At 37.1% G+C, this 57671-nt stretch carries 42 protein-coding genes, 1 other RNA gene and 1 pseudogene (2 of these 44 cut by a window edge); 18 read left to right on the plus strand and 26 right to left on the minus strand.

The window, feature by feature from the left end; genetic code table 11:
* Positions 1-338, minus strand: the 5' portion of a protein-coding gene (locus ACE1B6_RS20575; protein ID WP_413259136.1) for a GNAT family N-acetyltransferase. 133 nt of this gene lie to the left of the window's left edge; 338 of the gene's 471 nt are visible here — the first part of the coding sequence; it begins with the start codon at positions 336-338; its stop codon lies off the left edge, out of view.
* Positions 339-535: 197 nt separating this feature from the next.
* On the opposite strand from ACE1B6_RS20575, the gene ssrS reads away from it, so the two are divergent.
* The 5 genes from ssrS (at position 536) to ACE1B6_RS20600 (ending at position 5481) form a co-directional block, all read left to right on the plus strand.
* Positions 536-725, plus strand: a non-coding RNA gene (gene ssrS, locus ACE1B6_RS20580) — 6S RNA.
* A gap of 328 nt (positions 726-1053) precedes the next feature.
* Complete coding sequence (locus tag ACE1B6_RS20585) at positions 1054-2316, plus strand: M16 family metallopeptidase (protein ID WP_459563071.1); 1263 nt, start codon at positions 1054-1056, stop codon at positions 2314-2316.
* A gap of 108 nt (positions 2317-2424) precedes the next feature.
* Complete coding sequence (locus tag ACE1B6_RS20590; RefSeq protein WP_413259240.1) at positions 2425-3729, plus strand: M16 family metallopeptidase; 1305 nt, start codon at positions 2425-2427, stop codon at positions 3727-3729.
* A gap of 54 nt (positions 3730-3783) precedes the next feature.
* Positions 3784-4494 (plus strand): peptidoglycan-binding domain-containing protein, encoded by a 711-nt coding sequence (locus ACE1B6_RS20595; RefSeq protein WP_413259138.1) that lies wholly within the window; start codon positions 3784-3786, stop codon positions 4492-4494.
* A gap of 195 nt (positions 4495-4689) precedes the next feature.
* Positions 4690-5481, plus strand: coding sequence for a hypothetical protein (locus ACE1B6_RS20600; RefSeq protein ID WP_413259139.1), 792 nt, complete (start codon positions 4690-4692; stop codon positions 5479-5481).
* 640 nt (positions 5482-6121) lie between these two features.
* Here ACE1B6_RS20600 and ACE1B6_RS20605 read toward each other — a convergent pair.
* The gene (locus ACE1B6_RS20605; protein WP_413259241.1) at positions 6122-6958 is read right to left on the minus strand and encodes a metallophosphoesterase; all 837 of its coding nucleotides are present in this window, start codon (positions 6956-6958) and stop codon (positions 6122-6124) included.
* 170 nt (positions 6959-7128) lie between these two features.
* On the opposite strand from ACE1B6_RS20605, the gene ACE1B6_RS20610 reads away from it, so the two are divergent.
* Together ACE1B6_RS20610 and ACE1B6_RS20615 are read left to right on the plus strand one after the other, a co-directional pair.
* A complete protein-coding gene (locus ACE1B6_RS20610) occupies positions 7129-7902 on the plus strand; it encodes a pentapeptide repeat-containing protein (protein WP_413259140.1) in 774 nt (257 codons plus the stop codon).
* A 264-nt stretch (positions 7903-8166) separates the two neighbouring features.
* Positions 8167-8361, plus strand: a complete 195-nt coding sequence (locus tag ACE1B6_RS20615) for a hypothetical protein (protein WP_413259141.1) — start codon at positions 8167-8169, stop codon at positions 8359-8361.
* On the opposite strand, the gene ACE1B6_RS20620 is transcribed toward ACE1B6_RS20615, so the two are convergent.
* From ACE1B6_RS20620 to ACE1B6_RS20675, 12 genes are all read right to left on the minus strand, one after another.
* Positions 8362-10386, minus strand: coding sequence for an adenylate/guanylate cyclase domain-containing protein (locus ACE1B6_RS20620; RefSeq protein ID WP_413259142.1), 2025 nt, complete (start codon positions 10384-10386; stop codon positions 8362-8364).
* Positions 10387-10476: 90 nt separating this feature from the next.
* Positions 10477-12003 carry a diguanylate cyclase domain-containing protein gene (locus tag ACE1B6_RS20625; RefSeq protein ID WP_413259143.1) on the minus strand — a complete coding sequence of 509 codons (1527 nt, stop codon included), beginning with the start codon at positions 12001-12003 and terminating at the stop codon, positions 10477-10479.
* Complete coding sequence (locus tag ACE1B6_RS20630; RefSeq protein ID WP_413259144.1) at positions 11996-16840, minus strand: PAS domain S-box protein; 4845 nt, start codon at positions 16838-16840, stop codon at positions 11996-11998. Before ACE1B6_RS20630 ends, ACE1B6_RS20625 begins: the two co-directional genes overlap by 8 nt.
* 9 nt (positions 16841-16849) lie before the next feature.
* Complete coding sequence (locus tag ACE1B6_RS20635) at positions 16850-18826, minus strand: response regulator (RefSeq protein ID WP_413259145.1); 1977 nt, start codon at positions 18824-18826, stop codon at positions 16850-16852.
* Positions 18827-18875: 49 nt separating this feature from the next.
* Positions 18876-21233, minus strand: coding sequence for a response regulator (locus ACE1B6_RS20640; protein WP_413259146.1), 2358 nt, complete (start codon positions 21231-21233; stop codon positions 18876-18878).
* 78 nt (positions 21234-21311) lie between these two features.
* A complete protein-coding gene (locus ACE1B6_RS20645) occupies positions 21312-21707 on the minus strand; it encodes a response regulator (RefSeq protein WP_413259147.1) in 396 nt (131 codons plus the stop codon).
* 27 nt (positions 21708-21734) lie between these two features.
* Entirely contained in the window at positions 21735-23177 is a 1443-nt protein-coding gene (locus ACE1B6_RS20650; RefSeq protein WP_413259148.1) for a hybrid sensor histidine kinase/response regulator, read from the minus strand.
* Positions 23178-23183: 6 nt separating this feature from the next.
* Entirely contained in the window at positions 23184-25961 is a 2778-nt protein-coding gene (locus ACE1B6_RS20655) for a hybrid sensor histidine kinase/response regulator (protein ID WP_413259149.1), read from the minus strand.
* Positions 25962-26279: 318 nt separating this feature from the next.
* Positions 26280-26915: a DNA-3-methyladenine glycosylase family protein gene (locus tag ACE1B6_RS20660; protein ID WP_413259150.1), complete on the minus strand. Its 636-nt coding sequence runs from the start codon at positions 26913-26915 to the stop codon at positions 26280-26282.
* Between the two features lie 131 nt (positions 26916-27046).
* Positions 27047-27397, minus strand: coding sequence for a DUF4342 domain-containing protein (locus tag ACE1B6_RS20665; protein WP_413259151.1), 351 nt, complete (start codon positions 27395-27397; stop codon positions 27047-27049).
* A gap of 207 nt (positions 27398-27604) precedes the next feature.
* Positions 27605-28228: a hypothetical protein gene (locus ACE1B6_RS20670; RefSeq protein WP_413259152.1), complete on the minus strand. Its 624-nt coding sequence runs from the start codon at positions 28226-28228 to the stop codon at positions 27605-27607.
* A gap of 53 nt (positions 28229-28281) precedes the next feature.
* Positions 28282-29409: a saccharopine dehydrogenase family protein gene (locus ACE1B6_RS20675; protein WP_413259153.1), complete on the minus strand. Its 1128-nt coding sequence runs from the start codon at positions 29407-29409 to the stop codon at positions 28282-28284.
* A gap of 357 nt (positions 29410-29766) precedes the next feature.
* On the opposite strand from ACE1B6_RS20675, the gene ACE1B6_RS20680 reads away from it, so the two are divergent.
* Entirely contained in the window at positions 29767-32178 is a 2412-nt protein-coding gene (locus tag ACE1B6_RS20680) for a sucrose synthase (RefSeq protein ID WP_413259154.1), read from the plus strand.
* A gap of 206 nt (positions 32179-32384) precedes the next feature.
* Entirely contained in the window at positions 32385-35264 is a 2880-nt protein-coding gene (gene pgmB, locus ACE1B6_RS20685) for a beta-phosphoglucomutase (RefSeq protein ID WP_413259155.1), read from the plus strand.
* Between the two features lie 89 nt (positions 35265-35353).
* Here pgmB and ACE1B6_RS20690 read toward each other — a convergent pair whose 3' ends face one another.
* The 3 genes from ACE1B6_RS20690 to ACE1B6_RS20700 all read right to left on the minus strand — a co-directional run bounded on the left by ACE1B6_RS20690 (position 35354) and on the right by ACE1B6_RS20700 (position 39422).
* Positions 35354-37882: a glycogen/starch/alpha-glucan phosphorylase gene (locus ACE1B6_RS20690; protein WP_413259156.1), complete on the minus strand. Its 2529-nt coding sequence runs from the start codon at positions 37880-37882 to the stop codon at positions 35354-35356.
* A gap of 323 nt (positions 37883-38205) precedes the next feature.
* Positions 38206-38955 (minus strand): HAD family hydrolase, encoded by a 750-nt coding sequence (locus ACE1B6_RS20695; protein WP_413259157.1) that lies wholly within the window; start codon positions 38953-38955, stop codon positions 38206-38208.
* 77 nt (positions 38956-39032) lie between these two features.
* Entirely contained in the window at positions 39033-39422 is a 390-nt protein-coding gene (locus ACE1B6_RS20700) for a 6-pyruvoyl trahydropterin synthase family protein (RefSeq protein ID WP_413259158.1), read from the minus strand.
* Positions 39423-39543: 121 nt separating this feature from the next.
* Here ACE1B6_RS20700 and ACE1B6_RS20705 point away from each other — a divergent pair, with 121 nt between their 5' ends.
* Positions 39544-40176, plus strand: coding sequence for a TenA family protein (locus ACE1B6_RS20705; RefSeq protein ID WP_413259159.1), 633 nt, complete (start codon positions 39544-39546; stop codon positions 40174-40176).
* Positions 40177-40185: 9 nt separating this feature from the next.
* On the opposite strand, the gene ACE1B6_RS20710 is transcribed toward ACE1B6_RS20705, so the two are convergent.
* The 5 genes and pseudogenes from ACE1B6_RS20710 to ACE1B6_RS20730 all read right to left on the minus strand — a co-directional run bounded on the left by ACE1B6_RS20710 (position 40186) and on the right by ACE1B6_RS20730 (position 47331).
* Positions 40186-43551: a PAS domain S-box protein gene (locus ACE1B6_RS20710; RefSeq protein WP_413259160.1), complete on the minus strand. Its 3366-nt coding sequence runs from the start codon at positions 43549-43551 to the stop codon at positions 40186-40188.
* Between the two features lie 285 nt (positions 43552-43836).
* Positions 43837-45237, minus strand: coding sequence for a sensor histidine kinase (locus tag ACE1B6_RS20715; RefSeq protein ID WP_413259161.1), 1401 nt, complete (start codon positions 45235-45237; stop codon positions 43837-43839).
* A 338-nt stretch (positions 45238-45575) separates the two neighbouring features.
* Positions 45576-46517, minus strand: coding sequence for a hypothetical protein (locus ACE1B6_RS20720; RefSeq protein WP_413259242.1), 942 nt, complete (start codon positions 46515-46517; stop codon positions 45576-45578).
* Positions 46518-46682: 165 nt separating this feature from the next.
* Positions 46683-46865 (minus strand): annotated as a pseudogene (locus tag ACE1B6_RS20725) (Uma2 family endonuclease); the annotation flags it as partial.
* A 55-nt stretch (positions 46866-46920) separates the two neighbouring features.
* Entirely contained in the window at positions 46921-47331 is a 411-nt protein-coding gene (locus ACE1B6_RS20730; RefSeq protein ID WP_413259163.1) for a Fur family transcriptional regulator, read from the minus strand.
* A 146-nt stretch (positions 47332-47477) separates the two neighbouring features.
* Between ACE1B6_RS20730 and purS the strand changes: the two genes are divergently transcribed.
* The 4 genes from purS (at position 47478) to ACE1B6_RS20750 (ending at position 49088) form a co-directional block, all read left to right on the plus strand.
* The gene (gene purS / locus ACE1B6_RS20735; RefSeq protein ID WP_413259164.1) at positions 47478-47753 is read left to right on the plus strand and encodes a phosphoribosylformylglycinamidine synthase subunit PurS; all 276 of its coding nucleotides are present in this window, start codon (positions 47478-47480) and stop codon (positions 47751-47753) included.
* Complete coding sequence (gene purQ, locus ACE1B6_RS20740) at positions 47750-48421, plus strand: phosphoribosylformylglycinamidine synthase subunit PurQ (RefSeq protein WP_413259165.1); 672 nt, start codon at positions 47750-47752, stop codon at positions 48419-48421. Before purS ends, purQ begins: the two co-directional genes overlap by 4 nt.
* 199 nt (positions 48422-48620) lie before the next feature.
* The gene (locus ACE1B6_RS20745) at positions 48621-48869 is read left to right on the plus strand and encodes a type II toxin-antitoxin system RelE family toxin (RefSeq protein ID WP_413259166.1); all 249 of its coding nucleotides are present in this window, start codon (positions 48621-48623) and stop codon (positions 48867-48869) included.
* A gap of 15 nt (positions 48870-48884) precedes the next feature.
* Positions 48885-49088 carry a type II toxin-antitoxin system Phd/YefM family antitoxin gene (locus ACE1B6_RS20750; protein ID WP_413259167.1) on the plus strand — a complete coding sequence of 68 codons (204 nt, stop codon included), beginning with the start codon at positions 48885-48887 and terminating at the stop codon, positions 49086-49088.
* 196 nt (positions 49089-49284) lie between these two features.
* On the opposite strand, the gene ACE1B6_RS20755 is transcribed toward ACE1B6_RS20750, so the two are convergent.
* The 3 genes from ACE1B6_RS20755 to ACE1B6_RS20765 form a co-directional block, all read right to left on the minus strand.
* Positions 49285-50109, minus strand: coding sequence for an Rpn family recombination-promoting nuclease/putative transposase (locus ACE1B6_RS20755; RefSeq protein ID WP_413259168.1), 825 nt, complete (start codon positions 50107-50109; stop codon positions 49285-49287).
* Positions 50110-50120: 11 nt separating this feature from the next.
* Positions 50121-50834: a Uma2 family endonuclease gene (locus ACE1B6_RS20760; RefSeq protein ID WP_413259169.1), complete on the minus strand. Its 714-nt coding sequence runs from the start codon at positions 50832-50834 to the stop codon at positions 50121-50123.
* Positions 50835-51174: 340 nt separating this feature from the next.
* On the minus strand, positions 51175-52230 hold the full coding sequence (locus tag ACE1B6_RS20765) for a hypothetical protein (RefSeq protein WP_413259170.1): 1056 nt from the start codon (positions 52228-52230) through the stop codon (positions 51175-51177).
* 458 nt (positions 52231-52688) lie between these two features.
* Between ACE1B6_RS20765 and ACE1B6_RS20770 the strand changes: the two genes are divergently transcribed.
* Positions 52689-53075, plus strand: a complete 387-nt coding sequence (locus ACE1B6_RS20770; RefSeq protein ID WP_413259171.1) for a DUF5362 family protein — start codon at positions 52689-52691, stop codon at positions 53073-53075.
* A 104-nt stretch (positions 53076-53179) separates the two neighbouring features.
* Here ACE1B6_RS20770 and ACE1B6_RS20775 read toward each other — a convergent pair whose 3' ends face one another.
* Entirely contained in the window at positions 53180-53758 is a 579-nt protein-coding gene (locus ACE1B6_RS20775; protein ID WP_413259172.1) for a DUF4126 domain-containing protein, read from the minus strand.
* A gap of 260 nt (positions 53759-54018) precedes the next feature.
* Between ACE1B6_RS20775 and ACE1B6_RS20780 the strand changes: the two genes are divergently transcribed.
* The 3 genes from ACE1B6_RS20780 to ACE1B6_RS20790 all read left to right on the plus strand — a co-directional run.
* A complete protein-coding gene (locus ACE1B6_RS20780) occupies positions 54019-54315 on the plus strand; it encodes a hypothetical protein (RefSeq protein ID WP_413259173.1) in 297 nt (98 codons plus the stop codon).
* Positions 54316-54704: 389 nt separating this feature from the next.
* Positions 54705-56351, plus strand: a complete 1647-nt coding sequence (locus ACE1B6_RS20785) for a CheR family methyltransferase (RefSeq protein ID WP_413259174.1) — start codon at positions 54705-54707, stop codon at positions 56349-56351.
* A gap of 369 nt (positions 56352-56720) precedes the next feature.
* A protein-coding gene (locus tag ACE1B6_RS20790) for a chemotaxis protein CheW (protein WP_413259175.1) crosses the window boundary here: on the plus strand, positions 56721-57671 show its 5' portion. 102 nt of this gene lie beyond the right edge of the window; 951 of the gene's 1053 nt are visible here — the first part of the coding sequence; its start codon is at positions 56721-56723; its stop codon lies off the right edge, out of view.

Genomic DNA, 57671 nt, shown 5'->3' on the forward strand with positions numbered 1-57671 from the left:
CCCACAAGCATTAAACTTTTCCCAATGCCTTGGCGACGATGTTTAGGAGCAACATAAAGCAAAAAAATATGGGCGTGGCGATCGCCCCGTACCTGATCGATTCCATTACCCATCCACAAACAACCAACCCGATTTCTCACAGCATTTTCTAACTTTTCTTCCACCCACCAAACCGGAGTTTCCCCAGAAAAATACTTGTCAACTGTCACAGCTAAATGAGAGAAATTCTGCTCGGGAAAAAGTTCCTGGTAAGTTTTTTGCATAAACTTTACCAAAGTTGCCCGATCTAAACTCGAACCAGTCACAAATTGATACTTTGGTGGTAGTTTGTAGTTCATCTAGAACACAGGGAACAGACAGAGCTACTTCATTCTAAAGCCAAACATATAGACTCTTAGTTCTTCACAATTAATAAATTGACAGCCCTGTGATTTTCTGCTATATTCTGCCACTTATCACCCTTTTGTGATGAATTCTAGACAAAAAATTTTAGATAATAGCCAACTTTAATCAAGCAGTATAGAATAAGAAACAGGTTACTCTGCGGCGTTGGTGACTGCCAATAATGTTTTGTGATCTATGCTTTTTGAATAAGGGAGTCTAGAGAGCTTAGCGGCAGTAGACCGGGCTTTGTTACTCGGAAACTTTTAAGCTAGAGCCAGAGGCACCCACCTGGATTCAAGTCCAGGTCAAAAACTGAGGCAAGACGGCGTTGCGGAAACCCATAAGAATCAATTACCTCTGTCAGTAGACAGGGGTAATTTGTTTTTTGAGGAGCAGAGGGGCAGGGGGGCAGAGGAGCAGAGGGGCAGGGGGGCAGGGGGGCAGAGGGGCAGAGGGGCAGAGGGGCAGAGGGGCAGAGGAGCAGAGGGGCAGGGGAGAAAAAATTTCCTACTTAAAACTTTCCCAGTCCCCAGTCCCCAGTCCCCAATCCCCAATTCCAAAAATTGTCAGGAAATTTGTACATATTTGTCCTGCTATTTCTTCAGAAAGAGTTACTATTAAGTGAAAACGAATGGAAGACCGGATTTGAGGTTAAGCGCGACTTCTCAATTGCTTAAAGTGTCAGACTTCTCCGCTGATGTATTCAGGCTAAATAATGGGCTGACGGTAATTCATCAGTACATTCCGGCTACACCTGTAGCTGTAGTAGATGTTTGGGTGCGTGCAGGTGCGACTAGAGAGCCGGAACAATGGTCTGGAATGGCTCACTTTCTAGAACACATGATTTTTAAGGGTACGGAACAGGTTCCGCCAGGGATGTTCGATCAAGTGGTGGAATACTGGGGCGGCGTTACTAATGCTGCGACTAGCCATGATTATGCTCATTTCTACATCACTACGGCTGTTTCGTACTTGGAAGATACTTTGCCTTATTTGGCGGAATTGTTGCTCAATGCTTCGATCCCTGACGATGAATTTCTCCGAGAAAGAGATGTAGTGTTGGAGGAAATTCGCCAATCGCAGGATAATCCTGATTGGTTTGCTTTCCAAGCGATGATGGAAAGTGTTTACCAAGACCATCCTTATAGTCGTCCGGTTTTGGGTACAGAAGAGATTTTATTACAGCATTCACCGGAAGCAATGCGCTGTTTTCATGCTTGCCATTATCAACCGGAAAATATGACGGTGGTGATTGTGGGTGGTGTGCCGCAAGGAATGGCGTTAGAGTTGGTGAATAACTCGTTTAGTAGTTTTAAGGCGCGATCGAGTTGTCCACAGTTGTCAACCAATGAGTTGTCTCCAATTCAAGAAGTTCGTCGCCAAGAATTGTTTTTAGACCGAATCGAAGAGTCTCGTTTGTTAATGGCTTGGACAGGGCCAGGAGTAGAACAAATTCGCACAGCTTATGGATTGGATTTGATTTCGGTGCTTTTGGCTGAAGGGCGTTGTTCTCGACTGGTGAGTAAGTTACGGGAAGAAGAACAGTTAGTTCATGGTATTGGTAGTAATTTCTCGTTACAGCAAGATTCGAGTTTGTTTACAATTACTGCTCACTTGGAAGCGGAAAATATCGAAAAAGTGGAAGCATCGATCGGTAAATATTTGTTGGATTTACAAACAGAACCGATTTCAGAGATAGAATTGGCAAGGTGTAAACGTTTGTTGTGTAATGATTATGCTTTTTCTACGGAATCACCTGGTCAGCTAGCTGGATTGTATGGTTACTATAATACGATCGCCCAAGCCGAAATAGCCGTAACTTATCCGCACCAAATTCAAGGAATTAGCGCCGCTGACCTGCTAGAAATAGCTAGAGAATATCTTTCACCTCATCATTATGTAATCACTGAGTTAAAACCTTATGGGGAATAGAAAATGTAAAATCAATTGATTTGTTTTCTCTGTGTTTTTCGCGGAAAAGTTCTTTTAAAATTGACGAATTACCGATTTGCTAATTAGCTAATGAATCCCGAAGTTAGAATGGAAGATGCTTTTAACCCAGGTACCGGCAGTTCGTTCCCAGAGCGAACAATGCAGCGAATAGTTACTAATAATGGTATGGTAGTATTGGCGCTAGAAAATCCGGCGGCTGATATTATTGCGACGCGGATTTTTGTGAAGTCAGGTAGCCGTTTTGAGCCAAGATACCAAGCTGGTTTATCTCATTTATTATCATCGGTAATTACGAAAGGAACAGAGCAATTATCTGCTGGAGAAATTGCCGAGAAAGTGGAATCTTTGGGCGCGAGTTTGGGCGCAGATACAACTACGGATTATTTTTTACTCAGCATGAAGACTGTTTCGGCTGATTTTTCGGAAATGTTGGAATTAGCAGGGGAATTGTTGCGATCGCCTACCTTTCCAGAAGCCGAAGTAGAATTAGAAAGAAGGATGACTTTACAAGCCATTAAATCCCAACAAGAACAACCTTTTACTGTGGCTTTTGAACAGTTGCGACAAGCAATGTACCAAGATCATCCTTATGCTTTATCCAGTTTGGGAACAGTCGAAACTGTGGCTAATTTGGGTCGAGGTGAATTAGACAGATTTCATCATACTTATTTTCGCCCTGATAATACAATTATTTGTGTTGTTGGTCGAATTACCCCGGAAGAAGTAGTTAACCAAATAGAAAAAGTATTCGGTGATTGGAAAATACCTGATACGCCAATTCCTACTGTAGAATTACCCGAAATTTTGGCTTTTCCTCACCCTAGAATTACACCAATTCCTACCAAACAATCAATTGTGATGTTGGGTTATTTGACTGCATCGGTGAATCATCCTGATTATGCAGCTTTGAAGTTAATTAATACTTATTTGGGAAATGGTCTTTCCAGTCGTTTGTTTGTAGAATTGCGGGAAAAAAGAGGTTTAGCTTACGAAGTTTCGGCTTTTTATCCAACTCGTTTAGATGCTTCTCAGTTTGCGGTTTATATGGGAACTGCACCAGAAAATACTGAGGTTGCTTTGTATAGTTTAAGAACAGAAGTAGAACGTTTGTGCAAAATTCCGTTGAAGGCTGATGAACTGCAAGCGGCGAAGAATAAACTTTTAGGTCAATATGCTTTGGGTAAACAAACTAATGCTCAAATTGCTCAAGTTTTTGGTTGGTACGAAACTTTAGGTTTGGGTGTGGGATTCGATCGCGTTTTCCCCAAAGCAGTGGCAGTGGTAACTCCTGAAGAAATTCAGGAAGTGGCAAGTCGATATTTCACTGAACCTTATATTTCTCTAGTTGGCCCGGAATCCGCGGTAGAAGGACTGATAGAATCTAGTTGGTAAAATTAGTCCCAAAAATAAATAGCTTACATCAGCTTTGAGGAGTGAGAATTGCAGATGTCAGTATTAGCTAGGATTTCCGTGTTTTTATTTCCTGTTTCCTTGGCGATCGGGTATTCTAATTTACCAGCGATCGCACAGGGAAAAGTAGAATCCGTCAACCAATTAGTGGCAGAACGTCCTCCAACTGTAATTGTCAATCGTCCAGTTTTAAAAAGTGGTAGCAAAGGCGAAGCAGTATCGGAATTGCAAGCAGCTTTAAAACTTTTGGGATATTACAAAGGCGAAGTTGATGGAGTTTATAGTGAGAATACAGCGATCGCTGTCACCCAATTTCAGGAAGCAGCTGGTTTAAATCCTGATGGAATTGTCGATCGAGAAACTTGGGAAAAACTGTTTCCTGGAACAGAATTCACAGCTAATAACTCTCGATTAGCTAACAGATCTAACACTAGAATTAGAAGAACTTCTTCAGCTAACCAATCTACTAAAGAAGAAACTACAACTGATAATCCCGACTCAGAAAATACCAACTCAGAAAATACTGAATCACCAATTGCTGATTTACCAACCTTAAAAATTGGAATGCGGGGAGCGGAAGTATTTTGGTTACAGAAACGATTGCAAGCGATCGGATTTTTTCAAGGTTCTGTAGACGGAATTTTTGGCAAAGATACCCAAGCAGCGGTGATAGCTGCACAAGAAAAGTATGGGCTAAAACCTGATGGAATTGTTGGTGCTGCAACTTGGCAAGCAATTTTACCCTAACTTCTAAGTATCTGTAGAGGCATTTTATCTTTTTTTCCCAATCTTGTAGGACAGGCATCTTGCCTGTCTTTTGGTAGAAAGACGATCATCACTTACGATAGAGCCAGACTCACCAAAATAAGGGTTATTCTCAACTTGAATAGGATGAACAATTTTAAATCCTAGTTTATTTTTTGATGAGTTCTGGTAAAAACAATGTATAACGACGACGATAAACGCACAACATATAATCGTGGAGTTAATCCCGAACCGAACCAAAACAATTACTCAGAAGTACCAAGAAACACTGAAACTGTTAACAATATACCACCTGAAGAGTATAGAGACGGTTACGTTCACGGTCGAATTGCCGAACGTCGATACAATGAAGATAATCGGGTAGTTCGGGAAAATAATAATGCGGCTCGTGGTTTAATATTGGGAATTGTTTTGACTTCTTTAGTAGCTATTCCTGCCTTAGCTTACTATTTGTGGAGGCAAAGTCAAGAACCTGTAGTTGCACCTGAACCTGTACCTGCGCCTGTAGTCGTACCTTCTCCTTCGCCAGAACCACAACCAACAATTATTCAAGAAAGAGTCATTGAAAGAAATCCTGAAGTGCAAGTAGTTCCAGTTCCTCAAAGAGAAACACCAACTACAACCACACCCGCACCAAATATTAATATTGAGCAGTCTGCGCCAACGCCACAAGCGACACCAAACGTTAATATTACTGTTCCACCTACTACTGGACAACAGCAGTCTCCTGATTCGACTCAACAGTTACCTGCTAATCAACAAACTGAAAATCAATCATCTACAAATTCGACTCAACAATTACCTTCAATTCAAGGTTCTCCATCTCCCGGAGTTAGCGATAGTACTAATCCTAATTTGGGAAATCAAAGTAATCCGACAACTTCAGGCGATGATATTTCTCCAGATGGAACTACTACAACGCCTGGAACTAATACTTCTCCATCTACTACCAATCAATCTGAACAATAAAGAGCAAACTGACGATTTCCCCTCTAGTTTGAGGGGATTTTGATCTTAATGTTTACTAGAAAAAGAAGTAAGACTAAACTGTTTAATGAAAAAGCGTAAGAAAGTGTTTCACCAAATAAAGCTCTTTAAAGTTTGGTAAAGTTGTTACTCATTACCGAGAAACAAATGCTACTTTATTAAATAAGGCACAAACCAAGTAGATCTTCAATTCAACTTTCGCATTTTGGTTTGGTGTCGAGCTTGTGCCTTCCTGCTCGATCGCCAATGCAACAGATAACCGGAATGATATTTCATTTTTGATGTTTCATTTTTGAGGTTTCATTTTTGAGAGTTATTATTTGCGTTCAGTTTTTGTACTAATTGCTTGTTCTTGAAAGAACGCAAATCGATCGGTAAGTGTCTGAATGAACGGAGGTGATGCAAACCGAGAGTCCGGTCTGTTGCGAGTATAGTCCATATTTTGGAGTTTAAGTTCTTTCTTTTTGGAAACTGTTCGTTATTCAGTCGTTGTAATTAATTCGACTGTTTGTTATCTCAATAACCCGCCTTGAGCTATCAGTATTTTCCCTAGCGAGGCGGGTTTACAGTTGTTTAAGCGATCGATATAATCAGTTGGTTAATAATTAAATAATTATAATAATTAATCTTGAGCAAATAACTGAATTACAGTAATTTCTGGGCGACAAAACAAGCGTCCAGGTAAGTAACTTCCTAACCCTCGATTTACATAAAGCAGGTTTTTTCCTACTTGGTGTAAGCCTTGCGACCATTCCCAATGTTGGAACACTTTGGCACATTTTTTCTTGGTGTAAGGCAACTTCTGGCGCAAAGGTTGAGGAATAAAAGGGTAAATTTTTGGTAATAATGCTGGGATTGAGCCAATTTTAGGAATGATAATTTGTCCGCCGTGAGTATGACCAGATAATTGTAAATCGACGCGCCAGAATTGCAAGTCTTCGGCGGTATCAGGATTATGAGATAAGACGAGGCGAGGAATTCTCGCATCTATTTGGGGCATGACTGCGGTAGGATTAAATTGGTGGGAACGGAGATCGGCAAATCCAACGATCGCTAATTGAGATCCGAAAAGATAAACAATTTCATTCCAGAGAACTTGAATATCAATACTAGCTAAAGCACGAATAATAGTGGTTTTTGAGTGAGAAAAATAAAGATCGTGGTTGCCTAAAACGGCGTAAATACCAAAGCGACTTTTTAAATGTTTAAGTCGGAGTACTAGTTGATGAATTGGATCGGGATCGTGGGTAACATAGTCACCTGTCAGAAAGATTAAATCGGGTTCAATTTGGTTGCTGGTCGCGATCGCCTCTGCTAACAAATTCTCCGACAAGCGTAAACCATCATAGTGAAAATCTGAGAGTTGGACGATTTTGATGCCGTGTAATGATGGGGGTAAATTAGCGATCGGCACGGTTAACTTTTCGAGTTTTAACCTGCCAGTAAGTAATCTGTGCATATATTTATCTCTGTTATATATCGTATGTAACATAACAAAACCTCTATGCAAAGGAGATTTCTACCGGAAAAAGTCAAACTTAGTTGGGGAAAAGACTTGTATTAATCGCCCTAATTGAGCAAAATTCTGTTATGCAAAAAAGTTCCCATAACGTCGCGATCGATAAGCTTATGAAATTCACACCTATAGCTAGTGCCACTTTACTAACCACACTTAGTCTGACAAATACAGCATTTGCCGCCAATCCCGAACATACTAGACAGCTACTTGCTAGCAGACAATGCTCTCAATGCGATTTAGCTGACGCAGGATTAGTAATGGCTAATTTGGCGGGTGCTGATTTAACTGGTGCTGATTTAAGTCGAGCGAACCTCAGCCGTGCTAACTTGATGGGTGCGGATCTCAGAGGTGCTAACTTGATGGGTGCCAGTCTGCATGGTGCTAATCTGACTGGTGCTAATCTGAGTGGCGCTAATCTGATTGCTGCTGATTTAAGAGGTGCTTATTTATCTCAAGCAAATTTAGTTGGCACAAATTTAGCTAATGCGAATTTGCTGGGGGCAGTTGGACTACCAAATTATACGGGTAATGCTGAAGATTTTTACCGTTGGGGAATGGCAGAAGCAGAGAGAGATAATCACCAAAGGGCGATGGAACTGCTAAATCAAGCTTTGATCATGAAACCTGATTATGCTAATGCTTATTTAGGTCGGGGAATGGTGCAATTTAATCAGGGCGATCGCATCGCCGCACTTGCAGATACTAAAAAAGCATCTGAACTCTACAATACCCAAGGTAATCAAGAAGGTGTCAAAGTCGCGCAACAAATAATTGCCGGAATCGAACAACTAAACAATCCCAAAGAACGTCGTCCTAGTACTGGCGAAAATCTGCTTAACTTATTCCAAGGTTTAGCAAGTTTAGCCCTTCAGTTATGGCTTTAATTTAGACCAAAAAACCCGGTTTCCAGTTCTTAATCTAATTAAGAAACCGGGTTTCTGCGTCACAAGTAATTTTTTTTTCTGTTTTTAACTGCCTGCTTTCTCAGTTGCTCAACTTATCCTTAACTGTGATCCAAATCACTTAATGAGTTGTAAATAGTCACAATTTTTTAGCGAGTTGAGTCACTCTATTTAACCGAGAAAGAACTGATAGTAATAGTATCAACGTTGCAGCAGTAATTTAACTGCCGTTGGGGGGAGTTAGAGATGTTAGAAAAACTTTTACTAGCAGCCACAGTCACTTTTTCGATACATTTTCTTTTACCAGTAAACTCACCAGATATGACTCAGACTAACTGGCAAGTCTATTCGGCAAAAAATACAACTACAGAATCAGAAAATTTAGTAGAGCAACAATTGTTAGCTAAAATTTGGCAACCTACTGCAACACAGCAGAAATAATTAAAAAGGCTTTTTGCCTGTGAGCAAATAAGTTACCATTTCTCCTTTACCTTTAATCGGAATAGCACCTCGCTTAGTTAACTTGTACTTACTTTTGAGTAGTTGATACGTATTTGTACTAACTTGAATTACGCCAGGAATACCTTGAGATTCCATGCGGCTAGCGGTGTTAACTGTGTCACCCCATAAATCGTAACTAAATTTTTTAATGCCAATTACGCCAGCAACAACTGGGCCTGTATTCATGCCAATTCTTAAGCTAAAACTTGTCCCGGTTTTAATATTAAATTCGGCAATTTTTCCCAGCATACCTAATGCCATTTCAGCTGCGGCTTCTGCATGATCGGGACGAGCGGCAGGTAATCCAGCTACAGCCATGTAAGCATCACCAATGGTTTTAATTTTCTCTAAACCATGCTGTTCGGCTAAGAGATCGAATTCAGAGAATACTATATTTAAATTTTCTACGAGTTGTCGAGGAGATGTATTGGCTGACAATTCGGTAAAACCTACTAAGTCAGCAAATAAAACTGTGACTTCTTCAAAACTATCGGCGATCGTACATTGTTCTAATTTTAATCTATGGGCAATTGGTTCGGGAAGAATATTTAGCAACAGTTTTTCTGTTTGTTCTTGTTGGTAACGAAGAGCTTCTTGAGCTACTTTACGCACGGTAATGTCGGAAACTGTGCCTTCATAATAAAGTAATTTTCCTGTCGAATCACGCACTGCCCTAGCATTTTCACTAATCCAAATTATTTTGCCATCTTTACGCCGCACTAAAGATTCAAATCCATAAACTGCGTGATCTTTTTCCATTCTAGCCACAAATTCTTGGCGGCGATCGGGATCGACATAAAGTTGATGAGAAATATTGCCCAGAACTGCAATTAATTCTGATGGAGAATCATAACCATAAATTTTGGCTAAAGCAGCATTAGCACTAAGATAACGCCCAGAAGGGGTTGATTGAAAAATGCCATCTACTGCGTTTTCGACAATGCTGTGATATCTTTGTTCGGCTAATCTTAAGGCTTCTTCTGCGCGTTTACGTTGAATTAGCGAACCTAATTGTGTAGCTACTGCACTCACTAGTTCTAATAAATTTGGTTCTTCTTTGGTAGTAGTTTTTTTGAAAAAGACTAGAATTGCTAAAACTTCATCAGCTAGTAAAATTGGAACGCCAAAGCAACAGTTTAATCCTACTGCTGTGACAATATCTTGGCGAGAAAAAGTGTCTAGTGATTGAGATGAAATATCTTCAATCCATTCTGGCTGTCGATGTTTCCAAATTCTTCCCGGTAATCCGAAGTTGAAAGGAAATTTAAATTGCAAACTTTTTTGTCTAAATATTTCTAAATCTGCTGCGCTGGCATACCAACCTGAAGAACATTCTAAGACTTGGCGATCGTCAGTGGGAATCCAAGCTTCACCAAAATCCCAGCCAATTGTTCTACAGATTAGATGTAAAATTACCTCAATGGCAGTATCAAATTTTTCGGCGCGACTAATGGCTTGAGTTGCTGCTAGTAAAAGACGAATTTTTACTTCGGCTTTTTTGCGATCGCTAACTTCTGCTTGCAACTGCTGATTTTTAAACTCTAGTTGTTCTGCTAATCTTTTTTGATTTAATTGATTGTTAATTCTTGCTAAAACTTCTTCTAACTGAAATGGTTTAGTAATATAATCTACTCCACCCACTTCAAAGGCTTTAATTTTATCTATTACATGATCCAAAGCACTAATAAAAATCACAGGAATTTTACAAGTATCAGGATTTGCTTTTAAAGTTTGACATACTTCATAACCATTCATTAACGGCATATTTATATCGAGCAAAATCAAATCGGGAGGAGACATTTGTGCTGCTTTTAAAGCCATTTGTCCATTAATTGCTTTTCGCACATAATACCCTTGTCCAGAAAGCATTGTAGATAACAGCCTTAAATTATCCGGCGTATCATCAACAATCAGGATATTAGCTGTTGTTTTTGGATTTATTTGTGATTCTTGTTGCTGATTCATCAGAAGCGGCGATTAATTATTAAAATTATTGAATTGGTAGTTTTAACGATTCTCCTGAATAAGCCCCTGACTGGAAGACCTTCTTGAAGTTTATTCTACTAAATTTTCTAAAATAATCTGGTTTCTTCCTTGCTGTTTAGCACAGTAAAGTGCTTTATCAGTTATCGCAATTAAAATATCGGGATTAATTTCTGTATTCGGAACAACAGTAGTCACTCCTAAACTGAGCGTAACAAATTCACTAACAGTAGATGTAGCATGAACAATTTTCAGAGATTGCACTTTCTGTCTAATTAATTCTGCTACTTTTAGAGCACCATTAGCATCAGTGTTGGGCAAAATTACAGCAAACTCTTCACCTCCATATCTTGCTACTAAATCTGCGGGACGATTAACACAAGTATTAATTGTTGTAGCTACCTGCTGTAAACAAAAATCTCCTACCAAATGTCCGTAAGTATCATTATAAAGCTTGAAGAAATCTACATCACATAAAATTAAAGATAACGGAGATTTTTCCCGAAACATTTGTAACCATTCTAATCCTAAATATTCATCAAACAACCGACGATTAGCCACACCTGTTAAACTATCTATAGTAGCTAATCGCTCTAGTTCTTGATTAGCTTTTACTAAAGCGTCTTCAGTTCTTTTCAATTGAATTAGTGAAGCTAACTGAGTAGCTAAAGCATGAACCAAATCAACTACTCTAGGTTCCGGTTCGCTTAATTGTTTTTTATAAAATACGAGAATAGTTAAAACTTGATCGTTGACTAAAATGGGAATTCCAAAAGCTGTTTTTAAACCGACTTCCAGAGCATCTTTTTGTCTCACAAATTTAGTTTCAGTTTCATTTGAAACATCTTTTAACCACTCAAATTGTTTGGAAGTCCAAATTCTTCCGGGTAATCCACTACTAGGAGGTAAGGTTAAAGATTTACTTTTTTCAATAAACTTTTCCAAGCTTTTATCACTAGTATACCAACCAGTACTATATTCTAATTTGCTAGTTTTATTATTGGGAATCCAAGCTTCTCCTAAATCCCAACCTATAGCGAGGCAAACTTGTTTAAGGGTTACTTTCAGCGCACCGTCAAAATCTAGTGACTTACTAATTAGTTGAGTAGTATCCAATAAAAACCTAATTTCCTCTTCTACTTTCTGCCGTTCCAGAATTTCTAATTGTAGTTGGGTATTTTGCTGATAAAGTTGCTTTTGCAGTTGATGAATAGTTAATTGATTTTCCACACGAGCTAACACTTCTTCCAGTTGAAAAGGCTTAGCAATATAGTCTACTCCTCCAACTCGAAAAGCTTTCACTTTATCTAAAGTTTCATCTAAAGCACTAATAAAAATCACCGGAATATGGCGAGTTACTTCCTGGGATTTGAGGATTTTACAAACTTCATAACCGTTGATTTCCGGCATATTTATATCTAATAATATCAGGTCTGGTTGGCTTACTTGTACTCCTTTTAAAGCTAACTTACCATTAATTGCTTTTCTTACTTGATAACCTTGAGACATCAGCATATTCGACAAAAGCCGTAAGTTGTCTGGGGTGTCATCAACAATTAAAATATCGGCTTTATGCTGTAGTGATTTGAATTCATTCATCAGAAAATTCTCTGGTTAATTCGATAATTATATCCATGCGAAAGTTATCCACTAAATCTAGTAGATTATGCCTTAGTTCAGAGTGAGTTAGGGGAATTAGTTGAATAAGTTCGATCGCGTCTTGGTCGTTGATAGCGAGTGATGCTCTATGTAGTTTAACTAACCATTCTTTTGGCATAATCTTTAAGTCATCCGGGTTAATATTTTTTGTCTGTGCGGGATGAATAACAGGGGTAGATAATGAATCTTGTTGATAAAGATAGCGCAATCCTAAATGTTTTGCCATTTTTTCAAATAGCATTTCTTCCCGAAATGGTTTGGGGAGAAAGTCATCACAGCCTGCTTTTAAGATAGCTGATTGTTGCTCTTGAAAGGCACTAGCAGTAAGAGCAATAATCACGGTTTCATGACCTTTGGCGTGAGACTTAATGTGTTTAGTGGCTTCATAGCCATCCATGATTGGCATTTGCATATCCATCCAAATTAAATGAGGTTGCCAACTTTCCCAAATGTTAATTGCCTGTTGACCATTTTCAGCTTCCCGGATTTCAAATCCGAAAGGTGTGAGCAATTGTACTACTAATTGTCGATTTTCTTTAATATCTTCAACTATGAGGATACGGTAAGTCGGTTGATTTGGCTCTAAACCGATAATTCGTTTTGTGGAAGAGATGGCATTTTCTTCCAAATGAGAAACTACATTAACGAGGATGTCGAATGTAAAAGTAGTTCCTTGACTAAGTTGGCTGCGAACGCTGATATCTCCTCTCATTAATTTGATGAATTGTTGGCTAATGGGTAAACCTAAACCTGTTCCTTGTCCTGTTTGACGACCTGTTTGGGTTTGAACGAAGGGTTGAAATAAAATCGAAAGTTCGTTAGGTGCAATTCCTGGGCCAGTATCTTCTACTATAAAGATAATTTTAGTTTTTGGGTTGGTAAAAGAGTGTTGAGTGATTTCTGTTTTTCCTAAAAGAACGTGCAGTTTGACAACGCCTGTCTGGGTGAATTTGATGGCGTTACCTAGTAGATTGAGGAGAACTTGCCGTAATTTACTTTCATCTGTTTTGATATGTTGCGGTACTTGAGGAGCAATTTCAAATACTAGTTGTAAACCTTTAGAGTTGGCTTTGAGTCGCAGTAGTTCTTCAAGAGAATTAAGTAATTCATGGAGGTTGAAAGGATTTTCATTTAAGGTAATTTGTCCGGCTTCTATTTTTGACATTGATAAAATGTCATTAATTAAATCGAGCAAATGTTCGCCGCTGCGATTAATAATTTCTGTATATTCTTGTTGTTCTAAAGAGAGTGATGGGGAACGTGCCATGAGTTGACTAAATCCCAAGATAGCATTTAAAGGAGTCCGCAATTCGTGACTCATTTTGGCGAGAAATTGACTTTTAGCTTTGTTAGCAGCATCAGCGGTTTCTTTGGCTTTCCTTAATTCTAATGATTGTCTTTGAGTTTGTTCTAGTAATTCTGCTTGTTGCAAAGCTACTGCTAGTTGAGTGCCAATTTGTACTACTACATCTATTTCGGCTTTTTGCCATTGTCGGGAGCCAGAATTTTGATAGTTTGCTAGTAATCCCCAAAGTTTATTGCCACAAAAAATAGGTACGGTTAAGTAAGCTTTAGCTTGAAATTGTTCTAAGAGATTGATATAGCATTGGTCGAAGTTTTCTTGATAGATATCTGCTACTGCTAGATAGCTAGCGCCACGAGTGTAAGCGCCGCCTTGGGTTTCTTGTAAATAGGTGTCTTGAATTATAATTTCCGGGGTTCCCCAGGTTTTTACAACACATCTTTCTGAGTCTAAAGCGTCATTTGTCAGATCGGGATTTTCTTGATGTGATGTAATTAAAGAAACCCAATCTTTGGCTACAGATTCGGCGACGAATTCGCCACTCCAGTCAGGATTAAAGCGATAAATGGCGACCCGATCGCAATTAAGAACTTGGCGTAATTCTGAGGTGGTAGCTTTAAATATTGTTTCTAGATTTAAGGTTTGACGGATTCTTTCGATCGCTTTAGCGATCGCTTTAAAACGTTCGGCGCTTTCTCGTAAGGCGGCTTCTGATTGCTGGCGTTCGGTGATATCAATTGCCATTGCTGCACCGCCAATTATTTGACTGTGATTGTCTACTAAAACTGTGTTATACCATTGACAAATTATCCGTTTGCCATCTTTAGTTAGGTTGTGATTAATGTGAGGTTTTTCGCCACCTTCTTGCATTAATTTTTGAAGCAAATTAGTGATATTTTGCAATTTATCTGGTGGGACTAATAATTTTAAGGCGTTAAGATTTTGAATTTCTTCAGCTTTATATCCAAAAACTGTTTCGGCGGCTGGATTCCAAGCGACTATTTCAAAGTTTTTATTCCATTCCATGATGGCTACAGGAGTTTGTTGAACAAAAAAGGATAGCCTTTTCTGTGATTCTCTCAGTTTAGCTTCCGAGAGTTTGCGATCGGTGATATCAAACATTAAACCATGCCAAACAATTTCTCCGTTTGAGTGAGATTCTGGTTTAGAAGCTGCTTGTATCCATTTAATTCCTGATGGGGTAATTATTCTACCTTCCCAGCGCCAAGGTTCTAAGGTTTGACTACAAATTTGTATGCTTTCATCGTGATTTTGGCGATCGTCGGGATGAATTTTATTAAAAACTAATTCTAAATTTTCTTGAATTTCTTCTGGTTCCAATTCATGAATTTCTCGACAAGCGGAACTAATATAAGTTAAATGAAAACTTCCATCTGATTTTTGAATAATTTCATAAATCACTCCTGGTAAATTATCTGCTAATTTTTGAAATCTGGCTTCGCTTTGTCTTAAGGCTGCTTCTGTTCTTTTGCGATCGCTAATATTTGTTGCTGCACCAAGAATTTGTTCCGGCTTACCATCTGGGGTTCTAGTAAAGACAATTTCTCGACTAAACAACCAAAGCCATTCACCATTTTTATGCCGAATGCGGTACTCAAAATCAATAGCTTCACCATCCTTAACTGTTTCCAGTTTAGTAAAACGTTCCATTAGCATCGGGTAATCATCTGGGTGAAACACATTTGACCAATCTGTGTTATGCAAATTCTGTAATTCTTCTGGTGTATAACCGAGTATTTTCACTACTTCGGCATTAGTATAAATATTGTTAAGTTCTGGTAATTTATAAATATATAAAAGATTTGGGTTGGCATCTGTTATAGCTTGCAACCAACGCTGGCTTTTTTGCAATTTTTCTTCTATTTCTTTACGTTGAGAAATATCTTCAATTATCCCGATAAAATACAGAGGATTTCTTTCCCAGTCTCGCACTAATGAAGCACTAACATTTACCCACTTAATTTGACCATCTTTCCGAATTAAACGTTTTTCTACCGCATAGTTGTCAATTTCCCCTGCTAAAAGTTGATTGACATAATCTAAGCATAAATCTATTTCTTCTACCAGAGTCCAGTGTTGCCAATTGAGTTGTAATAGTTCGGACTCTGAATATCCAGTAATTTGACAAAACTGTTTGTTTACCCGGAGAAATTGACCAGTAAGAGATACTTGAGTCATTCCTACCGCAGCTTGCTCAAAAATAGCGCGGAAACGTTGTTCGCTTTCGCTGAGTGCTTCTTGTGCTTGCTTGCGTTCAGTAATATCGGTAGAGGAACCAACAACTTCAATAGGATTTCCTGCTTCATCCCGGATTAATTTAAAAGTATCGTAAACCCAACGATAGCTGTTATCTTTTTGTAAAAAACGATATTCCCAAGAGAAATGATCTTGGGTAAATATTTGGGGGATTTGAGCTAAGACAAATTCCTTATCTTTTGGATGAAGCCGATTAATCCAAAAGTTTTTTTTCTGTAAAAATTCTGCTGCTGAATAACCTAAAATATTTTCACAGTTCTGACTAATAAAAGTAGTAGTGATGTTGATGTCAGGTTTGTAGCTATAAATTACTGAGGGACTAGAAGAAAGCAAATATTCCAGTCGTTTTCTTGCCATAGTTAAAGCTTCTTGAGCTTCTTTTTCTGAAGTAATATCGCGGAAAGTTACAGCTAAACCATCAGCTAATTTAACAGCAATAATTTGAAACCATCCTTGGATCTTGTCATAATGGTAATACAATTTTTTATTTAGAGTTTCGCCTGTTTCTACTACTTTGATGTAGGCTTCAAATAAGCCACTTTCCCGATGACCAGGCATTTCTTCTAATAAGTATTTACCGATCGTATCCTGAGCATTACGTTGGATCAGTTTTTCGGCTGCTTGATTTAGTACAAGACATTTAAAATTTATAATATTTCCTTGGGAATTGCGAACCGAAGCCAAGGCAGTAATCCCATCTAAGGAACTGTCTAATACACTAGTTAAAAGAGATTCAGTTTGTTGTAAATGTTGATTCTGATTTTGTAGTTGCTTTTGTAAGTTTTTAATAGTGAGTTGGCTTTCTATGCGAGCTAGTACTTCTTCGACTTGAAATGGTTTAGTAATATAATCTATACCACCAACGCGAAATGCTTTAACTTTTTCATTAACTTGGTCTAATACACTGAGAAAGATTACTGGTATATCTTTAGTTTGGGAATTTGCTTTTAACCTTTGACAAACTTCATAGCCATTCATTTCTGGCATCATCACATCTAAAAGGATTAAATCTGGTGGAGAGGCGATCGCATAATTCAAAGCTAATTCTCCAGAAATAGCTCTTTTAACACTGTATCCTTCTTGATTAAGAAGATCGGACAAAAATCGGAGGTTACTAGCTTGATCGTCAACTACTAAGATTTCAGTCTTGGCATTTTCAATTTTTATTTGAGGAAAGTCATTTTCTGATGGCAACATACCTTTAAACTACTTCATAGCTGATTTTGTTATACGAACCATTATGTCAAGCCGAAAATCATTAAGCAAATCCCTTAAAGCATTAGCCAGGGTTGCAGAGTCAGCTGGTAATTGCTCAATTAACTGAGATATTAACTCTTCATTTAGTTCATTGGCGGCTTGATGTAACTGCTGTATCCAATTTTGAGGTACTTGAGCTAGTAAGGGTAAAAAGAATGAATATGGTCTTTGGTTAACAGAATAACGCTTTCTATAAAAGGAGTTGTTTACTTGAGGCAAATCTTCATAAACATAGAGTATTCCTATGTATTCTGCTATTTTATCAAAGACAACTTTCTCTTGAAAAGGTTTACGAACAAAATCATCACAACCAACTGCCAAAAATTCTTCTTTTCTCTCTTCAAAAGCACTAGCAGTTAAAGCAATAATTATTGTATGAGGTACACAAAGCAAGGTGTTAAATAGAGAAAATTTGCGATCGTTCTCTTCACTGCATACATCTATTTTTTTTCTTTGGTTTTCCAAGTTTCTAATATTTTTAGTAGCCTGTAACCCGTTCATTATAGGCATTCGAGTATCCATGAAAATTAAGTGTGGTTGCCAACTAGACCACAAGCTAACTGCTTGTTCACCATTTTCAGCTTCTTGCACTTCAAAACCGATCGGCTGAAGTAACTTAACTAACAACAAACGGTTGTCTCGATTATCATCTACTATTAAAATTCGACAGGGTATTTGTTTTTGCTGTAATCCAATTACTCTCTGACGGACTAGAGGTGTAATTTCTGCAAAATTTGCCAGAGTAACTTTAATATCAAATTTAAAAATTGTTCCTTTCCCTAAAACACTACTAACAGTAATATCTCCTCCTAACAGCTGTACAAATTTGCGAGTAATTGTTAAGCCTAAACCAGTTCCTTCAGCAGATTGTCTTCCTGATTCCGTTTGAATAAAAGCATTAAATAGACCGCTAATTTCTTCTTCTGCAATACCTACTCCCGTGTCTTCAACTTCAAAATCAAGTTGGCATGATTGAGAACTTAAGCTAGAATCACTTTCATTACAGACATTAACGCGCACAATAATGCTTCCAGATTCGGTAAACTTCAGTGCATTAGCGAGCAAATTAATTAAACAACTGCGTAATTTCTTCTCATCAGTTTTAATATACTGAGGAACTTCTGGGGATACGATTAATTTCATTTTTAATCTTTTTCTTTCAGCTTTGATTTGAAACATTTCTTCCAAGCTATCTAAAAGTCTATAAAAATCAAAGCTAGCTTCATTGAGTGAAAGTACTCCTGATTCTATTTTAGATAATTCCAAAACATCATTAATTAATTCCAACAAATGTTCACCGCTGCGATTAATAATTCGCAGGTTTTCTGTTTGATCGCTACTCAAGAGAGAGTCGCGCATCATAACTTGTGTAAAACCCAAAATTGCATTCAGGGGAGTACGCAATTCATGACTCATGTTGGCAAGGAATTCCGTTTTAGCTTGAGAAGCAGCGGCGGCGGCTTCTTCTGCCTTTTTGCGTTCAATTATTTCTGCTTGTAATTGCTGATTTTGAGCTATTAATTGTTTTTGTAATCTGCGAATTGTTAGTTGATGTTCAACTCTTGCCAAAACTTCTTCTACTTGAAATGGTTTGGTGACATAATCTACACCTCCAACTTGAAAGGCTTTAAGTTTGTCTAATACTTCATCAGAAGCACTAATAAAAATTACAGGTATTTCCATAGTTTCGGAACTACTTTTAAGTTGCTCGCAGACTTCATAACCGTTCATGTCCGGCATTCTAATATCAAGTAATATTAAGTCGGGTTGAGCCGATCGCGCCGCTCGCAATGCCATTTTTCCATTAATTACTCCCCGAATTTTATATCCACAATCGGTTAAAGTTGCCGAGAGAACTTGCAGGTTTTCTGGCGTGTCGTCAACAATCAAAATATTTCCTTTATGACCTATACTATTGCTATCCATTATTTTAAAATCGGGTTCTACTAACTAATGAGTAATTTGTTAATTTGGCTTAGCTGCTTTTCTGTGCTTCGATTAAATCGATGATTTTGTCGCACCGGAAATTGTGAGCTAAATCAGCAATCGATCGACGAATATGAGCATATTCAGGTGGCATTTGTTCCAGTAATGTAAAAATTTGTTCATTATCTACTGAATCAGCCGCCTGATATAGCTCATCAATCCATTCTGGAGACATTACCTGTAAACAGAAAGGTTCAATATTATTGCCTGAATCTATGTTTCCGTTTAAAGTTTCTTCTCCAGGTAATGAAAAACTTGCTGTTAGTTTTTCTTCACTACTTAATGATGAAATTGATTGTTCATAAATGTAATTCACTCCTAAATATTTAGCTATTTTTTCTAAAATTATTTGTTCGCGGAATGGCTTTGCTACAAAGTCATCACAGCCTACTGATAGGATAACAGAACGTTCTTCCTCAAAAGCACTTGCTGTTAAGGCAATAATTACAGTTTCTTGACCTTTTGAATAGGTTTTGATGTATTTAGTAGCTTCATAACCATCCATAACAGGCATTCGCATATCCATCCAAATTAAGTGTGGTTCCCAAGTTGACCACAGTTTTATTGCTTGCTGACCATTTTCTGCTTCCTGTACAGCAAAGCCAAGGGATGCTAATAGTTTGACTAATAAAAGACGACTTTCTAAGCGATCGTCAACTACAAGAATACGATACTCAGGTTGTCCCGGTTCCAAAGCAACTACTCGCTGATTTTCTTGAGTATTTTCTACCTGACTTTTATCAGTAATATTAATAGCAATATAAAATTTGAAAATTGTCCCTTTACCTAAGATGCTGTTAACAGTAATATCTCCTCCCATGAGTTGAACAAATTGGCGGCTAATTGGCAAACCTAAACCTGTTCCTTCTTGCGATCGCCGACCAGTTTCTGTTTGCATAAATGGTTTGAATAAATTATCTATTTCTTGCGGAGAAATTCCGGCTCCTGTATCTTCGATTTCAAAAAATAAATAATCGAGTAAATCCACTTGTTCTTGATTTCTAGGTTCATCTGCCAATTTAACTCGCAAAGTTACCCCTCCTTCATTTGTGAATTTAATGGCATTTCCCAGTAAATTAATTAACACTTGTCGCAATTTATTTTCATCTGTTTCTATATGTTGCGGCAGATTTGGATGGCAATCAAAAATTAGCTGCAAACCTTTTTTCTTAGCTTGCAGTTCTAACATTTCATTAAGGCTATTTAATAACTTACACAAGTTAAAAGTATTTCGATCTACTGTTACTCTTCCTACTTCAATTTTAGACATTTGTAAAATGTTGTTGATTAGTTGGAGTAAATGTTCTCCACTGCGGTTAATAATTCCTAATTGTTCTTGTTGCTCTACTTTTAAAGATAAATCACGTAATAATAATTGAGTAAAGCCTAAAATAGCATTCAATGGAGTTCGTAATTCGTGACTCATATTAGAAAGAAACTCACTTTTGGCACGGTTGGCTTTATCTGCTGCTTCTTTTGCTTGTTGCAATGCTAATTCTGCTTGTTTACGTTCGGTAATATCTTGACTCACAGAAATTACACAAGTTTCTCCGCTGATTTCGATAATTTCTGCTGCTAGTAATGCAGTTCTAATATCTCCGTCTTTGGTACGGAAATCAAATTCAAAGTTGCGAATTCTGCTGTGAGAAGTTAACAATTCAAATAAGCGGATACGATCGGACAAATTCACCCATAAATCTAGTTCGATCGCTGTACTACCAATAATCTCTTGGTTGCTATAACCAATCATTTGGCAAAAAGCATCATTAACTTCAATATGACAGCCATCACTAAGCCTAGTAATAGTAATTGGATTGGGAGAGGAACGAAAAGCTTTAGCAAACTTTTCTTCCGAAAGACGTAATGCTGCTGTACGTTCTTCAACAATACTTTCTAATTTTTGATTCATTTGCTGGAGTTGAGCATTTTGCTCTGCCAGCTGTTGGGATAAAAAGTAGCTATGTACGGCTTCTTTAACAGTTAATTTTAAATCTTCTGTTTGCCACGGTTTGGCGATATAACGATACAATCTAGCATATTTGATCGCGTTTCCCACTGCTTCTAAATCTGCTTGACCAGTGAGAAGAATTTTCAAGGTTTCAGGAATTAATTCATGAATTAGCCTTAGTAATTCATCGCCTTTTAAATCAGGCATAATATAGTCAGAAATAACCAAGGCAATCTGATAGTTATCTGCTACTAATTCCTCAATTAACTCTAAAGCATCAGCCCCACATTCAGCAGTTTCAATCAAATAATCATTGCCTAATATTGCTTTAAGCTCTATCTTGAGACTATCTAAAATTGTTACTTCATCATCAACACAGAGGACGATCGGTTTTTTCATACTTTCCTCCATTTAGAAAACTTCGCTTTTTTCTCTGCATTCTCTAAAACCATTTATGTAAGTTTTCAGTAATTCAGTTTATAGCCTTTCCAAACCTGATTTAATTGTTTCAATTAACTCCTGACTACTCCAAGGTTTGTATAAACAATTATGTAATGATGCTTTCTCCTTAGCACGTTGAATTGCTGTTTCATCAGCTTGTCCAGTTAACATCACTTTAATGATTTTGGGATATTTTTTATGGACACGGATCAAAAATTCATCGCCTTTAATACCAGGCATCAACCAATCAGAAACAATCACTAAGATATCAGTTTCTTCTGATTGTAACTCTTCAATAATTTCTAAAGCTTCATCGGCACTTTCAGCGACTTCATAAATATAAGCATCGCCGAATTCTTTTTTAAGTTGAATTTTCAAGCTATTTAGTACTACTGTTTCATCATCAACACACAAGATTGCTGGCTTAGACATGATTTTTTCCTTAACTAAAAAACAATTTTACTCGTTGGAATGAGAATCAAATGGTAAAGTTACAGTAAAGGTAGTTTGTCCGGGAACACTTTCGGCAAAGATTTCGCCATCATGTTTTTGAATTATCTTTTTTACAATATCCAATCCTAAACCGCTACCTTCTCCTGCGGGTTTAGTGGTAAAAAAGGGTTCAAATATCCGGGGCATTATTTCGGGAGAAATTCCTTTACCACTGTCAGTTACCTTAACTAATAAGCTATCATATTGATGAGTGACGCTAATAGTTAAATGACCTTTATAGTCCATTGCTTGAATAGCATTATGAATTAAGTTTGTCCAGACTTGGTTTAATTCATCGGGATAACATAACAAAGATGGTAAATTGGATTCATAGTTCTTTGTAACTTCTATACCATGTTTCAGTTGGTTATTGTAGAGAGTTAAAACTGTGTCTATACCCTCAGTAATTTGCGATCGCACTTTTTCCCCCGAATGATCGTAACGAGCATAATTTTTTAAAGCGAACACAACCTTGGCTGCTTTTTCTGTAGCAGTTCTAATATTGTCTGTGCTTTTCTGGATGCTGGCAACTTGATAAGCTTTTTCTAAGATTTCCGTGCCATTTTCGCTTTTTAGTAGGGGGACTAAGGTTGATATGCGATCGTAAATTCCTAAATCAACTAAAGTATCGCCAATAGTATCAGCATTACTAATTTCCTCTCCTTCTAACTCTTGAATCAAAGCTTTCTTTAATTGGCGCTTTTCTTTACTAGACAAACTGATTTTCTGCTGACTAGATCTCTGTAATATTTCTAAGAAATACTCCTGGTGTTCTGGCGTTAAAGAGTTGAAAAAGTCAGGAAACTTCAATAGGTTATCCTTCAAAAAGTCAGCAATATTTTCTACCGAGGAACGAATTGCCCCCAAAGGAGTATTAATTTCATGTGCTATTCCCGCCACAAGTTGTCCTAAAGCCGCCATTTTTTCAGAATGGATTAACTGTTCTTGGGTACTTTGTAATTGTTTGACAATTACTTCTAAATCTTTATTTTTCGCGGTGATACTTTTTTGCAATTCCCGAATCGCTAAATGGGTTTCTACTCGCACCAAAACTTCTTCTAATTGAAAAGGTTTAGTCACATAATCTACACCCCCGACTTGAAAAGCCTGTACTTTATCTAATACATCATCTAAAGCACTAATGAAAATCACCGGAATTTCCCGCGTTAATTCATTTCTTTTCAATTGTTTGCAGACTTCATACCCGTTCATTTTCGGCATATTAATATCCAGCAAAATCAAATCTGGTGGCATAGATTGAGCACCCATTAGTGCTAATTCACCATCCATAACCGGACGCACTTTATAGCCTTTTTCGGTTAACATTCCTACTAAAAGACGTAGATTATCTGGTGTATCATCAACAACTAAAATGTTAGCCTTATAATTTGTGTTTAAGCTAGGACTCATAACTACTTATATTCCTCCTGAAACTGTTGTTATTAAATTCAAGATTTTTTCATAGTCGAAACCTTCTATATAACCCTTCATTGATTTTGCCACATCAGAATTATGCTGAGAAATTTCTGCAATTATAATGTTAGCCGATTCGATATCAATATTGATGATTGCTTGTTTCAAATTTGCTAGTAATGGCTCAGGTATCTTTTGCAAATCAGTTGCAATTACCTGAGAATCAGCCACCTCTGGCAATGAAGGTGAATCATCGCTTTGATTCTCATAAATATAGCGTACTCCAATATGGCGATTCATAATTTCAAAAATTTCTGCTTCTCGGAATGGTTTACGCAGAAAGTCATCACAACCTGCTGATAAAACAACTGCTCTTTCCTCTTCAAAAACGCTAGCAGTCACAGCAATAATAGCTGTAGATTGACCTTTTGTAGTGGCTTTAATATGTTTGGTAGCAGTGCAACCATCCATGATTGGCATTCGCATATCCATCCAAATTAAATGTGGTTCCCATTTTTCCCAGATTGCGATCGCTTCCTTTCCATTAGTAGCTTCTTGTAATGCAAAACCTAGCGGATTTAACAGTTTCATTAAAAGTTTGCGATTTAACTCTTTATCATCAACAATTAAAATGCGATATGTGGGTTGATTTGCTTCCAAAGCAATCACTTGGCAAGTAGGCTGATGAGTGGTAACTTTGCCACTATCAACAACTTGAACCTCTACATAAAATTTAAATATTGTACCTTTATTAACAACAGAATTAACGCTAATTTCACCACCCATTAATTGCACAAATTGTTGGCTAATGACTAAACCTAAGCCTGTTCCTTCTTGTGCATCTTGTCCGGTTTTAGTTTGAACAAAAGCCGTAAATAAATTTACTAATTCATCTGGTGCAATACCAGAACCAGTATCTTCAACTTCAAAATAAATTTTTTCTTTTTCATCTTGATTAATAATAGATTGGCGATCGCGATCGGTATTATCTAAAGTCACTCTAACTGACACACCACCCTCTTGAGTGAATTTCAGTGCATTATTCAACAGGTTAATTAAAATTTGGCGTAACTTGACTTCATCTGTACGAATATATTGAGGTACATTGGAATCAATTTCAAACACCAAGTTTAATTTCTTATTATCTGCTTTTAACTGAAACATATCTTCTACATCATTCAGCAGACGATGAAAGTCAAAGTTTTTTTCATTTAAAGTTACTCTACCAGCCTCAATCTTAGATAAATCCAAGATATTATTAATTAGTGTTAATAAGTGTTCTCCACTCCGCATAATAATCCCAATACTCTCTCTTTGATCTAGTTTGAGATTTGGCTGACGATTGAGAATTTGGGAAAATCCTAAAATTGCATTTAAAGGTGTTCTTAACTCATGGCTCATATTAGCAAGGAATGTACTTTTTGCTTGATTAGCAACCTCGGCAGCATTCTTGGCTTTAACTAATTCAGCTGTGCGTTCTGTGACTCTTTGTTCTAAGTTGGTAAATGATTCTTTTAGTTGTTCTGCCATTGAGTTAAAAGATTTAGCCAATTCTCCTAATTCATCAGAACGTTCTGTTTCTATAGTTTTTTCCCAATCACCTTTAGCAATATCTTTAGCCGCTGTATTTAAGCGTAAAATTGGCTGAGTTACCCAACGAGCAGTTAAAATACTTGTAATTATTGCTAGTGCTAAAGCTACTAAGCACAACAGAATTGTCATCCGGTTATTAGCGTCAATTTGTTTCATAAAATCGGCTTCAGGAACTACTACCACAATCAACCAATCTAATCCTGTATCATCTTGAAATGGGATAACTTTTACGAATTGTTCATTACCGTTGACAGTAAAGTTTACTTGTTGAGATGATTTTATTTTATCTAACTTTTGCCAATTGCTTAATAAGTATTGGGATGTTGCTTTAGTTAATAAATTACTACTATCTTCGGCTCTAATTAATCTTCTGGTCTTATCTTGCTTAATGCGAAAAGGCTGTTCTTCAGTAGAAGTTGCTAGGAGCGTACCATTTCTTTCAATAATAAATGCTTGTCCAGTTTTACCAATTTTTAAACTATTGAGAAAGTCTCCAATATGATCCAAACGTAAAGCAGTATGCAATACTCCGTCTAATTGGTTGTTGGAGTTATAAAACGGTTCGATAGCACTAATTACTAAGGTTGGTTCTAAAAGCGAAATAAAAACATCGCTCCAAGTTGGTTTACCTTTTTTAACTGCGTTTTGATACCATAACCAAGTGCGGGGGTCAAAACTTCCTTCAGTTATAGTAGCAATAGAAGTTCGATCGCCCTTTGCATTAGTATGGTAGGAAATAAAATTATTATTAACTGCTGTTCCCGCTACATTTAGCATCAAATCACCATTAGACATTCTTTCTCCAGAACGATATTCTCCTTTAGTATTAGCTACAGCTGTAAAGTTAATATAAGGATATAACTGCACTTGATGCCAAAGAAACTTTTCCCAAGCATCCATATTTTCCATATTTAAATAACCCATTTGAATCATACTCAGCTTACTTTTATTCATTAAATGAGGAGTCCTGACATATACTTGAAGATTTTGCTTAACTCGATCGCCTATTTCGCTCATTAATTGACTAGCTAAATTATTTACTGCTTGCTGACCATTTCTAAACGAGAGATATCCTACTATTCCCACTGCTCCCAGAATTTGTAACAAAAAAGGAATAATTAATACAGTTCTTAGAGAAACTTTTTTTCCGGCTTTGCTCATCCAGCGATCGATCGGCTTGACTAACATAATTGATAAACTGCTCTTAAGTGATAGAACTTAACTTCTTCCTCAACTAAAAAGCTGAGGAAAATTATATTTTACTGACTTTTCTGTTAAAGTTATGTAAATTCTGCTTAGCTTCAACTATCCTGGCTAAGCTCTGTTAGTACCGTAACTGTAAAAAATGTCTCTAGCTAACCTTCAACTTACCTTAATAAAAAAGTAGTTGGTTCCAGCAAGCAGAACGTCTAAGCAAAAAAAAAGAAAAAAATGAACAAAGTAAAGGGTAAAATTTCAGTTTTGAACTTTACAATTTTAGCCATAGTTTGTTTGCTATCCTGTGTTTTATGATACCCGATCGTTAATTGCCAAACTGCGCCACAGGTAACGACAAGCAAGGCTACGATGAGGTTGCCATTTTTGGGCTAATTTTTCGATAGTTTTGGCATCTGGTAACGAGTTTAAGTGGTATAAATTGGCGATCGCACTACGGATTCCTAAATCATTAACTGGTAACACATCGGGTCGATTTAAGTGGAAAATTAAAAACATTTGTGCCGTCCATATCCCAATTCCTTTAACTTGGGTCAAACTTGCAATTACCGCCCCATCTTCCATCATTGACAATTCGGCAAAACTCGGTAATCCTTGCTCAATTTTTCCAGCCAAATCTTTTAAATAACTAATTTTTGGGCGAGAAATTCCCACACTGCGAAGTATATCTTCTGGAGTTTCCAGAATAGCTTTTGCGGTTAATTCAGTATGAGATTCTTGATATAGTAAAACAAACCTTTTAAATATTTTTGTTGCTACTTTAGTAGAAATTTGTTGAAAAATAATTGCTTGGGAAAGTGCCGTTAGTAAATCTAGCTTTTCCTGATAGTAACTTAGCTCTAAACTGTCATTACCAATTCGCTCAATTACTTCAGCCAATATTGGATCGTTTTGTCGTAAATAAATAACAGCTTGCCTCTGTTCCATTACTTAAAAATTTATAATTTCAAGTTTAATTACTGGAATCACATAATTATTTTATCATAAACAAACAGCGCCTTTTCCTAGCCATAAGGAAACAGCGCCGAGTGATTTCAAATAACTATTCAAAAGAGATTTTACTGCTTTCTTTCGATCGCTACAGTCAGATTAGTTACTGTTGCAGCTACAGCTACCACCGCCGCAGCGAAGGGGAATACAACTGTGCCAACAATTAAGCTAGGAACACCAACCAACAGAGGAATTTCTGTTAAAACTCGACCCTGTTTATTTTTAACTACCAAGTAACGGTTCTCAGTTCTACCAACCACATTTTTGTAGAAATCAGTAACCGTTTCGCGGTTAAATTTCACTTCTTCTACCCGCACTTTTTCCTGAGTTTCCGCAGCGGTTTCCGTTTCTTTCACAGTGTTTGATTCAACAATTACAGTTGGTGCTTGGTCTTCAACTTGTTCAAATTGTGCGTTCATTTTTTGTGTGCAGGTTTAAACCCGCTTGAGAATTCAATTAATTCGATTATGCCTACTTCTTTAAAAACAATCGGTAGGAAAACCCTACAATTAAGAGTGGTGTTTACCCGACAGTACAGACCGATCGAAGTCCGTTGTATCAACTTCAGTCGTTCCTTAACTTAAGAAAAGGACTAAAGTCCCCACAACGGACTGGAATATTTTCTTTTAATCTTCTTTCACCCAAATTGCTAAACCGCCACCTCTACCTCGCGCCGCAATAAAATTTTTATCAATAGTAAAGAAAGCAAAAAATGGTAAATCTCGGATGTGTTTTTGGTCAAATTCTTGGTTTTTAGCTGCACCACCACGAAAGCCGCCACTATAAATAGTTTGACCTAAAAAGCCTACTTGAATTTGAGTGAAGTCAAAAGCTAAAAGATTCTTCTTACCTAAATACTTAGCTGGTCCGTTAAACTGAAATGAAATCATCCCAACGTCCAACTTATTGCCAATTTTTAGCTGATTTGGATTAAGGTTATTATCTGTTGCGGCTGGATGAAAAGAAATTTGAGCTTTGACAAATCTGGGGAGATAAAACCCATTTCCCATTTTAATTCCTGAACGTTGTCGCAATTTTTTTGGCGACACAACAAAGTGTAGCCGCCAAGAACCGATTAAAGATTCTAAAGGGTAATTTATTCGTTGTTGTTTAGTAAATTTTTCGGTTTCTAATAAGGCTTGAACCACTTGTGCTGATTTAGGACGATCGCTTTTTCCCCTCAAATCAGCTGCTTTGGCTAAAGTCTCTAAAAACGCTGGTGCAGTAGAGGATATTAGATTACTTGACATCAGGAAACCCAATTAACTTTAACTAAAATATAGCGAAAAAACACTCCTGAAGTTTAATTTTCCTCAAATTTACGGGAGATTTCTACAGTAACACCTAATCTTTCAATATCCCCAATAAACCGCTTTGGTTCAACCAAATTTGCTTGTAACCAAAGTCCTGGTTTTTTAATCACACCATCTAGATATTGTAACAGACAAGCTACACTAGGAACAGCTGTTAAATAATAACCATCTGGGTGATAAAGTTGTAATCTCATCCTTTGTTGTTTTCCCTCTTTCCATCCCCTTGCTTCCAAGAGTAACACGGTACCATAAGGAGGTTTAGTGAAGGTTTTTAATCCCCAATTCAACAGTTTTCCTATTGGTTTGATGGCATTTTTGCCGATAGTTTTTAATGCTATATAGCCTAAAGGAAAGACAATTGAATCTACAAACCAGTTAAAGCCACCAACAAAAAATCCTGTTTCTTTGAGGGAAGGAAAAAATTCGGGAAGAGTTTTTATTTCCTCTAAAAACATTGGATAACAAGTTTGTTCTCCAAAGTTTAAACCAAAGTCGAAACTTTTAGTTCCAGAGTATGAATTGAGCCATTGACCATTTTGAAAATAAGTTGGTTGAGCCTTGTCAATTTCGCCAACAATTTCATCAACTGTAGATGGAGACAAATCAACTTTTTGCCAGTTAAATTTAATTATGCTAGCTAAATTAGCTGTTTCTATTTGGTCAAATTCAGCAGCAGCAAAGCGAACTAATGCTGCGGGTAAACCGGGATGAAATCCGCCTTCAGTAATCAAGCAACAGCCTGATTCTTCTATTTGCGATCGCCAAGATTTCAGCAATGTAATTTTATCAGCAGAAAGCTGGAAATCTAAGTAATCAATTTTAGCTGCTAAAGCAGTTGTCACAATGTTTTCCACATATTCAGCAGTACTAGAAGCAACTATTACAAAGTTAACTTTGGCAAAAGCTTGCTTTAAACTTTCTCGATCGCCAGCGTCTACTTTTAAGGCAGAAACTCGATCGCAACTAAATTTTTTGTTTAAATTACCAGCGAAAATAGCGGCTTTTTCTAAGTTCCTCCCAGCTATTATTAATTGTAAATCAGTTTCTTGAAGTAATAGTTCAGCGACAAGGCTCCCAGTATTACCATAGCCTCCTAAAATTAGAAATGTTTCACTCATAATTTTGTCCCTCCATAAATCAATGCTGGCATACCTCGTAATACTCAAATCAACTATGAACAACAGTATTAATTTCTGTAAAATTTAGTCACATTTTTGCAAGAAACCGGAGAAGAGGATAAATATAAGAATACATGAGTTTGTTAGCAAGTAACAGAAAATATACAAGCTCATATATATAGTAGCTAGCCATAGTAAATGTAAAAAAAAGATTAATCTATCTTTAGCGCGATCGCTAAATTCGCTGTTAATGCTTAAATTAGCTGTAGGTGTGTTTAAAAAGGTTAAACAGCTGTTTTCTTTCCTTCTGTCTCCAGCCTTCAAACTACTTACAATAACTCCAGCCAGGAAAGTACTATGTATGAAATGGTTCAAGCTGTCTTAAACAGCGAGCAAAAAACAGACTTACAACAGTTAGTAAACGCTTTAAGTGCTTCTGGGAAACATTATTTTCTCAGAAACGAGATTTTACAAGCTTTTAGCGATTACTGTCAGCAATCAGAAAAGCCAGCTTATTTTTACCATTCTTCTTCTTTAGGGCAACTAATTAGCTATACTCATGAAATAATTTTAGAAAATGACAGTATTTGGTTTTTAGTTAGACCAAAAATTGCCAGTCAAGAAGTTTGGCGAATTGCCGCAGATTTTAGTAGTGAGGAACTAGTAGAACAGAAAGTTTTATTGGATGTGCGCGATCGTTTAGTCAACCGTTACCAACCCCGCATTTTAGAACTTGATTTTGCTCCCTTTTCGGAAAATTCTCCCACAGTTAGCGATCCGAGAAATATTGGTCAAGGGTTAGCAGTTTGGCATCGACATTTACATAGTCAACTAACAACTAATCCTAGCTATTGGATAGAAGTTTTGTGGGAAATTTTGCACAGACACCAATACGATCGAATTCCCTTGTTAATTAACGAGCAAATTAAGTCAGGAACCGAATTATTAGAACAAGTCAAACAAGCTTTAAACTTAATTGGCGAAAGACCAGCTGACGAACCCTACGAAAAATTTCACTCCGAATTACAAACACTTGGTTTTGAACCAGGTTGGGGTAATACAGCATCGCGAGTGAGAGAAACTTTCGCCCTTTTACAACGATTAATTGATACTCCAGATCCGGCTATTTTAGAAGCATTTGTTTCTCGGATTCCGGCTGTTTTTCGAGTAGCATTAATTTCAATTCACGGTTGGGTAGGACAGGAAGAAGTCTTAGGCAGACCGGAAACAGCTGGTCAAGTTGTTTATGTTCTTAACCAAGCAAGAAGTTTAGAAAACCGATTAGCAGAAGAAATCAAACAAGCGGGTTTAGAATGTTTAGGAATTAAGCCGCAAGTAGTTATTCTAACCAGGCTAATTCCTAATTGCGAAGGAACACAATGTAACCTACGCTTGGAAAAAATAGCTGGAACAGAAAATGCTTGGATATTGCGCGTTCCTTTCCGGGAATTTAACCCCAAAGTTACCCAAAACTGGATTAGAAAATTTGAAATTTGGCCTTATTTAGAAACTTTCGCTTTGGATGCAGAACAAGAATTATTGCGGGAAATGGGAGGGAAACCTGACTTAATTATTGGTAATTACAGCGATGGTAATTTAGTTGCTTTCCTGTTAGCTAGTCGGTTGAATGTCACTCAATGCAACATTGCCCATTCTTTAGAAAAACCCAAGTACTTATTTAGTAATTTGTATTGGCAAGATTTAGAAGAAGAGTATCATTTTTCCGCGCATTTTACCGCCGATCTAATCAGCATGAATGCAGCTGATTTTATTATTACTTCTTCTTTCCAAGAAATTGTTGGTACGCCGGATGCGATCGGACAATATGAATCTTACAATTGTTTTACAATGCCCAATTTATATCATGTAGTAAATGGAGTTAATTTATTTAGTCCCAAGTTTAACATTGTAGTTCCCGGAGTTGATGAAAATTTCTTTTTCCCCTACAGTCAGTCAGAAAATCGCCCAGAAGAACTAAGGAAAAAAATTCAAGAATTACTGTTTACTCGCGAAGATTCGCAAATTTTGGGACGTTTAGAAAATCTGGATAAACGACCAATATTTGCCTTAGCACCGATTAATTCGATTAAGAATTTAGCGGGTTTAGCTGAATGTTTTGGCATGAGTAAAGAGTTGCAAGAACGTTGTAACTTAATATTAGTTACAAGCAAACTGCATAGTCATGAAGCTACTAACCCGGAAGAAGCGAGAGAAATCGAAAGATTACATGAAATTATTCAACAATATCAGCTTCATGGGTGTATTCGTTGGATAGGGATGCGTTTACCAAATGCTGAGTTGGGAGAAGCTTATCGAGCGATCGCAGATGCTCAAGGTATCTTTGTCCATTTTGCTCGGTTTGAAGCCTTCGGAATGACCATTTTAGAAGCCATGATTTCTGGCTTACCAACTTTTGCCACTCAGTTTGGCGGTGCGCTGGAAATTATTCAAGATGGCGAAAGCGGATTCTTAATCAATCCTACAGATTTGCCGGGAACTGCGGAAAAAATTATTAATTTTATCGATCGTTGTGCAGAAGATCCTCAATACTGGCAACAGGTATCTGAAAAATCAATTCAGCGGGTGCGTAATGAATTTAACTGGCAGTTGCATACTACAAAATTATTGTCGATCGCCAAAATTTCCCAATTTTGGAACCACATCTCTCGCAATAGCAAAGGGGCTCTACTGCGCTACTTAGAAGCGTTATTCTACTTAATTTACAAACCTAGAGCAGAAATTATCCTGGAGCAGCATCAAAGACAGTGATCTCTGAAATAAGCTCAGGAATTTTCAGCGAAAAAGCTTAACATTTATTGTCCTATTGCTGATTTTAAATAGGGGATACTACTTCAGTATGAAGTTATTTCTTAACCCATATTTAAAATCAGAATAATTCAACAATTCCCTGTGGTGTCAATTTCAAATTGCTCATCTAAGATCGAAAATAGTGACATAAACTAACACCAGCACCGATGGATAGACCCCGACAAACTCAATCATTAATTTATACAGACTGGACTTTAACAGAGAACCAGTTTGACCCGGAACAGTTACATTCTAGAGAAACTGTTTTTACTATTGGCAATGGTTATTTAGGTACTAGAGGTAGTTTTGAAGAAGGCTATCCGCGTTCATCGCCATCAACCTTAATCCACGGTGTTTATGATGATGTTCCGATCGTCTATACTGAGCTTGCTAATTGCCCTGATTGGTTGCCATTTCTGATTATTATAGATGGCGATCGCTTTCGCTTAGATCAAGGGGAAATACTCAGCTATCAACGACAATTAGACTTACGTCGTGGTATCCTCTCTCGTCGAGTACGTTGGCGCAGTCCTAGTAAGAAAACTGTTGACCTTTATTGGGAACGTTTCGCTAGTTTAGCCGATCAAAATGTTCTCGCCTTACGTTGTGGAATCACACCTTTAGACTCAGAAGTAACTGTAGAAATTCAGGCTAGCATTAACGGCTACCCCGAAAATCAAGGCTACAATCACTGGGAATTACTTAACCAAGGAAAAATCGATCGAGGAACTTGGTTAAATGCTCGAACTCGTGCTTCCCGAATTGAATTAGCCATAGCATTTAAAATGCTAGTTTTGGGAATAGATGCGACATTACAAGTTACTAATGCTCCCGGATATCCCACGATTAGCACCAGTTTTACTGCTGCTCCTGGAACTAATATCATAGTAGAAAAACTGATTACAGTTTTCACCTCACGGGAAGCAGAAAACCCAGTAGAAGCTGCACAAACAAAACTCAGTCAGCTACCTAACTATGCAGCATTACTAAATGCAAATGAAGCAGCTTGGCAAGAAGTCTGGCATCAAAGTGATATTGTAGTTGAGGGAGATACTAAATCCCAATTAGCTGTACGTTACAACTTATTCCAATTATTAATTAGTGCGGCGCGTCATGATGATAAAGTGAGTATTCCTGCCAAAACTCTTTCCGGTTTTGGATATCGCGGTCACGTTTTTTGGGATACGGAAATCTTTATTTTGCCCTTCTTTACTTTTACCCAACCAAAGATAGCACGCAACTTATTAACCTATCGTTATTACACCTTAAATGGAGCCAGACGCAAAGCAGCACATTATGGATATAAAGGCGCAATGTATGCTTGGGAAAGTGCGGATACTGGAGATGAAGTAACGCCACGTTGGGCACTTCCTAATCAACCTTACGGTGAGGAAATTAGAATTTGGTGTCGCGATCGAGAAATACACATTAGTGCTGATATTGCTTATGCAGTTTGGTATTACTGGAAAGCTACAGGCGATGATGAGTGGATGCACGATTATGGAGCCGAAATTATTCTCGATACTGCTATTTTTTGGATGAGTCGAGTTGAGTGGAATACCAAAGAAGAGCGATATGAAATTCGGGAAGTAATTGGGGCTGATGAGTATCACGAGCACGTCAGCAACAATGTTTTTACTAATCGCATGGCACAATGGCATTTAGAAAAAGCATTGATAGTTTATGATTGGTTAAGTAGCAGTTTTCCCGATCGCTTTGCCGAACTAAAAGCAAAACTAAAGCTGACTGCGGAAAGGCGATCGCGTTGGCAAGATATCGCCACTAATCTCTGGGTTCTCTATGATGATTCTAGTGCATTGATAGAACAATTTGAAGGATTTTTCAACCTGGAAGATATCAACTTAGAGGATTACGAACCTCGGACTAAATCAATGCAAGCGATTCTCGGTATTGAAGCCGGAAATAGACGGCAAGTCCTGAAGCAACCAGATGTTTTAATGCTGCTTTATTTGATGCGTCAATCCAAAGAAATTCCCTACAATCAAGAAAGATTGCAGGAAAATTGGGATTACTACGCACCCCGCACCGATATTACTTACGGTTCATCTTTAGGGCCAGCGATTCATGCAATTTTAGCTTCAGATTTAGGCAAGAATGAAGAAGCTTATGAGCGATTTATGCAAGCGGCTTTAGTAGATTTAGAAGATGTTCGAGGTAACGCTAATGATGGCATTCACGCTGCTAGTGCGGGAGGTGTTTGGCAAGCCGTAGTTTTAGGTTTTGGTGGGGTACAATTTGCCGAAAATGGCCCCGTAGCGCAACCACAATTACCCCCTGGTTGGCAAAGGTTAAAATTTAAATTACATTGGCGGGGTAATTGGCATGAATTCGATCTTGTTCCTCCAAGAAATTCCTCAGTTACTATGAATCAATCTCCTAATATTCAAGGTGTAATTTTTGATTTGGATGGAGTTCTTACTGATACCGCAGAATTCCATTATCGAGCTTGGCAAAGATTGGCAGATGAAGAAGGATTACCTTTTAATCGAGAAGCAAACGAAGCATTAAGAGGGATATCCCGACGAGAATCGCTGTTATTAATTGCCGGAGATCAACCATTTTCTGAAGAAAAGTTACAGGAAATGATGGAGCGAAAAAACGGTTATTATGTAGAATCAATTGAGAATATTTCCCCCGCTGATTTATTGCCAGGAGCTTTAAATTTATTAGATGAGTTGAAGCAAGCGGGAATTAAAATAGCCATTGGTTCAGCTAGTAAAAATGCCCGTCCAGTTGTGGAAAAATTGGGAATTGCTAATCGGATAGATGCGATCGCAGATGGCTACAGCGTTCAAAGTCCCAAACCCGCACCCGACTTGTTTTTACACGCCGCCAAACTAATAGAAATTCCCCCGGAAAATTGCGTAGTTGTCGAAGATGCTGCCGCAGGTATTGAAGCAGCTTTAGCAGCAGGAATGTATGCAGTTGGACTAGGCCCGGAAGAACGAGTAAAAGGTTCTCATGTAGTTCTTCCTAGTTTAAAAGGAGTTAGTTGGACAGACTTGAAAAGTAAGTTAACTGCTTAAAACTGATATCATGTTCGATCGAACATGATATCTTTATGACAAAATTCTTTAGAGACGTTATATATAACGTCTCTAAATTATTCTCTACATTAGTAACTAAGTTTCAAGTCACCGTTAGTAGATTGGCTGTATTCCGGTACTTCTACCTTGAGTGCAGAAACTTTCCAGATGTTCTGCACATAGTCACGAATGGAACGATCGCTAGAGAATTTGCCTATCCGTGCTACATTTAAGATTGACATCCGAATCCATTGTTCTCGATCTCGGTAAGCCTGACTCACCCGATCCTGACATTCAATGTATGATTGGTAGTCCGCAAGTAAAAGATATTGATCGCGATACAACAAAGAATCCAACAGTGGCTTAAACAAATTTGGATCGCCGTGAGAAAAGAAACCAGAGGAAATGCGATCGATCGCCAATTTCAATTCTGGATTGCTATTGTAATAATCCCAAGGATTGTATCCAGCGGCTTTCTTCTGCAAAACTTCTTCCGCAGTTAAGCCAAATAAGAAGAAATTTTCTTCTCCAACTACTTCCCGAATTTCGATATTTGCGCCATCAAGAGTTCCAATTGTCAGCGCACCATTCATAGAAAACTTCATGTTACCAGTTCCCGAAGCTTCCTTACCTGCGGTAGAAATTTGTTCCGAAAGATCGGCAGCCGGATAGACACGCTGAGCAAATTTGACGTTGTAATCTTTGAGGAAAATAACTTTGAGACGATCGCGCATATCCGGGTCGTGATTAACTACATCTGCGATCGAATTAATCAGCTTAATAATTAATTTTGCCATGTAATAACCGGGAGCCGCCTTACCACCAAATAGAAAAGTTCGAGGCGTAACATCTAAATTAGGATTAGCCTTGATCCGGTTGTACAAAGTAATAATGTAAAGAGCATTCAAGTGTTGACGTTTGTATTCATGAATGCGTTTTGCCTGAATATCAAACAGCGAATTCGGATCGATTGTAATATTGTAATTTGTCCGAATGTAATTCGCTAAATCTTGTTTCACATCCTGTTTAACTTGATGGAATTCCTTACAGAAATCACTATCATATAAAAAGGTTTCCAATTTCCGTAATTCATCCAAATTTGTCACCCAGCTATCCCCAATTTTTTTAGTAATCAGGTTTGCTAATCGAGGATTACTTAAAACCATGAAACGGCGAGGAGTAACGCCATTAGTAACGTTAGTAAATTTTTCGGGATACATTTCATAAAAGTCATGCAGCGTCGTCTTTTTAAGTAGTTCACTATGTAACTCAGCGACTCCATTAATTGCAAAGCTACCAACGCAAGCAAGATGTGCCATCCGAATATATCGCTCGCCACTTTCATCGATGATAGACATCCGACGAAGGCGATTCCCATCATCAGGAAACTTGATGCGAACTTCATCTAAGAAACGAAGATTGATTTCATAAATAATTTGTAGATGACGGGGAAACGAGCTACCAAACATATTTATTGACCAACGTTCTAATGCTTCTGGCAATAGCGTATGGTTGGTGTAAGCGAAGGTTTTAGTAGTAATATTCCAAGCTTTATCCCAATCAAATTGATGCTCATCTAACAACAATCGCATTAATTCAGCAACAGCAATAGTTGGGTGAGTATCGTTTAACTGAATGGCAAAATGTTCATGGAACCTTTCAAGTGTCAGGTTTTGTGCTTTCATCATCCGAATCATGTCTTGCAAGGAGCAAGAAACAAAGAAGAATTGTTGCTCTAACCGTAGTTGTTTACCTTGGTAAGAATCATCATTGGGATAGAGAACTTTCGTGATGTTTTCGCACTCACTTTTTTCTTGAACTGATCCGAAATAATCTCCTTTGTTGAATGCTTCAAAATCAAAAGATTCTGGTGCTTCGGCTTTCCATAGACGTAAAGTGTTAGCGTTATTAGTTTGAAAGCCTAAAATCGGGGTGTCGTAGGGAACGCCTTTAACTACTTTAAAGGGAATCCACTGTACGTGGTAACGACCATGTTCATCGGTGTAATTTTCGGTATGACCACCAAATTTCACTTCTAATTCTGCTTCTGGACGGGGAACTTCCCAAGGATTACCATATCGCAGCCATTTATCGGTAATTTCGACTTGCCATCCATTTTTGATTTCTTGGTCAAAAATTCCGTATTCGTAGCGGATGCCGTAACCGATCGCTGGAATTTCCAATGTTGCCAGTGAGTCAATATAGCAAGCTGCTAATCGTCCTAAACCACCATTACCTAATCCTGGTTCTTCTTCTTGTTCTAGTAGATCGGTCAGGCCAAGTCCGAATTCTTCCATTGCCTGCTTCACTACATTATAGAGTCCCAAATTCATTAAATTATTGCCCAAATGCGGCCCCATTAAAAATTCAGCAGACAGGTAAGCAACTGTACGAGGTGCTTTTTCTAAATAAGTTTGGGTAGTTTGAAGCCAACGGTTGAGCAAGCGATCGCGTACTGTGTAAGCTAACGCCATGTAGTAATCGTTTTTCGTGGAAATTTTCGGGAATTTGGCTTGAATATAGAACAGGTTATCCAAAAATGCTCGCTTCAGAGTTTCGACGTTAATCCCTGTGCGATCGTCTTCAATTTGAATATTATTCGGAACAATGCTGACCATAATTATCTGTACTCCTGTTAATTATTTATGGGATGGTAGAGATCGGAGAGCAACTCTTACTCATGTCAGCCTTATGCCAGGAAAAATTGCAAATTAGAGGGTAAACTTAATTGATGTGAAATGCTATTTCTATTAAAAATGTTGCTGCTTTAGCTGTAAGTGAGTATCTCTGAAATTGCAATTTCTAATTATTCCTGCAAAACAACAATATACTCATTTTTCGTTAAGGTGAGTTTAATTATAAATTATCTAAAGATAAAATTTTCCTAATGCAACTGGTAAATTCAAAAAATACGTTGTGGCGCTGAAGCGCCACAACGTACCTACAAAATTTGTAGCAAAGCTAAATCTACATAATTAGCTGTTACCTTGGGAATATTTCCAGCTATAAACTCGCAGGGTAGATCTAATTCACCTAAATGATTTACTACCAAACAAGCAGCACTAAAATCCTGATTTTTTGTATAATCATTAACGGTAACAATAGTTTTTAAACCTGCTGCAACTGCGGCTTGTAGACCATGAAAAGAATCTTCAAAAACTAAGCATTCATTAGCGGTTAATCCCATTTTTTCCAGCACATAATTATAGATATCTGGAGCAGGTTTTTTGGCGGGAACGATATCGCCAGCTGCAATAACTTCAAACCAATCAGGATTAAGAGTTCGCTCTAACAAAGCGGTTGCATTTGGTAAAGCACTAGTAGTAGCAATAGCTAGACGCAAACCTTGTGCTTTTGCTTCTTTAATTAATCGTTTTACTCCAGGTCTGAGAGGAATTGCTGCATTATTCAGCAATTCTCGGTAATATTTGGTTTTCAGTTTATGCAAGCTTGCTAAAAATTCTGACCATTCAGATGTCGGTTGAAAAGTTGGATGATATCGCTCTAAATAGTATTGAATCCTTTCTTTTCCACCTGCAATAGTCAATAGTTCACTATATAATGATTCTGACCAATGCCAATCAAAAGCTAGTTCAGCAAAAGCTTGATTAAATGCAATCCGATGACCATATCGTTCTGTTTCAGCTAAAGTACCATCAACGTCAAAAATCAAAGCTTGTAATTTTTTCATGTTTAAGTTTGGCGATCGCTCCCACACTTTAAAATTTACAAGGTTCTGGTTATCAATGGCAAGAGCTTAGCAGAGGTTTATTCATCTTCGTATTCCACCCAAGAATTAGAGGTTTCCGAGACAGCTACTTTTAATTGCACATCTTCTGGCAATTTCTCCTTAGTTCGATCGTAAATAAACTTAGCGATCATTTCCGCTGTAGTTTCGTAATCTTCCGGCATTATTTCATTTAAAATCCCATGATCTAAACCACCTTTGGTAATATCTTTTTTTGCCCAACGTAAGGTACGAAAATCAGCTACCATTACTGGGTGAGGACAAAATTCTGATGAATGGAGTTTCGCAGATGTAGCTTCAATTCGCACCTTATAAGTATGTCCGTGCATTCGACCGCAAGGGCCATCATAATCTCTGATATAATGAGCACTATCAAAGGTAAATTCCGTCACAAGTTTCCATTTTGGCACTTTGTTCTCCTAGTTTATAACCAAAGTTACACTAAAATTTTAAAGTTAAAATTGGCGATCGGCTAGAAAAAGCTTAAAATTATCATTAAAACTTTCTCTCTTTCCTTCGCAGTTCAAAAATATGACTCTTTCTCAACAATTATGGCAAGCCAATCAAACTTTAGCACAAGCTTGTTTAGCCCATCCATTTGTCCAGGGAATCGCCACAGGTACATTACCAAAAAATCGATTTGCTTATTATGTTGGACAGGATGCTTTTTTCTTAGAAGCTTTTGCCAAAGCTTATTCTTTAGCTGGAGTGCGATCACCTAATTGGGAAAGCTTTCAAATTTTTCATAACTTAGCTGGTGGCGTTTTACAAGAACTGAAATTACATCAAAGCTACGCTGCTAAATGGGAAGTTAATTTGCTCAATGTTTCTCCTTCTCCAGCTACCCGTCGTTACACAGATTTCTTATTAGCTACTGCTTGGAATAATCCCGCAGGCTTAACAGCTGTGGCGATGGCTCCTTGTATGCGATTGTATGCTTTTTTAGGGCAAGAATTAGCAAAAAATGGTATTCCTAAACATCAGTATTCTGACTGGATTTGCACCTATAGTTCCCCGGAATTTCTCCCCTTAGCAACAGAATTAGAAACTTTAGTCGATCGCTATGTCGAAACTAAAGAAATAGCTGAACCAATATATCATTATGCTATGTTATGTGAGTATGAATTTTTCCAATCTGCATGGAGTTTCCCGGAAAAGAATTAATCATTTCTGTTAACTAAAACTTTTTAAAACTATGCGATCGCGTCCCTGAGATTTAGCTTCATACAGTCCCGAATCAGCGGTTCTAATTAATTCGTTATATGAAGAATGCAAGCTAGGTACAGTCACCGCTACACCTACACTTAAAGTGACATATTTACTAGTTTTAGATTCTCCATGAAAAATCTGCAATTCTCTTACATAAGCTCGGATTTGCTTAGCTACAGTTAACGCACCACCAACTTTAGTATTAGGCAGAATTACAGCAAATTCTTCACCCCCGTAACGTGCTACTAAATCCGCCGGACGCTTGACTGCACGTTGAATCGCATCTGCAACTTGTTGCAAGCATGAATCTCCAGCTAAATGACCATAAGTATCATTATAAAGTTTGAAATAATCAATATCACATAAAATTAAAGCTATGGAATTTTGTTCTCTAATCATGCGTCGCCATTCTCTTTCTAAATATTCATCGAAGTGACGGCGATTTGCCACATGAGTTAAGCCATCTAAACAAGCTAATCTTTTTAATTCAGCGTTGGCTATTTCCATTTGTTCTACTAATAAAGCTTGTTGAATAGCAATACCTAATTGAGTAGCTAATTGTTGCAACAAACTGATTTCTGAGGGTTGCCAATGACGCACTTCTCGACAGTGATGAGCTATTAATAATCCCCAAAGATTTTCTCCTGCCATTAATGGCACTACTAATTTAGCTTTTACTGCTAATTCTCGTAAAAATTCTACTAAACAAGGTGCGATCGTTGCGGAATTACGATCGCTCATGGCAAGAATTCTACCTTGAGAATAAAGTTGTTGATATTCCAAGGGAAATACTTCTACAGGAAAAGTTCTGCCTAAAATTGCTTGACAATCAGGAACTACTGCTTCTGTCACTACACAGCCTGTTCCGTCAGACCAAATGCGGTAAATTAAAACTCGATCGCTATTCAGCAATCCTCTAACTTCTCTCACCGCGGTATTTAAAATTTCTTCTAAATTTAAAGATTGATGAATTCTTTGGGTAATAGTTACTAATAGTTTTTCTCTTTCTACTTGCTGGCGTAAAGTTAATTCAGATTGGACGCGATCGCTAATATCCTGCGCCAAACAACTAACACCTATACAGTTACCATCTTCTGCAATTAAAGGTGTGTTATACCACTCACAAATAATGATTTTACCATCTTTAGTTAGATTTTCGTTAGTAGTCCGATTTCCCTCTTTTTCGTTTAGTAAATTATCCCAAACTTCTCTAACTAATTTACTAGCACTTTCCGGGACAATTTTCCAGCCAAAACAGCCAACTATTTCATTTTTACTATATCCAAAAATCACCTCTGCTGCCGAATTCCATTCAACAATTTCAAAATTTAAGTTAAATTCAATTACCGCTACTGGAGTATTTTGTACATGAAGTGAAAGCTTTTTCTCTGACTGTTTTAAAGCTCGTTCGGTTTGTTTTTGTTCCGTAAGATCGCGAGTCACAGCTAATATAGTTTCTACTTCTCCTATTTCCGAAAATTCTGGCACTATTCTGGCATGATAGTATCTAATTCCGGCGGGAGTATTGAACTCAAATTCCATTTGCGATTCTTTACCTGTGGTAAAGACATCGTTCATACATTGTTCCCAATAAGTTACTAATTCACTTGGTAAACCTAACTCTCGATTAGTTTTACCTAAAAAAGCTTTTGGCGCAATTCCTGTAACTTCTTCCGCCGCTGTATTAACGTAAAGATGGCGCAATTGGCGATCGAATCTAGTAATAATATCAGGAGCATTTTCGATCAACTCTTTTAATTCTTGTTGCCGTTGACGCAATGCTATTTCTGCTTGCCGACGCTGAGTAATATCCATCCCATAACTGATAATTCCTGTAATTAAACCCTGGCTATCTTTCAGTAATGAAAGGGATAAATGTACGTCTAATTCTTCCCCATCTTTTTTCCGCAATCTTTGTTCTATTTCATAATTTCCCCTTTCTAAAACTAGAAGAAATAAATCTTTTTGGAGAAGTTTACAATAGGGATCTGGGTAAAGAATTGATATATGTTTGCCCGCAATTTCTGCTGCTGAGTAACCATAAAGCCTTTCCGCACCTTTATTCCAAGTATTAATATAACCACTTAAATTCATGGAAATTACAGCATCATGAATTTGATCGATAATTTGTGCTTGTTGTAATAAGGAAGCTTCTGATTTCTTTTTGTCTGTAATATCACGAATAATTGCTATTACCTCGTTTCTACCACTGACAACCATTCTACATTCACGAAAACGCCAATCACCATTAATTAAAATTTGATACTCCCAAGTTTGCATCTCATTTGTAACTAAAGTTTTTTCTATATTTATTCCGAATTGTTGTCCTAAATTTTCGGGTAATATTTCGTAAATACTCGTACCAACTTTCATGTTTGATAACAGTGGCATTGAACTGTTTTTGCCAGTTTGATACTCTAAAATTTTGCCATCTTTACTCATACAAACGACTAAATCAGGAATCGCATTTAGCAAGGCCCTAATTTTTGCTTCCCTGTGGCGCAGTTCTTCTTCAATTTGTTTATTTTCACTAATGTCTGTCAAAGTTCCCACATAACCTAAGATTTTACCGTCGCTATCTTTTTCTACCACAATCTGTCCTAGTACCCAAACAATTTTATTATCACTTCGCTGTAAACGAAACTCTAATTTAAATTTAAAGGCTGTATTATTACGTTTAGCAATTTTAAATCTTTGACAAACTCGCTCTCTATCATTAGGGTATATAATTTCTATCCAGTCTTTTTCTAATGCTTTTTCTAAGCTAACTCCTACTATTTCACACCATTTTTCATTAACATATACACAATTCCCTTGCGCGTCAATCCGAAATATGCCCACTGGTGAGGATTTAGTCAGTGTGTAATAGCGATACTCACTATCTCGTAAAGCTAATTCTGCAATTTTGCGATCGGTAATATCAAAAATTACCCCATCTAAAAATTCAATTTCTCCTAAATGAGAGACAATTGCCTGTCCTTTTTCATAGACCCATTTAATAGTACCATCTGCATGAATAATTCGATACTCTAAGATATAGGGTTTGCTATAACTAATACTTTCATAAATACTTTGTTCTATAATTTCTAGATCGACAGAATAAATAATACTAGCAAAACTTCTGATTTGATTATCGATAAAATCAAGCGCCGAATAGCCAGAAATATCTGCGATCGCATCACTAATAAATTCCATCGTCCAATCCCGATCGCATCGCCGTCGATAGATAGCTCCTGGTATATTATTAATCAGGCTTTCTTCTAGTAATTTGCACTCTTTTGGTAATGATTCTGCTTTACTTCGCTCAGTGATTCTGTCTATAAAGGTCATCTTTTTAACCTCGAACAAATTACCTAAAACGAGCTAACAAATTATATGCTATTGTAAAATTTATTTTTAACTTTATGGTTATAATTTGGTTTATATTTTAATGTTTAATTATAAAACATTATAAAACATTTTTCAACCAACGTTTAATATTTAATGATTTTTAATAAAAACCTTGATGTATTTATCCTAATCACTCAAACTCAGCACAAATTACTTACCATTTCATTTAGTATAAGAATATTTCTCTCAATTATGTTTAAATTTCTTAGTTTAAAGTTGATAACTTTAAACTAAAGGTAAGAGGATTTCAAACTCTCTACCTATATTGGGAAATAGTTCAAGCTCGGAACTACTTTCCCTATTTGGCGAACGAATTAACAAGTTTCCTCCATGTTTAGCCGTAATAATTTGGTAACTAACTGCTAAACTAGTTTCCTTTTCCGCTCGCTTCTCTATAGAAAAAGAGTCTAAAATTTGCTTCAGTGCGCTAGGCGATAAACCAGGGCCATTATCGGCAATAGTAATGGAAATCCAACGAGATGCTAGAGTTTCTGGATTAGATGCAGGTTCGGGAGAAAAAACTGTCGTTTTAATGACAATACAGGGTTTATAATTCATAAATCTTTGTCTGTCACCCCACAATTCTTTTGTAAACTCTTGGTAAGCTGCTTGATTCAATAAATTATCTATAGCATTACTAAGAATATTCATAAACACTTGATTTAATTGTCCAATAAAACAAGTTATTGGTGGTAAATTCCCATATTCTTTAACAATTGTAATTTCACTTTTTAAGCGGCTCTGTAACAATAAAACTATACTATCTAACATGGCGTGTAAATCAGCAGGTTTAGGATAGACTTCATCAATGTGACAAAAGTTTTGTAAACTACTAACTAAATTTTTTAATCTCTCTGCCCCACTTTTGGCGCTTCTAATTGCTCTAGGTAAATCCTGTTTTAAAAAGTCAAATTCTATTTCTTCCTTTAGGTCTAGTACTTCTGTAGGAACTTGCGGCAGATAATTTTCGTAGACAGAAATTAACTCCAATAAACTTTCATTATAAGTTGAAATATGACTTAAATTTCCCCAAATAAAACCTACAGGATCTAAAATTTCGTGAGCTATTCCATCCACTAAACGTCCCAAATTAGCCATTTTTTCACTTTGAATTAACTGCACCTGTGCCCGTTCATAACGTACTTGGGTTTCGATTCCCCGAATTTGCCAATGGGCAATATTTAACTCATGGATATCTAATAATTGATAAGTTTGGGCTTCTGATTGTATGACGATCGGTTCTCCTAAAAGTTCCGACGATCGCCGCAATGCCATTTGTGCAGCTACTAAAATTGGTGTAGTCTCAGGAAGAATTAAAACATCAGTGCGAGCGTAATTATAAAGTAACTGTAGTGATTTTTCTAAAAATAAATTTTGTTGCTCAGATAAAACTAGGTTTTCTAGCAGACGCAACCGCGAAATCATCCCCACAAACTTTCCTTGATCTAATAAAATAACTCCTGGTAGTTTGCTGTGTTTCTCCAGAATTTCCACAACCTCAATAGTAAGGCAATTGACATCTGCTGCAAATGAATACAGTGGTAATGTCGCCAAGGTGGAATCAATAGAGAGATCTTGATTATCTCCATCAGATAAATAAGGAGACGAAATAAATTCTTTTGACACAATCCCTAATGAAAGTTAAATAACTCTAATCTAATGACAGACTATCACTAGTTCACTCAATAGCCTACCACTTTCCACATCAGATCCACTTACCTTTGTTTTTAGAATTATTTGTGTATTCCACATCCACAAATCTATAGTAGAAGTCGCAATGATGATAATTTTTATACATAGTAGTTTGCTAGCAGATTTACAGGTAGTATAAGCTACGCTAGGTTACGAGTTTTCCAGGGGTAAAATAGGATAGGAAGTAGTAAATGCGATCGCTTAATTGTTTGCAAAGTAAGCGATCGCCTTTTGAATAGTATAAAATTTTTGCAACAAGTTCAGCTTTGAATTTAGGAATTATTTTGTGCAAATCTAGCCAAAAGTTCCTCACGGGATAATTGCAGCAGCAAGGGAGTAAATTCTTCTGGGGGTAGTGAGAGTAGGCGATCGATCGCAGATGAAAGTTCTGCATCTAAAGAACCAAAACGTACTCGCAACAAGTTCTCCACCACCAAGCGTTCTCCCTCCTGAACTCCTTGTTGCATTCCTTGCTGTATTCCTTGCTGCATTCCTTGTTGCATTCCTTGCTGCATAGCTTGTTCTCGATCTTGCTGATAAAGGGGTGCTAATCTCATAATTAACTCTCGATCTTCTTCATCTTGAATTTGATTTGCTTGCAAGTTTCGTTGCAAGTTGTATAACAATTCTAGCGCCGCTGCACGATATGGGTTATTAACAGGAAGTGCTTCTAATTCATCAATTGCCCTTTTCTGCGCGTTTCCTTTACCAAGAATTCTTAACCATAGTGTGTCTATAGTTGCAGGTAATTGGTGAACTGCGATAATTGCACTCCGAAAATAGGATGGTAGAAAGTACATCCCTGTTACCCAATCTTGACTAGGAATTGCACCAAATTGCGATAACAAATTTTCTGATGCTGTTGGGGTGATAATCCATAATTTTGGTAAATCTGATTCTTGTAATCGAGTGTTATTTCGATTTGCTTCTCGCCGCAATTCACCTCTAACTTCTAATACTTTTAATAAACAATCGCCTATTTCGTCGTCGCTTGCTGCATTGCGATATGGTTCAAAAATAGAGATACTTGTTGCCAATCTTCCTAGTAATCCCAAATCTTCTGGAGTTGAGTTTTGCTGAGAGTTGGGAGCAAACCAAACATCGATTTCTCTGACTTCTCCAGCTACTCGGCGGGGTGCTTGAACTACTCCGTAAGGTGTTAGTAATTTCTCTAAGTAATCTTTGGCAAATTGATCGTGAATAAATCGGGTCATTGGGTATAGATTTTGTTGGAAACTGACCTGTTTATTAAATATTTTATCAGGTGCAATTGCCATTTTTTTATCCAACCTTTGCTTTTTCACAATTACTCAAATTCCGGCGATCGCAAATCAGAAATTGCTAACTCCCAACCAGGTAATAAATCAGGAATAGTTAAAAACTCGTCCTAGCTTACGTGGTTTTACCCAATTTAACAACTGAGTAGCAAACTCAAAAGCAACTTCTACTGATTCATAACCTGATAAATTCATAACAATAATATTCCCTTCAACTAACTCCATGCGATAATCAGGGTGTTCTGCTTGTAGTTTTTCTAAGTCTTTAATTGTTAAAGAGGACATAGAAACTCCTTTAGCGAATGATGTTATTTTATAATTTTAAGCCGGATCTAAAACCCTATTGATCCTCAGTATCATTAGAAACTTCTGCTGCTTCACATTGGCTGCAAAGTCCAAAGAACTCTAATGTGTGATAAAAAATCTTAAATTTGTAAGAATTGTGCAGTTGAGTTTCTAATTCTTGAACTGGACATTTATCTAAAGAAATAGATTTGCCACATTTTAAACAGGTAAGATGGTGTTTATCTTGGTGAACGCTGCTATAAAGTGATTCGCCGTTGGGTAACATTCGCACCTGAAGTGCGCCTTCTCGTTTTAACGCTTCTAGAGCACGGTAAACTGTAGCCAAGCTCATGCCTTGGTTCTGACTCCGTAATTCTACATAGATATCCTGGGCGGAAATTGCTCGGTTGACGCTTTGGAGAAAATTTAATATTCTTTTTTGACTGCGTGTATGTTGTGTTTTCATTCGGATAATCCCAGTGTGAACCAGACTCGATGCCTTATTTCTACGCTATCTCAAATAGCGTAGTTATTAGATTAACCATCGGAAGTCGAGTACCAATCTAAAATAAAAAGGCTGGCACATTAACTATTATCGGTGAGGATAGGATAATGAAATATCATGCTCGCATCTATGTTACCCTGCGACCTTCGGTTTTAGACCCTGCTGGTGTGGCAGTACAATCGGGGCTAAAGCACATGGGTTATGAGAATGTGGAACAGGTGCGTATCGGAAAGTACATTGAATTAACTATCACTGCTGAGTCGGAAGAGGCAGCAAAACAGCAGCTAGATGTAATTTGCGATCGCTTATTGGCAAACGTAGTGATTGAAAATTATTGCTTTGAGTTAACTGAGATTTCTACTCCTGCGGAGGCGAAGGTATGAAGTTTGGGGTGTTAGTTTTTCCGGGTTCAAATTGCGATCGAGATGTCCTCTATGTTACTCGCGATTTACTCCAGCAACCAACTAGAATGGTTTGGCATGAAGAAACGGATATTTCCGATCTAGATGTGGTGATAATTCCGGGCGGTTTCAGCTACGGGGATTATTTGCGTTGTGGGGCGATCGCACGTTTCTCCCCAGTAATGCAAGCGACAATCGAACACGCAAACAAAGGTAAGTTAGTCTTGGGAATTTGCAATGGTTTCCAAGTGCTAACTGAGGCGGGGTTGTTACCTGGGGCGTTGGTGAGAAATCGGGATTTGCATTTTATTTGCGATCGCGTTCCCTTGCGAGTCGAACGCACAGATACAGCTTGGACGCAATTTTATCAAAAGGGGGAAGTGATTACTTTGCCGATCGCTCACGGCGAAGGAAACTACTACGCCGATGCTGATACTTTGGCACGTTTAGAAGATAACGGTCAAGTTTTGTTCCGTTACGAAAGCGAAAATCCCAACGGTTCTTTAAACAATATTGCAGGTATTTGCAATCAAAAAGGAAATGTGCTGGGAATGATGCCACACCCGGAAAGAGCATCAGATAAAATGTTAGGAGGAACCGACGGATTAAAGTTATTTGAAGCATTGCTAAAAGTAGCAGCAACAGTCTAATTGTAGGGTGCGTTACCCTGTCGCTAACGCACCCTACCACATTAAGGTTGATATAAATAATTTGTAGGGGCGGGTTTAGCCAATATCTTGGACTACCCACAGATAATCTCTCAGCAAAACCTGCCCCTACCAGATATGTATCATTCATTTCGTGAATTGGTATAACGCACGATTTTAATTACATTATCAGTGAGCATAAGTGGAATACCAAGTAGATTTCAAACCACGCGCCATCAAAGATTTAAAATCTCTTAGTGCTGAGAATAGCAGCCGGATTTTAGCTAAAATCGAAGCATTAAAAAATGACCTAGCAGGCGATGTAAAGCGGTTAACCAATTTTACTCCTGAATACCGTTTGCGAGTGGGAGATTACCGAGTATTATTTGAAATAGAAGACAACATAATTTTAGTTTACCGCATTAAACATCGCAGCGATGCTTATTCATAACTAGAGGAAGATAATATGATCGAATTACACCCAGAGTATTTAAGCAAAAACGGCAAAAAAGAATTTGTTGTCCTACCTTACGAAGAATTTCAAGCATTGCAAGAACTATTAGAAGATTTAGAAGATTTGATTGATTTGCGAAATGCCAAGCAGGAAGATGCAGATAAACCTTCAATATCGCTAACAGAAGTAAAGAAACAATTGGGAATTTTAGAATAAAAATCGCCCACACTCGCCCGGAGATCAATTTCCGGGCTAATAGCGAAACTCGGTTAAAACCGACTAAAAACCACAACAAAAATCTCAGTAATTGTAGGATGTGTATAGCGCGTTATATCTAATAATGTAGAGTAGAGACGTTATATATAACGTCTCTACAGGGTTTGGCAATTATAATTAATGATTGTTAGAGAATTTAGTTAACCCTTAAATTTTGTACCTCCTGCAAGCTTAACCCAGTTGTTTGACTAATAGTTTGATCATCTAATCCTACATCAATTAATCGTTTGGCAATTTCTCGCCTGTTTTGATTAACTGCCTTTGTAATAGCATTTCGCTGATCTTGAATAAAGATTTCCCGCTTTTGTAAATCTTCCAATTCATCACGATTCAAATTAGCTTGATTAGCAATAGCAAAAGCTTTTTGAATCTCAGGAATTTCCCCTATTTCTTCTGGTACAGCTTCCAAACTCCTAGCGGTTTTGAGGAAATAAATCCATTTATCAGTTAGAGTTTCTAATTCATCCAAACTTTTGTTAAACTTGGGCAATTCTACAAACACTAATTCAATATCATAGATTGAATAATCAACCAAGTAATCTTGTTCTTTGAGAGCGAAACGAGAAATTACTTTATCCCAATTGGAAAACATTTCAAAATCGGTAATTGTTAAGGCAATTACCGGATTTAAAAGGTTATAATTTTCTCCCGAATCAAGTTGAATTGAATAAGCTTTAGCAGCGTTGTATAAAATGCGCTTTTCAAAACCTTCAACGTTCAATACTTGCATTTCGATAATTACAGTTTTGTCGCCTGTAATTTTCGCTCTGACATCTAAGTAAGTATCTTTAATGCCTCTAATTTTTGGTGCTAGATAAGGGTTAAGGATTTCTAAATCTTCAATGGTGGAATTACCCTCATAAAGCAAGGCATTTAAAAAGCTAATTAAAATATCTTTGCTTTGTTCTGAACCGAAGATTTTCTTAAAAGCAAAGTCGGTTTTTGGGTTGATGAATCTCATTTTTCATTCTCCTATTTTGCCTCTTCTGCTGATGAAATTGCTAACTCTGATAACCGCTTCACAAATTCTTGATGTTCTCCAGTTTTCAATCCTTGTTGCAATTTAGCTATCACTTCAGCTAATTTCCCTTCTAATAAAGATGATACTGCTAACCATAAACCAGGGAAAATTTGACTGCAAATCACTCCATCTGCATTCGGTTCTACAAGTATATATTCGCCTTGATTTAATCTAAACCAGTCAAATTTTTGGTTATAAACTCGCCATACCAAATACTCTTGTACTCGGTTGCGACGGTAAACTTTTAACTTATCATGTAAATCATAAGAAGCACTACTAGCTGCTATTTCCACAATTAATTCTGGCGCACCTTCTACATAGTCATCATCACTAATTCTAGACTGTCCACCTACATCAATTCGCAGCATTGCATCTGGTTGCGGTTCGTTATCTTCATCAAGACGAACGGTGGTATTATCTAGTAAATCAACTCCAGGGGTAGCAGCAATATAAGCTGCTAACCAACCCATTATGTAACCATGAGGTTGACCATGACTTTTAGCTCTGACTGCTGATGCCATATATACCACTCCTTCAATTAATTCTGCTTTTTTAATCTGGGGCATAGCCTCATAACGCCGTTCAAATTCATGGCGTGTTAATCTGTCCCCACTTTCTAAGGGTGGTATTTCAAAGATTGGCTGGTTAAGTGTTTTGGTTGACATATTTTTATCTCTCAACTATCAAACAATTTGATTATTTTAATTTTATTATAGTTGTATTCATAAAGGTTTAGAATTTTTTTTACCACAAATATCCACAGATGAAAATATTCTCAAACTCTTTCTTCTTTCCAATTGAACAATTGTTGATTGAGTCTGCCATTGCGAGCGTTTTTGGCTTTTTTAGAACGCAGATGTCGATGTAGATTTTGGTGATAATGTGGGGAGGTTGCGATCGCACTTCTCCCCCTCCTTTTAAGCATAGAAAACCCAACTCTGTCCCCTTTCATTTCACAGAAAAAGCTGGTTCAGAGTTGGGTCACTAACTAATACAAGATGTCAATTATCTTGTAATTGGTTTTCTACTATCCAATAACTCTCGAATCGAGTTTAAATCAATTAGATATTTAATGATTTCGGCTTTTTGAATTTCCAATTTAGCAACAATTTCAGGCGCTTCAACTTCCCTAGTAGCCCGTTGTTTCAATAACTGATCGAACTCAGATTGAAACCTGTTAATGTAGTCTTTAATTTGTTTTTCACCTTGGCTGAAATCTTCTTTTACTTGTTTTTGAATTAATCGTTCTAGCAATTCCAAATTACTATTCACTTGTTCATCAATTTTGTTTTCAATTTGCTGCAATGTTAGAAGCAAATCAACTTCGTAGTAGGACACTTTTTCTTCATAAGGAACATCAACGTAGTAAACTTTATCAGGCTTACAGCAGTTTCCTTTCTTTGTTCTTTTTTCTTTTTTAATTCGAGCAAAAACTTTTTGTTGTTCTTTAATCATTGCATCAATTCCTGAAAATTCAAAGTTAGGAAACTGAATGGGATTTGTACTGATATCTACTTGCAAAGCATTCCCAATATATTCAGACAGTTCATCAGAGATGGCTTGAATGTCTTCCTTAATTCGTTCGACTATACCTTCACGTATTCTTGTTCCTTCTCTAATCAATTTGTCTTGAGTGTCTAGCCAAAAACTATGAATTACAGGAGTGCAGTACTCATTGATAGTTCGCGCAAGTTTCTGAGCCTCTTTTTTATCTTTACACCTAATTTTGTAGGGATCTGGACTAGAATTTTTCTCAAACAAAGAGCTAAATTTTCCCCAAAGCTGAGAGAAAAGAGTTTTGTCTTCATTGTCAGATGATGATGGCTTTTTAGATTGATTTTGAGCTACTTTATCAATTTCTAGTTTCAGACGGATTTTGGCACTTTCTGCAAATATTTGAACTCCTTGGCTAAACTCGCTAATTAACAGTTGCTTTTGCTCTGCAACCGACTTTTTTACATTTTCAACTTTTCTTCGGGCTGAATCAGAACGTTGTTTGTATTCCTCAATTTTAAGTTGAAGTTCCCCCAGTTCCATTTCCCATCCTTTGATTTCTGTCATCAAAGTTTCTTCAATAGCTTGAGCAGCTTTGCTTAGTTTAGCTAAAACTTCACTTAATAAATTCCATCCAGAGTTTTGTACAACCGTTCTGATAACTACTTGTTCAATAAATCAGGCGTTTCAATTAAGGTAAATTTTCAGAAGGAGTTAACAATAATGGACATCAACTACTATTTCTTGGCAGCGACTAGAAATAGTATTTCTCGCTGCTGGTTTTGAATTTGCTACAGGAAAACGTTGTTTATTAATTTAAAATCTACTATATATGGGCTCACAGATTTCCATTATTAAATAATATGTCAAGTTACAGATTTTATCAAGAGGTTTTTGGCAATTTTTAGGACTTAGAGATAAAAAGTTAATTTCGACAATTTGCGATCGCTAAATTCCCCCTCCTCACCTCACTAATAGCCAGAAATGACGTAAAATCTTGGTGTTTATTATTTGAGGGATAACAAATGGAATCTCGTGAATACGAATTTAGTGGTTCTCAGAATGAACTGATCAAAAATCTAGCTGATAAAATGCGCTTTGTAGCCTATTTTTTGATCGCTGCTGGAGTTCTAAGTGTGATTGGCGGAATATTCAATCTGCGAACAGGCTTAGGTGCTATCATCAATGGAGTTGTTTACATCTTAATCGGCGTTTGGACTAACAGTGCTTCTTCAGCTTTCCGGCGGATCGTGGAAACTAGCGGAAGTGACATCGAAAATTTGATGGGTGCCTTGGGTGAATTGAGAAAACTTTACACTTTGCAATATTGGCTATTAATCATTGCTTTGGTCTTTACTGCGATCGCATTAGTGTTTACTGTAATTTTCGGAGTAGCCACTGTAGGCAGGTAAAGGATTACCAACAACCATTTTAACTGAAGACAAAGGGTTATTTTTGAGGAATCAGAATTCAGAATAAAATATATTTTGCTTCTGGATTCTGAATTTCCTAAACCTCATTCTGTCGTCACACTTTGCTGTTTCACTTCACGCATTTGCCAAATCTTTGACACAGCAACTCCCAGGAAAATTGCCAACAAAATAGCTGTAAATATTGGTAACAAAATTCCTAAAATTGACAAAACAATGGAAGTTACAGTTTCAAAAGTTGCAAACACAGAATTACCTAACCCGCCAGTTGTCGTAGTAGAAAATAGCCGAGTAATATTGGTGATTACTTCGACAATAGCAGCAGAACCTCCACCTGCGATCGCCGCCACACTCCACTGAAGTACCGGATCGAAATGAGTAAACATGGAAGCAGTAATAATTGTTCCCGTAGCTACTGCAACTGGTGTGACTAAAGCATCTAAAAAATGATCTAACCAAGGAATATAATAAGCAGTAACTTCTATTAAAGTCGCAATAGAAAAAGCTACCAAAGCTTCATAACTTCCAATCCACTCAAACCCCGATGCAGGTGTCCAAACTCCCGATAAAGCGGCAATACTCATCGCTAAAGGTGGCACAAAAACCCGAAAACCACAAGCAGCACTTAAACTAATTCCTAAACAAATTCCTAACAATATATCCATACAATTTCCTCAAAGCTCAATTATCAATGCTACTTTGTTAAACTTGGCAACTTTGGCTTAATTTTACATCTAACTGTTGGTGGACTTATATAGTGGCAATCACACTTATTGAGTTTATCAGAATAGATGAGTTGTGCTTCTGCTAAATCGATCGCGGTAATCTCTTCCTATTTACTTAATAATTTAGTCCGATAGAAAGAGTAAAGGCCGATCCTAAGTTGGCTAAGTTCATAGAAATAAAGCAACTGAGGAGACAATTTATGACTAATCAATCTAATCCTATATTGCCAGAAGATCCTAGAGAAGCGGAACCCGGAAGAGGCGCACCTAGTAACAATCATTACGGTGTACAAACCGCACAAAATACTAATGTTAATCCCCCAGATGCAGAGATTCCTTCTAATGTGGATGTAGAAGAGAACATTGAGCAAGTAGAAGCAGTAAAAGAACAAGAAGAAGGTACTAATTTAGACACGACTGCTGGTTATGTTATCGATGAATCTGGACGACTGGATAACTTTGCGATCGAACCACCGATTTATGTGGAAGAACGGTAAAATTTAATTCTCGCTGGGAGAATCGAAGTTTAATTCATCTCCCAGTTTTAGTAGCAGCAATTAACTTAAATAAATAGTAAAATAGATAAAGTGCATCTATTGGAAGTATCGAAGTTAGTACAGACTAATCTGGTTGTTTGTCAAAAGTTACTTTAACGGAATGTGCAAAGTCTGTGTTACCACGGCAAAACTAGATTCGCTTCTGTTTATACCTTTTACTTTTATGAAGTCTTCCCAGTCTCAGCAAACCCTAATACAACATCTAAGTTTACAGAGCAATATAAATTTTTGACTCCCAAATCTGTGATTTTGTTAAAGAATTTAATAATACCTATCTAATTTGCCAATTTTTTGATTACACTAGTCTAATTTAGAGTATAAAGTATATTATGTTCAGTGCCCCAAGAGTAAATTTGATGAATGAGGCGTTAATCGATCGTTTTATCCAGTTAATTTGCAGAAATACGGGTTTGTACATTAGAGAGGAGGATAAAAGTACATTAAACAAAAAACTTTGGCAAAGAATCAAAAGTTTACGGATCGCAAATCCTGAAGATTATTATCTGTTTTTAGAAACTAAAAATGAATCTAAAACTCATCAAGGTAAACCCGGACATTGGTCAGCGGAACAAGAATGGAAAGAATTAGTATGCTTACTCACTACCGGAGAAAGTTACTTTTTTCGCGATCGAGGGCAATTTACCCTACTGAGAAGTAAAATATTACCGGAAATTATTGCTGCTAAACTGCAAAAATCAGAAGCAACAGGTAATCAAAAAAAATCTCTGAGGATTTGGAGTGCTGGTTGTTCTACAGGGGAAGAGCCATATTCCTTAGCTATTTTAATCCAAGAATTAATTCCTAACTTAGAGAATTGGCAAATCTTTGTTTTAGGAACAGATATTAATTATAAAGCTATTGAAAAAGCTAAGCAAGGAATTTATAATCCTTGGTCTTTCCGCTTAGTAGATCCACATCTACAAATTAATTATTTTCAACAACAACAAAACGAATGGCAAATTGACGATCGAATTCGTCAGATGGTGAAATTACAACAGGGAAATTTACTAGCAGATAACTTTCCTGACTATAATACAGAAATTCATGACATGGATTTGATTCTCTGTCGAAATGTTTTTGTTTACTTTGAACATAAAGCGATTACAACAGTAGTGAAAAAATTTTACAATACCTTAGTGTCTGATGGTTACTTAATGACCGCCCATACAGAGCTTTATGGTCAAAATATGGGAGAATTCCAAGTTAATGTCCTACCAGAATCGATAATTTATCAAAAAAAATCAAATAAGCAATTAGAGTCAGGTAATTCTAGAGAATCAGAGGTAGGAAAAATAGACTTATATAAACATTACCATTCTCATCATAGCCAAATATTTAAGAATGAAACAGCGAAATATGTAGAAAAGCCTGCTGTATTGAAAGATTTATATCACCACAGGAAATTATCTAAACATCACTATTCAAATTCTCCCTTACTCAAACCAACAGAAAGAGTTACGAACAATATATCTAATCAGGTTCAAAACTCATCCAGTAATTTAATGAAAGAAGCAGAAATTCTTTTTCAGGAAGAAGCATACATTCAAGCAATTAACAAAGCCGAACAAGTAATTGCTGGTCATTCACAACATTTTGCTGCTCATTACTTACTGGCACAAGCTTATGCTAATTTAGGACAACATAATCAAGCTGTTTATTACTGCCAGCAAGCAATAGCGATCGATTCTTTGGCTGTGTCACCTTATTATTTGTTAGCCCATATTGCGGAAGAAAAGCAAGACCTAGAAAAAGCGAAACTGTTTTTGAAAACTATTATTTACTTGTCCCCTTCTTTTGTTTCAGCATATTTGGAACTTGCCGCAATTTATGAGAAAGAGGGAAATACTAATAGAGCAAAAAAAATGTTAGCAACTGCTTTAGAAATACTCAAGCAGCTGCCATCCTCAGCTATAGTTGAGCAACAAAGTACTGTAACTGTTGGGGAGTTGCTAGAGTACGTAAATAAATTATTGTAAGGAAAGTTAATGAGTAATCAATTAACTTAACTAGTTAGCTGAGCAATGCTGTCCTATTTGTAGCCAAAGTCAAATCAGAAAAAATAATTAAAAATAGCTAACTTGCTCAAACTAAAAGCAAAAATTTGTTATGGGTGCTTCTCAAAGTGGTAGATTCGGTAAAAATTAAGAAAATAGACTGCCACTCTGGTTAACGTAAGTGCAGTTATTGACTAAAGTAGAAATAGAAACAAGTACTACTCGCTGAGCTTCGGCTCTCACAGCTAGTAGTAATAACTTTTCTGTTGAGTTGGCAAATTGTAAAGTTATATTGGCTAAGAAATAAATATTTTATTTCAAAACTTTAGCAAAAATATAAACAGGTTAACAATGACTAGTAAACCGTATCTGATTTTTAGCATCAATACTTCGCTCTATGGAGTGGAAGCCTTTTGTGTACAAGAAATTTTTTCTTTACCTAATTTAACGCCAATTGCTGAAACACCAGCTGATATTGTTGGTGTAGTGAATTTACGCGGGGATATTTTACCAGTATTAGACTTAAATCTTCGGTTTGGCTATGAGCAATTAGATTATAGTTTAACAGACAGTATAATTGTTCTAGAATGGCAAGAATTTCGTTTAGGAATTATTGTGAATGAAGTCCTTGAGGTTCATAATATTTCTTTGCAAGAAATGACAACTGAACTATTGTATCAGCAGGAATTGAATGGGCGTGTTTCGCATTTTATGGCTGGTATTGGTAAAGTAGATGCAAGTATTATCATGTTGCTGAATCATGAAAATTTACTTCGCTATTCCAAAAATGCAGCTTTATTAGCCAAAAAAGGCTTAGACGGTGAAGAAGTTACTGACAGATTTCTGAAAAAACAATTGGTATTTTGTCCCCAAGCTACAGCGGAAGAAAAACGAATATTAAGGGAACGTGCAGACAATTTAAGACAACCTACTCAAAGAGAAGATTTTGCTGGATTGATTCCTTTAGCTGTAGTGGGATTAAATGGTGAATATTTTGGGCTTGATTTACCAATAGTTCGAGAATTTACAGATATTCGCCAAGTTACTCCTGTTCCTTGTTGTCCTCCGCATATTGTGGGTAATATGAATTTGCGGGGAGAAATTTTGACATTAGTTGATATTCGCAATGTGTTAAATATGCCAACATTAGGGGTGGAAAATAATAATAATATTAAAGTAATGATCGTGAAAATAGATGATTTAATTGCGGGAGTGACGGTTGATGAAGTGTTTGATGTGATGTATTTGCAACCATCGCAGATTTTACCTGTACCAACAGCAGTACATTCAGCAAATAGTGAG

The sequence above is a fragment of the Floridaenema fluviatile BLCC-F154 genome, from assembly GCF_041929135.1.
Taxonomy (GTDB): domain Bacteria; phylum Cyanobacteriota; class Cyanobacteriia; order Cyanobacteriales; family Aerosakkonemataceae; genus Floridanema; species Floridanema fluviatile.

What these genes read in the sequence shown, in the direction of transcription:
- ACE1B6_RS20785 (WP_413259174.1), top strand. Translation starts at nt 54,705, where the DNA reads ATGTTCAGTGCCCCAAGAGTAAATTTGATGAATGAGGCGTTAATCGAT.
- ACE1B6_RS20620 (WP_413259142.1), bottom strand. Translation starts at nt 10,386, where the DNA reads ATGAATCAGCAACAAGAATCACAAATAAATCCAAAAACAACAGCTAAT.
- ACE1B6_RS20680 (WP_413259154.1), top strand. Translation starts at nt 29,767, where the DNA reads ATGTATGAAATGGTTCAAGCTGTCTTAAACAGCGAGCAAAAAACAGAC.
- ACE1B6_RS20705 (WP_413259159.1), top strand. Translation starts at nt 39,544, where the DNA reads ATGACTCTTTCTCAACAATTATGGCAAGCCAATCAAACTTTAGCACAA.
- ACE1B6_RS20590 (WP_413259240.1), top strand. Translation starts at nt 2,425, where the DNA reads ATGGAAGATGCTTTTAACCCAGGTACCGGCAGTTCGTTCCCAGAGCGA.
- purS (WP_413259164.1), top strand. Translation starts at nt 47,478, where the DNA reads ATGAAATATCATGCTCGCATCTATGTTACCCTGCGACCTTCGGTTTTA.
- pgmB (WP_413259155.1), top strand. Translation starts at nt 32,385, where the DNA reads ATGGATAGACCCCGACAAACTCAATCATTAATTTATACAGACTGGACT.
- ACE1B6_RS20750 (WP_413259167.1), top strand. Translation starts at nt 48,885, where the DNA reads ATGATCGAATTACACCCAGAGTATTTAAGCAAAAACGGCAAAAAAGAA.
- ACE1B6_RS20605 (WP_413259241.1), bottom strand. Translation starts at nt 6,958, where the DNA reads ATGCACAGATTACTTACTGGCAGGTTAAAACTCGAAAAGTTAACCGTG.
- ACE1B6_RS20770 (WP_413259171.1), top strand. Translation starts at nt 52,689, where the DNA reads ATGGAATCTCGTGAATACGAATTTAGTGGTTCTCAGAATGAACTGATC.
- ACE1B6_RS20625 (WP_413259143.1), bottom strand. Translation starts at nt 12,003, where the DNA reads ATGAATGAATTCAAATCACTACAGCATAAAGCCGATATTTTAATTGTT.
- ACE1B6_RS20775 (WP_413259172.1), bottom strand. Translation starts at nt 53,758, where the DNA reads ATGGATATATTGTTAGGAATTTGTTTAGGAATTAGTTTAAGTGCTGCT.
- ACE1B6_RS20760 (WP_413259169.1), bottom strand. Translation starts at nt 50,834, where the DNA reads ATGTCAACCAAAACACTTAACCAGCCAATCTTTGAAATACCACCCTTA.
- ACE1B6_RS20600 (WP_413259139.1), top strand. Translation starts at nt 4,690, where the DNA reads ATGTATAACGACGACGATAAACGCACAACATATAATCGTGGAGTTAAT.
- ACE1B6_RS20650 (WP_413259148.1), bottom strand. Translation starts at nt 23,177, where the DNA reads ATGAGTCCTAGCTTAAACACAAATTATAAGGCTAACATTTTAGTTGTT.
- ACE1B6_RS20780 (WP_413259173.1), top strand. Translation starts at nt 54,019, where the DNA reads ATGACTAATCAATCTAATCCTATATTGCCAGAAGATCCTAGAGAAGCG.
- ACE1B6_RS20660 (WP_413259150.1), bottom strand. Translation starts at nt 26,915, where the DNA reads ATGGAACAGAGGCAAGCTGTTATTTATTTACGACAAAACGATCCAATA.
- ACE1B6_RS20595 (WP_413259138.1), top strand. Translation starts at nt 3,784, where the DNA reads ATGTCAGTATTAGCTAGGATTTCCGTGTTTTTATTTCCTGTTTCCTTG.
- ACE1B6_RS20615 (WP_413259141.1), top strand. Translation starts at nt 8,167, where the DNA reads ATGTTAGAAAAACTTTTACTAGCAGCCACAGTCACTTTTTCGATACAT.
- purQ (WP_413259165.1), top strand. Translation starts at nt 47,750, where the DNA reads ATGAAGTTTGGGGTGTTAGTTTTTCCGGGTTCAAATTGCGATCGAGAT.
- ACE1B6_RS20645 (WP_413259147.1), bottom strand. Translation starts at nt 21,707, where the DNA reads ATGTCTAAGCCAGCAATCTTGTGTGTTGATGATGAAACAGTAGTACTA.
- ACE1B6_RS20630 (WP_413259144.1), bottom strand. Translation starts at nt 16,840, where the DNA reads ATGTTGCCATCAGAAAATGACTTTCCTCAAATAAAAATTGAAAATGCC.
- ACE1B6_RS20755 (WP_413259168.1), bottom strand. Translation starts at nt 50,109, where the DNA reads ATGAGATTCATCAACCCAAAAACCGACTTTGCTTTTAAGAAAATCTTC.
- ACE1B6_RS20640 (WP_413259146.1), bottom strand. Translation starts at nt 21,233, where the DNA reads ATGAAAAAACCGATCGTCCTCTGTGTTGATGATGAAGTAACAATTTTA.
- ACE1B6_RS20670 (WP_413259152.1), bottom strand. Translation starts at nt 28,228, where the DNA reads ATGTCAAGTAATCTAATATCCTCTACTGCACCAGCGTTTTTAGAGACT.
- ACE1B6_RS20655 (WP_413259149.1), bottom strand. Translation starts at nt 25,961, where the DNA reads ATGTTAGTCAAGCCGATCGATCGCTGGATGAGCAAAGCCGGAAAAAAA.
- ACE1B6_RS20710 (WP_413259160.1), bottom strand. Translation starts at nt 43,551, where the DNA reads ATGACCTTTATAGACAGAATCACTGAGCGAAGTAAAGCAGAATCATTA.
- ACE1B6_RS20610 (WP_413259140.1), top strand. Translation starts at nt 7,129, where the DNA reads ATGAAATTCACACCTATAGCTAGTGCCACTTTACTAACCACACTTAGT.
- ACE1B6_RS20730 (WP_413259163.1), bottom strand. Translation starts at nt 47,331, where the DNA reads ATGAAAACACAACATACACGCAGTCAAAAAAGAATATTAAATTTTCTC.
- ACE1B6_RS20675 (WP_413259153.1), bottom strand. Translation starts at nt 29,409, where the DNA reads ATGAGTGAAACATTTCTAATTTTAGGAGGCTATGGTAATACTGGGAGC.
- ACE1B6_RS20695 (WP_413259157.1), bottom strand. Translation starts at nt 38,955, where the DNA reads ATGAAAAAATTACAAGCTTTGATTTTTGACGTTGATGGTACTTTAGCT.
- ACE1B6_RS20665 (WP_413259151.1), bottom strand. Translation starts at nt 27,397, where the DNA reads ATGAACGCACAATTTGAACAAGTTGAAGACCAAGCACCAACTGTAATT.
- ACE1B6_RS20635 (WP_413259145.1), bottom strand. Translation starts at nt 18,826, where the DNA reads ATGGATAGCAATAGTATAGGTCATAAAGGAAATATTTTGATTGTTGAC.
- ACE1B6_RS20765 (WP_413259170.1), bottom strand. Translation starts at nt 52,230, where the DNA reads ATGACAGAAATCAAAGGATGGGAAATGGAACTGGGGGAACTTCAACTT.
- ACE1B6_RS20690 (WP_413259156.1), bottom strand. Translation starts at nt 37,882, where the DNA reads ATGGTCAGCATTGTTCCGAATAATATTCAAATTGAAGACGATCGCACA.
- ACE1B6_RS20720 (WP_413259242.1), bottom strand. Translation starts at nt 46,517, where the DNA reads ATGACCCGATTTATTCACGATCAATTTGCCAAAGATTACTTAGAGAAA.